This is a genomic window from Prosthecobacter sp. (assembly GCF_029946185.1).
Lineage (GTDB): Bacteria > Verrucomicrobiota > Verrucomicrobiia > Verrucomicrobiales > Verrucomicrobiaceae > Prosthecobacter.
This window is the reverse complement of the sequence record NZ_JAQSEA010000306.1, coordinates 1-57,671: the sequence shown is the minus strand read 5'-3', so window position 1 is coordinate 57,671 and position 57,671 is coordinate 1. Positions and strand designations below refer to the sequence as shown.

The following is a 57,671-nucleotide window of genomic DNA, read 5'->3' as shown; positions in this document are numbered from 1 at the left end:
GGTGTCCCCAGCCTTCGCCACCACGCTTTTTCCGCTCATCGCCGCCCTCCTGTACGCCTTCGGTGCGCTCGTGCTGAAACGCTCCAGCGATCTCGGCGTCGGTCTCTGGCGCACCACCTTTGTCGCAAATTTGATCGTCGCAGGACTCTTTTCCTTCCTCTGGCTTCTCGGTGGCCCGCCGTTGGAAGTCGTGGATCTTTGGAAGCCCGGCGTCATCGCCATGTGCCTGTTCGTCGGTCAGATTTCGCAGTTTTTGGCCCTGGAAAAAGGGGATGTCTCCGTAGCCGTGCCTGTCTTCGGGTTGAAGGTCATCCTCGTCGCATTCTTCACCCCCCTCCTGATTGGAGAAGCCGTGGGGGCGAAGCTGTGGATCGCCGCCTTTCTGAGTGTGCTCGGCATCACCTTCCTCAATCGCAAGGATGCCGGCCAGCCGCCGCGCAATCTCCTCATCACCTTCGTGGCCGGTGGCGTCGGTGCGGTCGCCTTTGCCGTGTTTGATGTGCTGGTGCAAAAGTGGGGCCCCTATTTTGGCGTCGGCCGTCTGCTGCCCTGCATTTTTTGGATCAATGCGCTGCTTTCCTTCGGCCTCGTCTTTCGTTTTTCCGCACCGCTCAGCGCCATTCGTGTGCAGGCCTGGCCCTGGCTCGTAGGCGGAGCAGTCCTGCTCGGTACCCAGAGCATCATCTTCGTCAGCACCGTCGCCGTCTTTGGCAAGGCCACCTCCGCCAACATCGTCTATGCCTCACGTGGCCTGCTCAGCGTTGCCCTCGTGTGGATGATCGGCCATTGGTTCATGAATGCAGAGCAGCACCTCGGCCCCGCCGTCATGCGCTGGCGCCTGGCCGGTGCCCTCCTCATGATGAGCGCCATCGTGCTGGTCGTGGTGTAAAAAGTCGCGCTAGCGTCCCCGGAGTGCGGCGCTTCAGCGCCGCTTTCGAGCGTTCCATAACTACTCTTCCTGCACAATCACAAACGTCCGCGCACTCAATCCGCTCGCCTCATCCCACGCTTCAATCTCATGCCTTCCAGGCTTGAGAATAGCAAAGGTATAGGCCCCCTCATGGCGCAGCTCCAGCGTCTTGCAACTCCATCGCGGCTGGCTCGATCCCGCAGCCTGCAGCAGCAATCGACTGCCGCTGTTGCGAATGTCTGGATCAAGAATCACCACCGTGCCAGCAATCGGATTCGTGATCCGCAGCACCGGCCTCGCATCCGCATCACCAGCAGTGACCAGATCCCCCAGCCAGTTCCCGCTGCTCCCAATCCACCCCGCATACTCACGCGCCAAAATCGCACGACCACGCACATCGTAATCACCCGCCTGCGCCACCGGCGGCAGCCTCCCGGCAGCAAAAAACTCCTCCCGGCTCACCCGTGCCGGCGGCGACTGCGGCGTCAGTCGTTTCCCTGTGCGAGGGTCAATCCGCGCCCGTACCATCTCCTTCGGCATCGCATACCAGCTCATGGCATGTTTCTCATGCAGATGCATCATCACATCGCGAAAGATCGGCCCCGCACCCGTCACACCGCTCACATCCTGCATCGGCGTGTTGTCGAAATTCCCTGCCCACACACCCACCGTAAACTCAGGCGTGTACCCCAGCGTCCAGTTGTCCCGAAACGTGGAACTCGTGCCCGTTTTCACCGCGCACTTAAACGGCAGCCGCAGCACCGACCACCCTCCAAACGCCATCTCCCGCGCCTGGTTGTCGCTGAGAATATCCGCGATCAGCCAGCTCTCATTCTCACCCAAAATCCGCCGCTCCGCCCCAGCCTTCCCATCCTGCCGCAGCGTCCACGCCTTGAACCTTCCCAGCCGTGCGAGGCACGCATACGCGTTCGCGAGTTCGACCAGCCGCACCGAAGCATTTCCAATCGTGAGCCCCAGCCCGTAATGCGTCGCATCCTCCGTCAGCGTACCCAGCCCCAGCTCCCGCAGTTTCGGCAGCAGCGTCTCAGCACCCCCGATGGAATCCAGCACCCGCACCGCCGAGATGTTAAGCGAATTGCCCAGCGCATAGCGATAAGTCATCGGTCCATAGCTCCGCAGCGAAAAATTCTCCGGCCGGTACGTCCCCGAAGAAGTCGCAAACTCAACCGGCAGATCCGCCACAATACTCGCCGCCGTCGCCCCGCGCTCAAATGCCAGCAAATAGGTGAACGGCTTCATCGCCGACCCCGGCGAATGCGGCGCCCACGCCCCGTTAAGCTGTCCACCATCCTTCGCGAAAAAATCGCGCGATCCCGCCAGCGCTCGCACCACCCCCGTCGTATTTTCGATCACCACCACCGCCGCATGCGTCACATGCCGTCCCTTCAGCGCCTCCAGTCGCTGCGCCATGATCGTCTCCACCTGCTGTTGCAGTGTCGCATCCAGCGTCGTCCGGATCGTCCCGCCACCCACTTCACCCCGCAGCATCTCAATCGCATGCGGCGCTTCAAATCCACCGCTGAAGCGTTGCAGCACGATCTTCTGACTCAACGCAACGCGATGCTGCTCCTCATCAAGCCAGTGCAACTCGTGCATCTTGTCCAGAATGTGCCGCTGCCTCGGCAGAACGCCCTCCAAATGACGAAACGGGTTCAACCGCGCCGGAGATTGCGGCAGGGCGGCGAGCAGCGCACACTCAGCCGGCGTCAGGTCGCCCAGCGGTTTATGAAAATACCCAGCCGCAGCCGCAGCAGCCCCGGTCATCAGATTGCCAAACGAAATGCGGTTCGCATACGCCGCCAGCACCTCCTCGCGGCTCCAGGACATCGCGAGGCGACGGGCGCGCAATGCTTCGACCACCTTGACCCAAAAGGTGCGCCTCCCTGCTTGCGGTGTGGTGTTCTTAATGAGCTGCTGATGAATCGTCGAAGCTCCCGAGACGATGTGCCCGCTGCTCGCATTGTCCCGACCTGCACGCAGCACCGCGAGGAGGTCGATGCCGCCATGCGAGAAAAAGCGTTTGTCCTCCGCCGCCAGCAGCGCATGCACCAGCGTAGGCGGAATCTCCGCATACTTCACCGGCGGCGCGGAACGCGTACCGTTTTCGTCCAGCAAATGTCGCAGCGGCGTACCATCACGCGCGAGGTAAAGCATCGATGCCGGCGGCGGCCGCATCAGCGCCTCCGGCAGCGGAAGTAACCACGGCACACCCCACCAGCCACCTGCTGCTAGAGCGAGTAGGACGGTGAAAAAGATAAGCCAGCGCCGACGCATGCACCAATCAACGCGAGATGCCGCTGAAATCCAGAGCATGGTGCTTGATGGACAAGATCAGTCTCCTCCAATCACGCAGGTCAATCGTGTTATGGGCTCCCGGCAGCAAGCAGAGAAATGAGCCGGTGATGAAGCGAACCGCAAAGCGGTGCAGCGAGAACCACCGGGCCATGCGAGGAAGATCCCGTTTCAAAGACGCATGCCGGAGGTATGCGAGGAACATTCAACCACCCAGCGCACACGAGGGGTCCGCCCGCACCCTCTCGCATACCTCGGCATGCGGACTTGCTCATGGGAGCATAGGCAATCCTCACGAATGCCATTGCTCTGATGGAGACAGCTTGACCTCAGCCACCCACCACCGCAGCATGCGGACCTCGCATGAATCCGCCGCCCACCATCGCCTGCCTCGGTCCTGAGGGCAGCTTCTCGCATCTCATCACCCAGATGCGTTTCCCCGGCGTGGCGGTAAGCCTCCGCGACAACGTGGGCGATGTGTTTGACTTCCTCGCTACAAATCAGGAGGCACTCGGCATCGTGCCCATCGAAAACTCCTCCGGCGGCTTCATCATCGACACCGTGGACCGCCTCGTGGACACACGCAGCAAGCTGTACATTCTCGAAGAACTCACGCTCGATGTGAAACTCGCCCTCCTTGGCCGGGCAGGGGAGTCCATCACCTCCATCCATTCCCATGCGATGCCCTTCTATCACGGCGATGACTGGCTCAAAGGCCATTACCCCGACGTAAAGCGTGTTGTCGAGCCCAGCACAGCGAAAGCCGCCGAAAAAGCCGTCGCCACACCGGGGGCCGCCGCCATCGGTCCGCGTCAAAACGCCGAGCTTCATGGCCTCCAGGTGCTGCACTTCCCGATTGCTGGCGAGGTGCCAAACATCACGCAGTTCTATCTCCTCGGGCACGAGGCCAACACACCCGGGCTCGAACACAACCGCACCGCGCTCATCGTCGAGCTGCCGGACCGCTCCGGCAGCCTCTGCCGTTTCCTCACACCGCTGAGCGAAAACGACATCAATATGAAGCGCCTCGAATCACGCCCGATCCGCGGCCAGCCGAACAAGTACCGCTTCTACATCGAGATCGAAGGTTCCACCGCCGATCCCCGCGTTCAGAAAGCCCTCAATCAAACACGTGCTGATGGTGCGACCCTCCGCAGCGTGGGCTCCTACTCCGCCGGCCTTCGCTTTGAATCCTGACCAACTTATGAAGTACCTCCTCACCTGCCTGCTGGCCCTCTCCGTCGGCCTCAATGCCGCCCCAACCATCTCAAAACGCGCCAGCGAAATCGACCCGCGTGCCAAGGAACATCCAGAAATCGATTTCGTCTTCACAGACAAAAAGGGCAAGCCGCAGGACCTCCAAAACGCCAGCGTCGATACCAGCGTCAAGCTCCAGGGCAAACTGGTGATCTGGCTCATGGGCTACAGCGCACCCTTGTTCGAGCGCCTCAACAGCTACGGCCTCCACGCCATCCAGCCGCACTACGCCAACAAATGGTTCGGCATCATCCCCTCTGCGCGTCGCGATGACGGCAAGACGCTCGGCGACATCCGCCTCGAAGCCTGCACCGGCGAAGACCACAGCGACCTTGTCAGCATCCCTCAGCCGGACGGCATGATGGAGCGCTCGTTTCAGTTCGTGCAATGGCTCTCCAAAGAGCATCCCGAGGGCAAATGGGAGCAGTTCATCAGCGCAGACGGCAAAGGCCTCCGCTGGGACAAGGTCATCGTCTCAGGTGCATCGCATGGCGCCACGACTTCCGCCCGCTTCGCCAAGCATCAAAAAGTGGATCGCGTCGTCTGCTTCTGCGGCCCGCGTGACAACTACGACAGCTGGCAGTCGCTGCCCTCCGCCACACCAGCGAATCGCATTTTTGGCTTCAGCCACGTCCTTGATGGCGGCTGGTCAGGCGATCACTACTGCCGCTCCTGGGAGATGATGGGTTTGAATCAGTTTGGCCCGATTGTGGATGTCGATATCAGCGCTCCCCCCTTTCAAAATACCCGCCGCCTCATCACCAATGCGGATGTGAAAGGCGACGACAAACGCGCCCACAGCTCCGTGACACCTGGTGGCGCAGCGGTGAAGGACAAGGACGGCAAATACATCCACGAAGCCGTCTGGCAGTATCTGTTCAATCATCCAGCCGATCAAATCGGCTCGCCCACACCTGCCGATTCCGACTGCGTGAAGGATCAGCACAAATCATCCCGTTAAACCACGCTCAACTCAATCCTCCGACCCGCTTACATCATGTTGCTCTCGCTTCGTCCCCTCACCATCGCCGCCGTGTTCAGCCTCGGCGCCCTTTTGAATGCTGCTGACAATCCCTTCATCGGCCGCTGGGCTCTCACCATTCCTGGCGGTGGCGCAGGCTGGCTCGGGGTCGAGGAAAAAGACGGCTCTCTCAGCTCCAGCGTCCTCTGGGGCGGCGGCAGCGTGGTGCCAACCACCAGCACCAAGCTCGAAGGCGACACCCTCATCGTGACGCGCGAGCAAAAGAACAAAGAAGGCAAGCTGGCCACCATCGAAACGATCACCGCTAAAACCGAAGGCGAAGTTTTGAAACTCACCGCCTCCAAGAAAAATGCAGCAGGCAAAGACATGGGGCAGGCCCAGGAGTTCGCCGGCAAACGCATCGCGGATGTGCCAGCAGCACCCGATCTCGCGAAGGTGAAGTTTGGCGCGCCCACCCAGCTCTTGAATGGCAAGGACCTCGCCGGCTGGCGTCTGCTCAAGGAAGGCGCCGATAACGGCTGGAGCGTGGTCGATGGAGTGCTCGAAAACCGCGTGGTGAAGGCCAAGGACAAACACTTCGGCAATCTGCGCACAGATGCCGAATTCGAAGATTTCAATCTGAAGACCGAAGTGCGCACTCAGGAAGGCAGCAACAGCGGCATCTACCTGCGCGGCATTTATGAGGTGCAGGTCATGGAAAGCTTCGGCAAGCCCCTTGATTCACACCACATGGGTGCACTCTATAGCCGCATCACCCCAAGTGTCGCTGCCGAGAAGCCCATTGGCGAATGGCAGACCCTCGACATCACCCTCGTGGACCGCCACCTCACCGTGATCCTCAATGGCAAGACCATCATCGACAACGCCCCCGTCCTCGGCTGCACCGGGGGTGCCATGAGCAGCGACGAATTCAAGCCCGGCCCGATCTACCTCCAAGGCGACCACACCAACGTGGACTACCGCAACATGGTCCTGACTCCGGTGGTGAAGTAGGCCGTTCCCGAATAACCGTCACAACCACAGCAGGTGTTTGCCTGCTGTGGGATGGGTGTGGCGACAGCCCGCCCGGCTCTAAGCGGGTGGAAAATACATCGCGACTCGATAGTCTTGAATGAGGGGCTATCTGAGCGTTTTTCCCTCGGCAAGATCACACCCCCAGCCGCTCTTTCACAGCCTTGATGGCCTTGTGTCGGTTGTCCACGGCAAGCTTTTTGAAGATGTGCTCGTTGTGTCGGTTCACCGTGTGCAGCGTGACGTCAAGAATCTGCGCGATTTCCGGGTTGTTCTTGCCCTCGCACACCCAGTGCATGACTTCCGCCTCACGCTCGGTGAGGCCGAGGCTCTGCAGTCGTTCGATGGAAACCTGCAAGGATTCCACACGCCCTAGCAGATAGAAGCGGTTGTCCCTACAACGCGCCAGCGAGAGCACAATGCGATGCCCATCCTGCTCCATTTCCAGCGGAGGAAAAATATTCTCATTTTCGACGGCAAGCTGCTGCAGCCACTGGCGGACCGCAGGCGGCAGAAAATAGTGCGGGGCACCGGGCGCACGCTCCAAAGATTTGCCAAAGAACCAGTGCGCGGCTTTGTCGCCTTCGAGAATCTCCCCCTGCTCCGTGACGATGAGGAGTTCGCATGCAGCCGAAGAGAGCGGCGCATCGCTCATGGTCTGCTTCGCAAGCTCCGTGATCTTGCCCATGATGGAACTATGGTGCGGAGCGGGCTGCGTCGTATTGCAGAAGCTCAGCCGTTGATTGGCGATGCGGATTTCATCTCCGTTCCTTAGGCGACGCGCACTGTTAATACGCAGGCCATTAATGAATACGCCATTGCGGCTGCCCAGGTCATTGACCCACCAGTCGTCGTTCAAATGAATCAACACCGCGTGGCGACGTGAAGCCTGTACATTGTTGATGGGAACATCGTTGTCCGAACGACGGCCAATGAAACAGGGGCCCGCGAGCGTGTGCACACCTCCACTCCATTTCAAACAGGCTGGTTGGTCCCTCGTCCCGGCATTCACTGGCATGCATGATTCTGCGCAGGAGCCTGCGATGTGCAACGCGCGGAAAAAAGTTCTCGTATTGGCAGGTCTGCCAATAGCGCGTTTTTCGGTTCTGTTAGATGCTCCGGCTCGCACTCATGAAAACTGATGTCTTGGAACCCATCCACACACGCTCGTCGAGAGCGTGTTCTGTATCTAACAGTGCAGCGAAAAGACTTCCCTGCGCTTCCGGCATGACAAGCACGCAGCGTCCGTTTTGCATGCTCTGCGTCCATTGCCCCAAGTGTCTGGAGAATCCTCACACGGTTAGCTGTGACTTGTGCTCCGGATGCCGGGCCTGCTCAATGCATGGCCGGGCTGGATGAAGTTTGCAGCGATTTTGTCAATATTACGGTCGGGTCGTCCGTTATAGGTACTGTAACCATCCAAACCTATGAACACGATCCCTGCACCTCAACGAGGACAGGCGGCCTCGTTTCAGCAAGCCGCCAATGCTCACAACGCCGAAGCGCGTTTCGTCACCCGCAATCTCCACCGCGTCTGGCAGTTCCGACGCATGAAGGCCACCGTCCTTCGGCCTTTCCGCCAGGCACTCCGCCCCCTGCTCATCTGGCTGCGCCAGGAGCACGTTTTTGTTGAGAGCGGACAGCACGGCACACCTCCCGTCGGGCTCCACCTGAAGCAGTTCGGTTGGGAGACGATTGCGCTGAGCCTCATCCTTGCGCCGCTGGCCTTCATCATGCTCCTGCCAATGCTGATCGTCATCTTCCCGGTCGTCGTGCTCATCGGCCTGTGCGCCGTCGCAGCGTCAGCGATGCAGGCCGACTCAGAGGTCGCCGAGCATCACTCGCTGGCTTGGCACGCTATGCACTAAGTCCGCCGCCTCAGCCGTTCTTCTGCTTCTTCATCACACGGTACACCAGCCATGCCGCGATGTTGATCACCGCCATGGCCGCCAGCAGTTGGGTCAAGGTCGTCGCGAGACTTCCTTTGCCCAATCCGCTGCCCACAAGGCTGAATGCCACATTCAGCGGCAAGTAGCCCAGCAGCGTGCCCAGTAGGAAACGCGTATGCTTCACTGGCGTCATGCCCAGCAGCACATTCAAGACCAGCCCGGGCACCATGAGCTGCCTCACCCAAAACACCCGCAGGACGGAAGGCTTTTTCAGCATTTTTTTGAGCCACGGCCATTTTGCCGCCCTCGATTCAACCGCCCGGCGGAACCCATGACGTGACAGCATAAACGCTCCATACGACCCCAGGGTCGATGCCACCAGCGAAAGTACCAGCCCCTCACCAAAGCCAAAGACCAGCCCTGCGGCAGCACACAGTGGCAGACGCGGAACGCCCAGCATCACCGTTCCCGCACACGCGACCATGAAGATGGCATGCGCTCCCCAGCCAAATTCGCGCACCATCTCCTTCCATGTCTGCACATTCGTGATCCATGCCTTCAGACCTGTGAAATGCGCCAGCGCCATGAAAGCGGCCACCAGCAGCACCGCAAACAGCACCTGCCGCGTCTCCTTCCCCAGCGCACGCGAGGTCTCCTGCTCCACCTCAGACGTGATGGACACATCCAGTTCTTCGGCCTCTTGCCCGGTCTTGTCGGTTGTTGCCATTATTGCAGCTTCCAAAGTTTCGCGTCACTGCGCACATAGATCGCCCCACCAGAAATCGAAGGCGTAGTGAGCACAGTCTCCTTCAGTTCAATTTCCTTCAGCACCTTGCCCTCAGGCGCTTCTGGATCAATCACCTGAAAAATACCGCGCTCATTCACAATGTAGATGCGCTTGCCAGCCGCCACCGGCGATCCGCTGAAAGGCCCCTTCATGCGCAGCTTCCACGCCTCATCACCATTCTTCACGCTCGCCTTGATCAGCACGCCCGCGCCGTTCACCACATAAAGGAAGTCACCCAGCACCAGCGGACTCGCCGTGCCTGAGTTCAGCTTCTCATTGCGCCAAAGCTGCGTCACCGCGCCCTTCTCCGGGGCCAGCGCCGTGATCCCGTGTGACACCGCATACAGCGTCTCACCCGCACCCACACTCGAAGGAATCGTGCTCGCCCCATCGCTGTAATCCCACACCGTCTTGCCCGTCGCCGGGTCCACCGCTAGGATCCCCTTGCTCGACTGCAGCGCCACCGTGTTCTTCCAAATCGTCGCGCTCGTCCAGTTTGCCGCCTTCGGCCGCTCCATCTTCCACCGGTTGCGGCCCGTAACCACATCTAGGCCCGCTGTGAAGGACTCGCTATCATTCTCACTCTGCACCACCAGCGTGCCGTCCAGCACCACCGGCGACTGTGACATCCCCAGGCTGTTGCTCGCATTCGGGTAGTCAAACGTCAGCCCACGCAACCACAGCAGATTGCCATCGAGATCAAAGGCAAACAGATCATTTGACGAAAACAGCGCAAACACCCGGTCCCCATCACTGCACGGCGTATTCGCCGCCACACAGGTCTTGTTGTGAGTCATCGTCCGGCCGGTCGAGCGCATCGCACGCTCCCACCGCTTCGAGCCATCCGCCGCATTGAAGCAAAACACATGCAGCGTCTCCTGCCCCGGTCCGCTCGAGCACGTCACAAACACACGGTCTCCCACCACAATCGGTGCCGAAAGCCCACGCCCCGGCAAATCCGCCGCCCACGCGATTTTCAAATCATCCCCTGGCACCTTTGCCTCCGTCGAAACCGCCGTCGCATTCGGCCCGCGAAACTGCAGCCAGTCCGCCCGTGCAAAGGAGGAAAAACAAAGGCTGAAAACTAAAACAAGAGAGGTCTTCATGATGGGAAGCGGTGGATTCAGGAAACGAATTGAAAGTAGCAGGCAGTGACAAAGAACAGCAGTAAGGAAAAAATCGCGAAATACTTGGGTCGGAAGCTGTGCATGCACAGTCGCTCACTGAGCCCCCAGCCATAGTGAAAGTACAGGTAGAAGGCACCCGCTACATAGCTGAGGGCCAGAAACTTCGCCGCATAACCGACAAAAAACACTCCGCCGCGTGGAAATATAACCTTCTGGATCAGATACCCGTACACAGCATAGGCCACGATGACCAATGGTGCGCAGTAGCCAAGCAGTCGGCGCTTCCAGGGACCGCCATCCGGTGCGGAGATATAGTCATCATCATCAATCATGGCCGAGAAAATTACTTCGCTGCCACAATCGCCGTCCCCGTCGCATCGCACACACGCAGTTGGAATTCCCACTCCACCGTCCACTGCTCCGTCTGCTCGTTCTGGCAGCACTTCACCAGGATCGTGTTCTTGCCCTTCTTGAGCTGACACGGCAGCTTGTACTGATCCAGCTTCGCACCGCGGTGATACTCATCCCGCGCAAACAGCAGCTCCCCGTTCAGCCACACCTTCCAGCCATCCTTGCACCCGATGCGGATCTCCGCCGGACGATCCTCCGTGCTGAAAAAATCCGTCGCAGCATAGCCCACCACGCTCTTTTCCATCCCGAAAGGCTTGTTGAAATCAATCTTACCGTACTCATCCGTACTCGTGAAGTCCACCCACTTCGCCTCCTTCGTTTTGCCCTCATACACGGCATCAAACTTCAGCTCCTTCTCCGGCGGATACACCGTGTCGAATCCCGCCCGATCCGCATTGCTAAACGGCGCGATCATCTTCCAGCTCATCAGAAACCCAAAGTGCTTCGGCAGGTCCACCTTCTGGTCCAGTGCACGCAGCTTTTTCGCCAGCACCTTGATCTGGTCCTCATCCCGCGCTCCGCCCAATCCTTTGCCGTAGGCCACCACCGCAGCGTCCTTGTCCTTCTTCTCTAGCGCCGCATCACCAGCCTCGATCAGCTTCGCCACCGGATGCCGCCGCAGGTCCGAACTCGGGTCTTCCAGCAGCGTCGGCGTCAGCTCCTCCGCCAGCTTCTCGTCTGCCCGGTGGATCAAATCAAACGCCACCACCCGCGCGCCGGGGCTGTTTTGTGTGTTCTTCAAAAACGTCACCAGGGCCTCCACGGGCAGCTTCTTCGCCTTCAGCGCCTCATCTGCGATCACGCCCACCGCCGCCCTCAGCCAGTTTTCCGCCAGCGGGTTCGCCCCGTTCATACCCTTCAGCACCTCCGGCAGAGCCGCAGGATCCGCCTTCACGATCTCCTGCCACGCCTTCCCCGCCGCCTCATTTCCCTGGCCCTCCTTCTGCACCGCACGCAGCACATCAAGGGGTTTGGACAAATATTCCGCCGCCTGCAAAGACACAGCGGCAAGGGCAAACAAACAGACGAAACTCGATTTCATAGGGTGAACAGGCAGCTTTCCTCAAAGAACGCACCGCGCCAAGCTTGAGTTTCGTCCAGTTCTGTTTAACTGAACACCCCCTCATGCTCTCCGTTTCCAATGTCAGTAAAACCTACGCCGGCCGCACTTTGTTCAGCCAGGTGTCGTTTCACATCAACCGTGGCGAAAAAATCGGCCTGATCGGCCCCAATGGCGCCGGCAAATCCACACTCTTCTCCCTCCTCCTGCGTGACACCACCCCGGATGATGGCCAGGTCGTGATGGAGCGCGGCATCACCTTCGGCTTCCTGCCGCAGGAGAGCGCCCCCATTGAAGACGTCACCGTCCTTGAACTCGCTACCGGTCACGTGGACGAGCATCAACGCTGGGAAATTGAGCCCAAGGCCAAGCGCATCCTCAGCGGCCTCGCCTTCCGCGAGTCCGACTTTGAGCGCAATGCCCGCACCCTCAGTGGTGGCTGGGTCATGCGCGCCCATCTCGCCCGCCTCCTCGTCCAGGAGCCCGATCTCCTCCTGCTCGATGAGCCGACCAACCATCTCGACCTCGAATCCCTCATCTGGTTCCAGAGCTACCTCCAGAGCTACCCGGGTGCCATCCTCATGATTTCGCATGACCGCGAATTCCTCAATGCGCTCTGCGACAGTATCCTCGAAGTCGCCCACAGCAAGATCACCCGCTACACCGGCAACTACGACGACTATCTCCGCGAAAAATCAGCCCGCATGGAGCAGCTCCAAGGCGCCTACGACAATCAGCAGCGCGAACTCGCCAAAATGCAGGCCTGGGTGGACCGCTTCAAAGCCAAGGCCAACTTCGCCTCCCGCGCGCAGGACAAAGCCAAGATGATCGACCGCATCGAAAAAGTCGATGCCCCCATGGCCGATGCCAAAACCGTCAAGTTCCGCTTCCCGCAGCCCCTGCGCAGCGGCCAGCGCGTCATCCGCGTGAAGGACCTCGATTTCGCCTATGGCACCCAGCCCATTTACACCGGCCTCGATCTCGAAATGGAGCGCGGCCAGTGCACCGTGCTCGTCGGCCCGAACGGTGCCGGTAAATCCACCCTGCTCAAGCTCCTCGCCGGAGCACTCACCCCGCAGGCCGGAACCTACGAGCTCGGCCATAACGTCAAGCTCGGCTACTTCGCCCAGTATCGCGGCGATGTGCTCAACATGAAGCACACCGTCCTGCAGTCCGCCATGGACCTCCCCAGCCGTCCTGGTGAAAACATGTGCCGCACCCTCCTCGGCTCCTTCCTCTTTCATGGCGATGACGTGTTCAAGCCCGTCGGCGTGCTCAGCGGGGGTGAAAAATCCCGCCTCGTGCTCGTGCGCCTCCTGCTCGATCCGCCGAACTTCCTCCTCATGGACGAGCCCACCACCCATCTCGACATGGGTAGCATCGACGCCCTCATCGGCGCTCTCTCTCAATACGACGGCACCCTCGTCTTCATCAGCCATGACGTGCACTTCATTCGTCAGATGGCCAAGCACGTCCTCCACGTCAGCGCCGGCGTCATCACCCCCTACGCCGGCGACTACCAGTACTACCTCGACAAGTCCAAGGCCGGCTCCGCCCGCGAGGCCCTCACCGCGACCCTTCACAACGCCCAGCCCACCAACTTCAGCGCCCCCTCAGCCAAAGAGCCGCCCAAAAGCAAGCAGCAGCGCCGTGCCGAAGCCGATGCCCGCAATGCCTACAGCAAAGCCAAGAAGGAGCTCGATCTGCGCATCTTCAAAATCGAACAGGAGCTCACCGCCTTCGATAAGCGCAAACACGAAATCGTGAACCTCCTTCAGGAAGAGGCCACCTATGCCGACGCCGCCCAGTTCCGCGTCCTCAGCGCCGAACTGGAAGCCGTCGAGACCAAGATCCCCCAATTCACCACCGACTGGGAAAAGGCGACCGAGGAAATGGAAAAGCTGACGCAAGTTGACGCAAAGTAGCCACGTTGAGCATGCGGCCCAGTGAAAAGGGTTGCACGCAGTGTAGGGCTGTGTTTTACCCGGCTCAGTGAACTTCTCATTCCATAAACTCTGTTTGCGGTTTGGTGCAGTGCGCGGCCTCCTGCTGCTGCCAGCGGTTAGCCTGCTGGCCTGCTCAGATCAAAGGGTAGTCAGTGTCCGTCGTCCGATACCCGGCGGGGGCGGCTACTGGGTTGAGCGGATCGTTGTAGAAAAGAAACAAGCTCCGCTGCGGGATAGGAACTCATCACGTCTCCCAGTCCTCGCCCATGATGCGGGCCAGTGGAATGGCGATTCCATGGTCGGTTCGCCTCGCATGGTAATCAGTCTGCGCGAGCAAAAAATTTACTTCTACAAAGGCGGCCAGCTCGCCGGCATCTCGCCGATTTCGTCAGGTCGTGAAGGCATGGCCACCAGAGCTGGCAGTTTCAGCGTCATAGAGAAGGACATCGATCACACCTCTTCGTTGTTCGGCGACTACGTCAGCAGAGATGGCATGGTCTTGAAGCGCGAGATCGACGTGCGCAAAGACTCACGCCCGGCGGGAGCCATTTTTGACGCAGCCAGAATGCCCTACTTCATGCGCATCACCGGTGCCATTGGCATGCACGAAGGCTACCTTCCCGGCTACCCCGCCTCCCACGGCTGCATCCGCCTCCCTCACCGCATGGCCGAGATCTTCTACCACGAATCCTCCGTCGGCACCCCGGTCAAGGTTGTGCCGTGAAAGCAACAGAAGTGCTGGAGAAGCTGTCGATTAAAGCGGGTTGACCCACAGCCTTTCGAGGACTTTTTCAATCACTCGTTGGATGCTTCGAGAGCTGCCGAAAATCCACCTGGTGCTCCTGGTTTTCCACATTCGTCCGCATCACTTCTAGCCCCGCCTTGAACGAATCGTCCAACGTCAGAACGTCGAGAGTTCGGTGGTATTGTATATAGATGACCGCCTCCCGTAGCAGGAAGAATCGCTTCAGTTGCAGCGGATCAATTTCAGTCAGCGGCCCCGACTTTGAGTAGCCCTTCCAAAGTCCCGCCCACAAGGGGGCCATGCGATCATTCAGCCCGGCATCAGCAAACTTGTTGAGAACCCGGCAGTAGATGGAGTCATACAAGATCGTCGCGAAGTCCTGGATGAAGTGTCCCTTCTCACTGTTGTCGAAATCAAAGATCCACAGCCTGTCATCTTCGAGAAAGCAGTTTCCCAGGCAGGCGTCAGCATGAATGAGGCCATACGTTTTCGGGTTTACGGAAAGCGCCTGCAGCTCGTGGATCAAATCAGCAAGGCTTGCAGAAAACTGCGGTGACAATCGCCCCTGCAAACCTGCCACATCCTCCCGCAACAGACGTGACTCATGCCAGGGAGCGCGTGCCTGCGCGGCATGATTACCAGGCAAATCCAGCGTGTGAGTGTGCATCTGGGCCAGCACTCCTCCAAGCTTTTCATAAACCGGCGGGGCGATATCCTGTGGAGTGATCTTGGCTCCAGGCGCATGCTCAAAGCACGTCGCCACGTGGTTTTCACCATCGAGACAAAGTGCCACACAGGCCTCGCCACCAAGCGTCGGGATGGGCCTGCAAACATCGACTCTACGTGCAGAAAGAAACTCAACCCAGGCCAGCTCCGCCTCCACATCGGCAAGGTCACGGTGCCTTTCCTTGGAAACTCGCAGGATGAACTTCTCACCATCTCGCCGGCACAGATAGACATGGTTCTGGCTGCTGCGCAGAAATTCGAGCTCACCGGGAGCAAGTCCATAAGGCCGCGCCAGCAGCGCGAGGTGATCATCTTGGATTATCATGCTTTGGGATGGTTGAGAAGGATGGCAGAAGCTCCGCAGCCAACGCAGCAGCCTCTAGTCCTGCCTTGAAGGCCGAGGAAAATATCGGCCTGACACCAGCAAGAAAACCTGTCAAAGGGGGGGGCACGCTTCGTCGTGCCGGATGCCGGGACCGAGGCATGCTTGCAAGCAAACACTCCATCTACCTGCAAAGCATCACCCAAAGTGGATGCGTAGCTCTTGATACGAAGGTTCTCTGAACACTGTTAGTGGAGGTCTATCCTCAGGTTAGGTGCCTAAGGACTTGCTTTTTTCGGTGGCGGCGCGGACGGCCTGGATCATGGCGTTGCGCAAGCCGTGTTGCTCGAGTTTTTCGAGGCCGGCGATGGTGGTGCCGCCCGGGCTGGTGACTTCATCGCGCAGGGTCGCGGGGTGTTTGCCGGTGGTGAGGACCATCTCGGCAGCTCCGGCGACGGTTTGGGCCGCGAGACGCAGGGCGGCTGCGCGGGGCAGGCCCATGAGCACTCCGCCATCGGCGAGGGCTTCGATCACAGTGTAAACATAGGCGGGGCCACTGCCTGAGAGGCCGGTGACGGCATCGAGCAGCTTTTCTGCGACTTCATCGGCGGTGCCGACGGCTCCGAGGATTTTGGAGGCGAGGGCGGCGTCTTTGGCGTTTGCCTTGCTGCCGCGTGAGAAAGCTGCGGCGCCTTTGCCAACGAGGGCCGGGGTGTTGGGCATGCTGCGAATGACGCGCTGCTTGTCGCCGAGCCAGGTTTCGAGGTTTGCGAGTGAGACACCGGCGGCGATGCTGAGGTAGAGACGCGAGCCTTTGACCTGCGCGAGGGCCTCGCACAGGGACTTCATGTCTCCTGGTTTCACAGCAAGGATGATGACGTCTGATGCTGCTGCTACTTCCGCCGGGGTGCCGGTGATGGTTTTGCAGGTGAGGCATTTGCGCAGGGCGTTTACGGCCTCGGGCATGACATCGCTGAGCGCCACGTTCAGGCTGGCCTTGCCAAGTGCCTGCTCCACGCCGCGCAGCAATGCGCCGCCCATTTTTCCACAGCCAATGAGTCCGAGTTTCATCATGGCGCGACTGTGGGGCAGATGCGGCGAGGTGCAAGTACGCCAATCTTCTCTTGCGTTTGGCCTTGGGATTTTGCGATGATATTAGAAATCGTTGCTAAAAATGCACCCCGACCAGTTTCAGCCCGAAAAGATCATCGCCGCAGGGCCTTCAGCCAAAGTATATCGTGGAGTGGAAACGATGACCGGACGCAAGGTGCTGATCAAAGCATTGATGGAGGAGCACGAGACCGTGCATCCGCTGGATCGTGAGCGCCTGCAACTGCTGGCTCCTGCACTCATGCAGATGCGGCATCCGCAGATCGCGGGACTCATCACGCTGCTGCCGAGGGAGGATGAGTTTGCCTTGGTGTCTGAATTCATGCCGGGAAAAAACGGCCGCACCTTTGCCGCTGAGCGCCAGCCCGCGCCCAATGATCTGCGTGCGCTGGCGGTGCAGCTGATGCATGCCCTGTTGGTGGGCGAGCACCTGCGCCAGCCGCATGGCGATCCGAAGCCGAGCAATCTCATCATCGTCGACCATCCCGGTGGTGGCTTGTTTCTCCAAGTGCAAGACTGGGGCCTGTCGCTGGCCCGGCAGACGCAGCCGCCGGAGACGCTGTGGTTTCGCGCGCCGGAGCTGCATGCTGGCGGCCAGCCGACGACACAGAGCGATCTTTTCACAGCGGCAGGCAGCTTGTTTTGCATCGCCACGAACACTGCGCCGGCGCAAGGCACGACAGTGGAGGAGGTCATACGGGACTGGCAGGGCTTCAACGCCAGCCATGTGCTGAGCCACCTGCGGCCGGATCTGGACCCGCCCCTGCGTGACTGGCTGGCGTGGCTGCTGAATCTGGCACCACCGCAGCGCCCACACTCCGTGGCTCAGGCGCTGGATGTGCTGATGCACAGCATGCACATGGGATTCCACTACATGCCGCAGCAGGCACCCGTGATGGTACCTGGAGCGCAGACCACGATGCTGGTGGCCGCAGTGGCTCCCAGTGCAGCGATGCCAGTTCAATACGCCGCCCCGATGCGTGCGCTTCCCAGTGCGCCAAAGGCAGCGCATTCTGGTGCGCCGAAGCCAAAGTCCGTGCCAGCTCCTGCGTCTGCCACCCTCGCTAAGACGGCAGCTTTACCCGCCGCTGCTGCCAAGACTCCAGCGACCGCCCCGAAAAAATCATTCAGCAGGCGTGGCATCGTCGCCGTGGTGTTGAATCTTGCCGCTCTCACGGTGATTGGATTTTGTTTCTGGCCCACCCGTCAATCCGTCCCCAGCGTGCAAGTGTCCTCAGCCGTGAGCAGCGAGAAACCACCGGCTATTGCCACTCCCTTGGCCATGGCAGACAGCCCGAAGGCCGCCAAGCCAAGTTCGGTCAAGAAAGCTCCGGCCACTGCGGTGACTGCTGCAGATGCCAAAGTCCGCTGAGTGCGTGCCGCGACTTCCGCCCGACAGCATTCTCCATGCGGCAGGCGCTGATTTCGCATGCAAGAGCAGCGTACTCCTCTGAATCCCACTCGTGAAAAGTTCCTCCGCCCTTCTCCTGCTGCTCCTCACTGCGCCTGTTTATGCGGCGGTCGATTTCGTGCAGGACATCCAGCCCATTTTTAGCGAGCACTGCTATCAGTGCCACGGCGCGCACAAGCAGGAGGCGGCCTTCCGGCTGGATCACAAGCCCAGCGCGCTCATAGGCGGAGATTTTGGTGCTGCGATTGTCCTCGGCAAAGCCGACGACAGCCGTCTGATTCACGCTGTGCTGGGCACGAACCCCAAGATGCGCATGCCGCGCAAAGGGGACCCGCTGAGCGCGGAGGAGATCGGCAAGCTGAAGGAGTGGATCGATGAGGGGGCCGTCTGGCCTGACAGCGCGAGTGTGAGCATCGACAAGAAGACCGACCACTGGGCTTTCAAGCCGCCGGTGCGGTCGCAAGTGCCTGCGACAGCGAAGCATCCCATCGATGCCTTTATTCGCGAGCGGCTGGCAAATGAAGGATTGCAGCCCTCGCCTCCTGCCGCGCCTGAAACACTGCTGCGTCGGCTTCATCTCGATCTCACCGGCCTGCCACCGACGCCGCAGGAGATCGTCGGCTTTACCACCGCTTACAAGCACGCTCCGGCAGCAAGCATTCAACAGCTCACCGCCAACTTGCTTGCCAGCCAGCACTTCGGCGAGCGCTGGGCGCGGCACTGGCTGGATGCGGCGCATTACGCGGATAGCAACGGCTATGAAAAGGATCCGATGCGCTTCATCTGGTTTTACCGTGACTGGGTCATCAGCGCCTATAATCGCGACCTGCCGTACGACCAGTTCATCATTGAGCAGCTTGCGGGTGATGAGTTGCCCAAGGCCACGCAGGATCAGATCGTGGCCACCGGGTTTCTACGCAACACGATGGTGAATGAGGAGGGTGGCGTGGACCCGGAGCAGTTCCGCATGGAATCGATGTTTGACCGCATGGACACTATCGGCAAAAGCATCCTCGGCCTTACCATCGGCTGCACGCAGTGCCACAACCACAAGTACGACCCCATCACGCAGGAGGAGTACTACCGCATGTTTGCCTTCCTCAACAATGACGACGAACCCTGGCGCGTGGTGTACACCGCCAGCGAGCAGATGCAGCGCGGGCAAGTCCTCACGCGCAGTGCCGAACTCGAAGCCAAGCTGAAGCATGATCACCCTTATTGGCAGGAGCGGATGAAAACGTGGGTCAGCTCTGTCAAGGCCGCGCAGCCGCAGTGGCATACTCTGTCTTTTGAAGACGATCCTTCCGGTGGTGAGAAGGCGCTGCGGCAGCCGGATGGCAGCATCCTCGCGCAAGGGTATGCGCCGACGAAGAGCGATGTGAAGTTTGCGGTGAAACCGGGCGGATCGAAGACCATCGCGGCCTTCCGTTTGGAGCTGATGAACGACCCGAATCTGCCTGCCTACGGCCCGGGCCGTTCGATCAAAGGCACGGCGGCGCTCACGGAGTTCAGTGCTGAGATGAAGATCGATGGCAAGATGACGAAGCTGAAGTTTGTCAAAGCGAGCGCTGACTATGGAGAGCCCGAGAACTCACCGCTTTCCCCCTTTGCGCGTGATCAGGATCTCACGAAGGACAAGCGCGTCACTGGCCCGATTGCGTATGCGATTGATGGCAAAGCGGAGACCGCATGGGGCATCAATGCGGGGCCTGGACGACGCAATGTGCCGCGCAATGCGGTGTTTGTTTTGGAGCGGCCCCTTGAGGTCAAAGCAGACAGTGAACTGAGTGTGACGCTGAGCATGAAGCACGGCGGCTGGAACAGCGATGACCTGCAGACGATGAACCTCGGACGGTATCGCATCAGTGTCACCGATGCGCCGGATGCGGCGGCGGATCCGCTCTACGGCAAGAAATCTGAGTTCAGCGCCTTCCGCACCACGGTGGCGGAGTGGCAGCCGGTGAATGACGAAATTGAATCGCTGTGGAGGCAGCACCCCGAAGGCACCACCACCCTGACGCTGGACCCGCGCGATGAGCCGCGCATGACCTCGGTGCTCAAGCGCGGTGATTTCCTCAAGCCTGACAACCGCGTCACCGCCGGTGTGCCTGCCATGCTGAATCCGCTGCCCAAGAATGCTGATGGCTCGCGTCTTACTTTTGCCCGCTGGATGGTGGATAGAAAATCGCCCACCACAGCGCGCGCTTATGTGAACCGCGTGTGGCAGGCCTGCTTTGGCACCGGACTGGTGGAAACTGCGGAGGACTTCGGCACGCAGGGAGCACCGCCGAGCCATCCTGCGTTGCTCGACTGGCTTGCCGTCGATTTCATGGAGCACGGCTGGAGCAGCAAGCATCTGCTGCGGCTCATCACCAGCAGCGAGACTTATCAGCAGTCCAGCAAGGTGACGCCGGTGCTTCTTGAGCGTGATCCCTACAACCGACTGCTTGCGAGGGGCCCCCGCTTTCGCGTGGAGGGGGAAGTGGTGCGTGACATTCAACTGGCAGCGAGCGGGCTGCTCAATCCGGAGATCGGAGGGCGTCCCGTGATGCCGCCGGCGCCTGCGTATCTGTTTGAGAAACCCGCCAGCTATGCGCCTTTCCCGTGGAAGGTGGATGAGGATGAGAGCCAGTTCCGCCGCAGCATCTATGTGTTCCGCCGCCGCAGCACGCCGTATCCGTTTTTGAGCACCTTCGACGTGCCCAATGGAGAGAGCTCCTGCATCCGCCGCTCGAAGAGCAACACGCCGCTGCAGGCGCTCATGACACTGAATGAAACCATGAGCATGGCAGCCGCCAAGGCGCTGGGAGAACGCATGTGGAAAGAAGGCGGCAGCGATGATGCTGCGCGCATCGCCTACGGTTTCCAGCTCTGTACCGGGCGGCAGCCGACGGCCAAAGAAACCACCGTGCTGGTGGACATGCTCAAACGCCACCAGCCGAAACCGGGTGAGATCGATTCGCACACATTGGTCGCCCGCGTGCTGCTGAATCTGGATGAGACGATCACGAAGGAGTGAGGCTACTTACCCCTCCTGCTTCATCCACATGGATATGAAGCCAGCCTTGAGTACTGTCTAAATTGCCAGCGCGTTCTCCGCATCACCGAAGTGGCCGACGTGGAGGCCCATGCGGTCCATGAGGGCGATGTGGAGGCGGCACATTTTGCGGTTCGGATCGGCGCTGAGATCGTGGAAGCGACCGCCTTGGATGGTGCCACCACCGCCGCCGGCGAGGACGACGGGGAGCTGGCGGGAGTCGTGTGCGTTGCCATCGAAGAGGCTGCTGGTGAGCATGATCATGCTGTTTTCGAGCAGGGTGCGCTCGCCTTCATTGGTGGCCTGCATCTTGGCGAGGAATTCGCCCCAGAGCTTCACCTGGTGCTGATTGACGCGCTGATACATATCGAGGCGGTGCTCGTCATTGGCGTGGTGGGACAGTTCATGGATGCCGCCGCTGATGCCATCGAGGCTGGGGAAGCGCATGTTGGAGAGGTCGTTGTTCATCATGAACGTGGCCACGCGGGTGCGGTCCATCTGGAAGGCGAGGAGCATGATGTCGAACATGAGGCGCAGGTGATCTTCCGCGCTGGTGGGAATGCCGACACCGGGACGCGCCATGGTGGCCACTTTCACGGTGGGCTGCCAGCCTGCGCCGTTGGTTTCAGCCTTGCTGATTTTTTCGGCGAGTTCGACGCGCTGCTCGATCTCGCGCACGGAGGTGAGGTATTCGTCGAGCTTTTGTTTGTCGCGCTGGCTGAGCTTGGGCTTCAGCGCGCCGGCGTCTTCGAGTACGAGGTCGAGGATGCTCTTGTCGCGCTTGCGCTTGCTGCCGTCGTCAAAGAGCTGGTCGAAGGCCTGCTGCGGGAAGATTTCCTTCGGAGCGGGTGTCGTCGGGGTGCTCCAGGAGATGTAGGCGGAGTAGATGGAGGTGAAGCCGGAATCCGTGCTGTAGCTGGGGCGCTCGGTGCCGAGAACGACACTCGGCATGGGCGTGAACTTGCCGGTTTGTGCGGCGATGAGCTGATCCATCGTGGTGCCGACTTCGACGTCGGTGGTGGTCTTCTTCACCTTGAGACCGCAGAGCAGGTTCATCTTCGGATAGTGGCCGCCTTCTCCTTCCACGGTGGTCGGATTCCAGAGGCCTTTGAACACGCTGACGTGCTTCTTGAGCGGCTCCAATGGCGAGAGTGTCTTCATGAACTCCATGCCCGCAGCACCCTGGGTGGCACCCCAGTGATGCGGATTGACACCGTTGCCAGTGAAGCACACAGCGAGACGACGCGGCGCGGTGTTGTTCTTCACCGATTCGGCTCCGAAAGAGCTGATGGATTCGAACCATGGCAGGCCGAGGGCGACGCCTGCGCCATGGAGAAATTTGCGACGGGAAAGGTTCATAATGGAATGCGATTATTGGTTGGAAGCCATCGCTGGCTCGCTGCGGCGATTGAGGAACTGGCGGCTGTTGACGACGTCGAGGACGGCGGCGGAGAACTTGCCGTTGTTTTGCTTGAGGGCGGCTTGCATGTGCGTGAGGAGTGCTTTGTCGCTGGGCATGGTCTGACGGCCGAGGGCGTAGCCGAGGAGCTTGCGGCAGAACTGGGCGGTGAAGTTGGGTTCGTTCTTTTTGAGGTAGTCGCGCAGACCGGCGAGGCCCTGGAACTTGGTGCCGTCTTTGAGTTCGCCGGTGTCATCGATCTTGCCGCCGGTTTCATCGGCCATGCGGAAGCGGCCGATGGGGTCAAAGCTTTCGAGTGCGAAGCCGAGTGGATCGATGCGGTCATGGCAGACGGAGCAGGCTTGATCCGCGCGATGCTGCATCAGAGCCTCGCGTAAAGAGGCGGGCTTTTCGGCGCTGTCGGGCAGCTTGGGTACATTCGGTGGTGGTGGTGGTGAGCTGAAGCCGAGCACGACCTGATAGAGGTAGTCGCCGCGAAGTACGGGGCTGGTGCGATTGGGGCGTGAGGTCTTGGTCAGGATGGCCCCCATGCCGAGGAGGCCGCCGCGATGCTGCTCTGCGACTTTGACTTCGCGGAAGTCACCACCGGTGACGCCGGGGACATCGTAGAATTTGGCGAGGCGCTCGTTGAGGAAGGTGTAGTCGCCACCCATGATGTCGGCGACGTTGCGGTCATCGCGTACGAGATGCGTGAAGAACTCGGTGATCTCGCGCTGCATGTCGTTGCGGAGTTCGGGGGTGAACTGCGGATACTTTTTCTCATCGACGGTGCTTTGCGCATCGAAGCCGCTGAACTTGAGCCACTGCCCGGCGAATTCTTTGGCGAGGGCGTTGGCTTTTGGATCGCGCAGCATGCGCTTGGTCTGTGCGGCGAGGACTTCGGGCTTCAAGATGCTGCCGTCATTGGCGGCTTTACGCAGTTCCCAGTCGGGCTGCGAGGCCCAGAGGAAGTAGCTGAGGCGGGAGGCGAGTTCGAAGGCGCTGAGCTTGACGTCCCCGGGGGCGACATTGGCCATCGGCAGGGTCTCGGCTTTGAACAGGAAGTAGGGCGAGACGAGCACGCGAACGAGAACCTCGCGCGCGGCGGATTCGCGGTCGAGTTCCTTTTTGCGGCCGTCGATGTACAGCGCATCGAGCTTCTGCCTTTCCTCATCGCTGATTGGACGACGCCAGGCGCGGCCGGCAAAACTGTGCAGATTGTAGAGCATGGCACCGTCAAATTCCTTCTGCTGCTGGGGATTGAGGTTTGGCGGGGCGGTGAGGCTGAAGTCCTTCTTCATCGCCGCTAGCAGATCACGATCTTTGACACCGAGGATTTGACCGAGTTGCTCATCGCTGAAGTAATAGACGGTGATGCCGGGTTTGCGGCGGTAGAGATTGCTGGCGACTTCTTCGAGCCGGCGCTCATACATGTCCGGAAAGGCCTGCTTCATGGCGCTGAAATCCCGCATGGTGTTGCGCGCGGCATCTGTCTGCGTTTTCCACACAGTGAGAATGCCGGGCATGATCTTGGTGACATCCCGTGGTTTGTCGGCCGTGAGATCCCATTGGATGGTGCCGTCATTGATGTCGGGGTTTTGCAGATCCAGCCGGGCTTCAGCGTGAATCCAGGTGACGTTCTCAGGGAGTGGCAGGGTGAAGGCAAGCGGTGCGGCGATGGCGAGCACACCGGGCTCGATTGGGCGGCCCTGGGGATGTTTGCCGAAGGCGCTTTTCACACGTTCGAGCTCTGTGATGCGTTGTTTCAGCGCTTCTGCATTCGCTGGTGGTGGAATCGCGGCGAGGGCTTTGCGATCTTCATCGAGCTGCTTGTTGAGCCAGTTGAGATAAAGCAGCGGTCCCTTGGTGGTCTTCAGATCAAGCTTCGTAATGAGGGCGATGTCGCCTTTGTTGCCGTCACCATCATCGCCAATGCAGAGAAAGGCCTGCTTTTTGCCCTTCACCTCGATGTTCATCTGGTAGGGGCGAATGCCATCCGCATCCTGCTGGCGTCGCTGCACACCGCTGCCGGCTTTCTTGGGATTGTTCCATGAAAGCAACTGCGCTTGGATGGCCTTGGCTCCATCAACCACCGCTTGCGGCACCTGGCCGGGCTTGGTGACTTCGGGGGCGGGGAGTTCACGCCATGCCACACGGGTGAGATCGAGAAAGCGTGACTTGGGCTCGGTGGCGTTGACGAGGGTGTTCCAGTTTTGCAGGAAGGGCAGCTTCAGGCCGCCGTCTTTGGCGAGTTGTTCGAGCGGGGTTTGGAAATGCTTGTGCTTCCAGCAGGCGACCATGTAGTCCGCCTCGAGCATGTCATCGCCATCTTGGGGCAGATGCGGTGCGGCTTTCTGCTGATACCAGACATACAGGGCCTGTTGCGCCTGCGCTTTCACCTGCTCTGGCCCACGCAGGCCGATGCGCTGTGGATTGAAAACAATGCCTGTGCCCGGCATGATGGTGGCGTGGTCGGCCACCTTGCGGGCGGCACCGAAGTATTTGTCCAGCGCTGCCGGGCTCATGAAGAGGACATCGCCGGTATTGCTGAAGCCCTCGCCGCCGCCGCCGTCGGTTTGGAATTCCTTGGCAAAGCCGTAGTCGTGGCGGGTCAGGTCGCGGATGGTGTAGTCGTACTCGGCGTTGGTGAGGCGCCGCATGGTCACGGGGCCAGGATCGCCCGATTGCGCGGTGGCTAGGGCATCGAGCTCCCCATTCACCCAGCCGAGGAGGGCGGTGTGCTCCTGATCGGACATCTGGTGCGCCTTTGGCGGCGGCATGTCGCCGTTTTCGATGGTGTCTTTGACCTTGAGCCAGATTTCAAAGTGCTTGGTGAGCTGTGGATCAGCGGCAAACTGCTGCAAATCCACGTCCCCTTTGGTCTTTTTGGGGTTGTGGCACTCGTAGCATTTGGCTTTGAGAACGACTTCCGCGTCTTTCCATGCGGGAGCGGCAGAAAGAGAAAACGAGCCGACGACAAAGGCGGCCAAGGAAAGATGGCGTAAAGGCAGAGACATTAGGGGGTACGAAGGATACGGCTACCGGGCGTTTTTTTCATCAGCAGCTTTCACTCCTTTTTTGCGCGTTTTTGTGCTATGAATCAGGCGAAAGCATCAGCTGGCAGAGACGTATCATACATACCCCCCATGAGTTCAATTTTTTCACATCATGCCCCAAACTTGGAGCATGCCTTTTTGACACGTCGCGAACTGCTGCAGCGTGTCGGCATGGGCTTTGGCACGATGGCCGCCGGCTCGCTGTTCACATCGCAGGCCTCTGCGGCAACGATGGACCCGATGGCGGTGAAGCGTCCGCATTTTGAGCCAAAGGCCAAGCGGGTGGTGCATTTCTTCATGAACGGCGGGCCGTCTCACGTCGATACCTTCGATCCGAAGCCGATGCTGGACCAATACGACGGCAAACCGCTGCCGAACGTGCTCAAAACGGAGCGTCCTACGGGTGCGGGCTTCAAATCCCCCTTCAAATTCACGAAACGCGGTGAGTGCGGGCTCGAAGTGAGCGAGGTCTTTGAAAAGACAGGTGCCTTTGCCGATGACCTCTGCGTGATCCGCTCCATGCACGCCGACGTGCCGAACCATGAGCCTTCCCTTGGCCTGATGAACAGCGGCGAGGGCCGCTTGAACCGCCCGACGATGGGATCGTGGGTGACCTACGGTCTGGGCAGTGAAAATCACAACCTGCCCGGCTACATCGCCATGTGCCCAGGAGGCATGCCGACGCGGCGCACGAAGAACTGGCAGTCTGCCTTCCTGCCGAGCGCCTATCAGGGAGCCTACATCAACACGGAGGACACCCGGGTCGAAAAACTCGTGGAATTCATCAAGAACGGCTCGCTCGACTTGAAGCAGCAGCGCCGCCAGCTCGACCTGCTGCAGGAATTGAACCAGCGTAATCTGGTACAGCAGGACCGCGACCAGCAGCTGGAAGCCCGGGTGCAGAGCTACGAACTGGCCTACCGCATGCAGATGGAGGCCACGGACGCCTTCGACATCATGAAGGAGCCGGAATCGGTGAGGAAGATGTATGGTGACCATGCTTTTGGCCGCCAGTGCCTGATTGCACGGCGTTTGCTGGAGCGGGGAGTGCGCTTCATCCAGCTCTGGACCGGCGCGGGCCAACCCTGGGACAATCACGACGAAATTCTTGAACACCGCAAACTGGGCCTGCAGACGGACGGGGCGATTGCTGCCTTCATGGGTGACTTGAAGCAGCGCGGGCTCTGGGATGACACTCTGATGATGTGGGGCGGCGAATTTGGCCGCACACCGGCGGTGGAACTTCCGACGCCCGGTGCCAATGCGGGTAAGCAGCATGGTCGCGACCACAACCACTACGGCTTCACCATGTGGCTGGCGGGTGGCGGGGTGCGGGGTGGCTATACGCATGGTTCCACCGATGAATTTGGCTTCGCCGCGCAGGAAAATCCGGTGCATGTGCATGACCTGCACGCCACGATTTTGCGAATTTTGGGCTTCGACCACGAAAAGTTCACGTACAAATACGCGGGGCTGGATTTCCGTCTCACGGGCGTAAACGAGTGCAAGGTGGTGCGGGAATTGCTGGCCTGACCGGGCCGGGAAAGCCAGCCACCGGCCCCTTGCAAGGCTGGCGCACACGTTTACAGTCGCCACCTCATGCATCGAAAAATCTTCTTCGCCCTGGCAGTGCTGGTGGCCGTCATCTTCACGGTGAACCTCAAAGCCCAGTCCCAGCAGCCTGTGCCTGCCGCGCCTGGTGTCACCGTGACCACAGCCCACGTCGAAGAAGACAATCCCTATGGTGATGTGCTGACCTTCAACGGTTTCGTCAAGCGCACCGGGGTCATGGCCTACCCGCTGATCATTCTGTCGATGATCGCGTTCTTTATGATTGTGCTCTTCGCCTTCACAGTTCGGCAGGGCACCGTGGTCAGCGATGCCTTCATGAATTCGGCGGACGCCCTGATCCGCAAGCAGGACTACCTAGGGCTGCTGGCGGTGTGCAATCGCCGCAACGAATGCATCGCTCGCATCACCTCCAAGACGCTCGACTTTGCCACGCGCAACCCGACAGCGAGCTTTGAAGAAGTTAAAGAAGTCACCGAGGCCGAGGGCAACCGCCAGTCCAGCCTGCTGCTGGCTCGCATCGCCTATTTGGGAGACGTCGGTGCCATCGCCCCCATGCTTGGCCTGCTCGGTACGACGCTGGGCATGATCACGACCTTCCATGAAATTTCCGGCAAGGGAGTCGGCGGCTCGAACCAGCTGGGACTCGCCCAAGGGGTGTCCGAAGCGCTGCTGTGCACGGCCTCGGGACTCGTCATCGGCATTCCTGCCCTCATGTTCTACGCCATCTTCCGTGGCAAGGTGAACCGCCTGATCTCTGAAATGGAAGCCGCGACGACCCACCTGATGGCCCTGCTCGCGGTGCAGTACAAGCGTGCCGCACGCGCCGTCGCCGGCCAGTAAACAGGCAGATCTCCTTTCGCGATGAATTTCAGAAAACAGCATTCTATCGAACCCTCGCCCATGCAGCTCGCGCCGCTGGTGGACGTGCTGTTCCTGCTCGTCATTTTCTTTGCCGTGACCTTCCAGTATGCCAAGGAGGAGCAGGTCATGGATGTCAGCGTGCCTGCGGCCGACGAGGGCAAGGAGAAGGAGTCCCGCAATGTCGGTGAGATCATCATCAACATCAAAAAAGACGGGGAGATCCTCGTCAACGGCCAGAAATTCAACCCCGATGAGTTGCTGGTGAAGCTGAAGAACATCGTCTCGCTTTACAAGGATCAGGCCGTGATCCTGCGGGGTGATGAAGGCACCCCCTACCAGAACGTCATCCGCGTGCTGGACACCTGCCAGAAGGCTGGCATCTGGAACATCGCCTTTGCCACACGCAAACCTGACGCCGACCAACCTGCCGCCACGACCAAGTGAGATGACCGCCGCGAAGTTTTCCAACCTGCCGCGCATTCTTGCGCCCCGTCTGATGCCAGTGCTTTTCTGCCTGGCAGCGTTCTCTTCCATGGCGCAGCAGCCAGCCCCTCCGCGTGCCCTGCCAGTCGAAGATGATGCGCCCGTGCCGAAGGCCATTCCCGTGAGTCCGCCGCCGAGGACCAAGGGGCCTGATGACGACATGTTCGACTTTGCCACGCTGTCCTATGACCGCCAGGAGTGGGGCATGGCCGCGCAGTCGTATGGAAAATATCTGCAGCAGTATCCCACCGGCAGGCAGGTGCCCGATGCACTCTACCGCATGGGCGAGTGCTACATGAAGCAAAACCAGCTCAAGCAGGCCGCTGGCTATTACGAAGAAGTCGTGAACCGCTACCCGGATAGCGAAGGAGCCCCCTCCTGCGCCTATCGCCTCGGTGCGATGATGTTCAACGACTCCAAGTTTTCTGACTCAGCCAAATTTTTCGACTTTTCCGAAACCAAAACCAAGAGCGCTGCCGTCCGGCTGGCTGCCGCCTACAACAAAAGCCGCGCCTATGAAATGGCTGGCGATAAGCCCAGACAGGCAGCCGCCTTGAACAGCGTGATCGCGGTGAAAACCGACAATCCTTACCGCGAAACGTCACTGCTCACGCTCGGTAGCATCTACCTCGGTCAGGACAAAAAGGCCGAGGCGTTGCCTATTTTTGACGAACTTGTCAAGACCAGCGCCGACCGGGCCATCATCGCCGAGGCCAGCATTCGTGCGGCCGTGCTCTATGCCGAACTCAATAAGCCGGAAGAGTCCATCACGATGTTTGAAAAGGCGCTGCGCATGCCGGAAACCAGCGAGCTAAACCGCGGCATCTCCCTCGTGGGCATCATTCAGGCGCTCTATGCCAAGGGTGATTACGACGGCGTCATCGACTACTACAACAAAAACTCCGAAGTCCTGCCGCAAGGAGCCGCACGTGCCAAGATGCTGCTGCTCGTCGGCCACGCCTACCGCATGCGAAAGAGTTATGCCCGTGCCGTTGAAGTTTACCTGCTCATCGAGCAGTATCATGCCGACACGGAAGAAGCCTTCAGTGCGGGATACTGGAAGTTGTACTGCTTCTATCTGCTGAATGACAAGGACCTCGGCGAGTTCGCCACCGCCTTCATTACACGTCAGGCGCCAAAGCACCCCAATCATGAATACCTCTCGCTGGCACGCCTGATCCGCGCTGACTTTTACTTCAACAAAGGCGACTACCAGCAGGCGGCGCTGAGCTACAATGAGATCGGCCTCGACAAACTGCCCGAAAAGCTCCGCCCGGGCACGCTCTTCAACATGGGCTGGGCACAGGGTGAGGCCGGACGCCATCAGGAGGCCGTGGGCACCTTCACCCGTTTCATCAGCGAAAATCCCGGGCATGAGTTCCTCCCCAAGGCCTACGCCCGCCGTGGTCTCGCGAACCGCGATGCTCGCGATCTGCCCAAGGCGAAGGCTGACTTTGAACACGTCACCAAAGAATTCCCCAAATCCGACGCCTGCGAACTCTCCTGGCTGCAGCTCGGCTTCATCGCGATGGAGCAGAAGGATCCAAAGGGCATGATCGTAGCGTTTGAAACGCTGCTGAAACAATTCCCCGCCACCACCGCCGCCGCACAGGCCTACTACGGCATCGGCCGGGGCAATTTCGACCAGAAGATCTACGACAAGGCTGTTCCGGCCCTGCGCCGCTCCATTGAGATCGACAGCAAAGGCTACCTCGAAAAGTCCAGCCAGCTCATCATCCTCTGCGACTACGCACGCCAGAACGCCGACAATCTCGCCAAAACCATCGACAACTACCTGCAGTCCAAACCCGCCGGCCTGGTGCCCTCGAATATTTTGAAATGGCTCGGCCTCAAGCTTTACAGCAGCGACGACTACAAACGTGCCGCCCGTTTCCTCGAACTCGCCGTCACCCCGAAAAACCCGGAGAACACCGAGCCTGTCGTGTGGAACTACCTCGGCATGGCGCAGCTCAACAACCAGCAGTACGACGCCAGCATTCAGGCCACGGACAACTTTCTCAAATCAGAGCCCGACAGCGCCACGCGCTCACGTGCGCTGCTGACCAAAGGCCGTGCCCAGCTTGGCAAAGGACTCTTTGATGAAGCCGACAAGGTGGCCCAGGAGGCCCTGCAAGTGGTCAAAGACGGCAGGCTCCAGGCCGAACTCCTTATACTCGAAGGCGACATCTATGCTGCGCAGGGTGACAAACTTGCCGCTGAAGGCCAGAAGGATGCCGCCGCCGGCAAATGGAAGGACGCTGCTGCCAAGTATGCCGTGCCCAGCCAGTTCTTTGATGATCCCGATGTCACCCCCAACGCTCTCTACAAAGCCGCCCAGGTACTGCAGAAGGCCGGTGACTCCGCCAAGTCCAAGCAGATGCTGCAGCAGCTTCAGCAACGCTATCCGAAGTATCAGCCGAAGTGACTCCCCGGGGGCTCCCCTCTCAGAATGCACACGGACGCGGGCGTGTGCTCAGCGAGAAAAGGCTCAGTCCGTACCTGAGAGCGGAATCCGCCATCCCCGCACCGCAGGATCAGAAAGTTTCAGTTGCGGAGAATCCATGAATTCGTATCCCAGTGCGCCGTCGTATAATTCTCCGCCCACCATGAAACACATCCTCATCGCCGCCCTCAGCCTTCTGGCTGGCGTTTCCCCTGCCGCCGAGTCGCTGAACACCGTCTGCCCCATTTCCGGCAAGCCTGCGAGCCCGGCCATCACCAGCACTTACTCGAAGACCGTTGCTGTCTGCTGCGACAGGTGCAAAGCCCAGTTCACCGCTGCCCCCAAGGGCTACCTCAGCAACATCCTCGCTGCCGTCTCTGGCCAGTGCCCGCTGAGCAAAAAGAAATCCGATGCTTCCAAAACCGTGACCTACACCCGCCAGGTCGCTTTCGCCGATGCCGCCAGCAAGGCCACCTTCGACGCCGCGCCTGACAAGCACATCAAAGAAGTGCGCCAGTAATCAGAAGCATTCGTTTTACCCTCAAGCGGAGCCGCGGCATGCGGCTCCGCTTTTTTCATGCCTGCATGATTCGGCGTGTCATCACAACACGTTCTGATTAGTCTCCCGCTTGTGAAAGCCAAAGCCGCCGCCACATCCCCCGTTGATGCCCTACGCGATCTTTTTGACGCGCTGCCGGACGTGCAGGCATGGATCAAGGACGCCAAGCGCCGCTACCTTTGGGTGAACCGCACCTTCCTGCTGAACTATGGGATGCACCTGCTGGATGAAGTGCTGGGCAGGACCGATGATGATTTCTCGCCCGCACACCTCGCGGCGCATTTCCGTGCAGGAGATGAAGCCGTGCTGGCCGGGCAGACGGTGCAGGGCCGACTCGAACTCGTCGGTCGCTTTGATCACACGGCGGCATGGTGCTTCACCACTAAACGGCCCGTATGCAATGCCCGAGGCCGCATCGTCGGCACCGCAGGCATCACGCGCGCACTGGATGCCGCGCAGATTGATCAGCGCAGCGACATCCGCCTCGGTGTCGTCATTGCGCTCATGACCCGCCGCCTCGGTGAATCGGTGACAAATGCCGACATGGCGCGAGCCGTTGGCATGTCGCCACGCGCCTTTGAGCGCAGCTTCGTCCGAGAGTATGGCCTGCCACCGCAGCAATACCTGAAACGCCTGCGCATCCAAAACGCCTGCCGCCTGCTGGTCGATACGCGCGAATCCATCGCTGACATCGGTCTGCGCTGCGGCTTCGCCGATCAAAGCCACCTCACCCGCGAATTCCGCCGCGTGACCAGCCTCACACCAGGCGCGTATCGTGAAACCTACGCTGCCGCGAATGTTCCAAGCCCTGCCGCTTCTGTTCTATCCAATCGCCGGACGAAACGATAGCCTTTGCGCACCATGAAGCTCCAACCAGGCATCACCGTCGTCAAAAATGGCCAACTCGTCGATGGCACGGGTCGGCCAGCCATTCCGAACGCCGCTGTGATCATCACGGACGGCATCATCAGCTACGCGGGTCCCGCTGCGGAGGCTCCACCAGCTCCTGAGGCTCGCATCATTGACGCTGGTGGCGGCACGATCATGCCAGGGCTCGTGGAGGCGCACATCCATCTCACCTACTTCAATGTGTCCGAGCTGCAGGACCTCGACATCAAGTTCCCCGTGGAATACGTCACGCTGCAATCTGCCGTGAACGCGAAGACAGCCCTCGAATGCGGCTACACATCGGCGCGCAGTGGCGGCTGCCTGCACAACATTGACGTGTGGATGAAAAAGGCCATCGAGGAGGACATGATCCCCGGCCCGCGCCTCAGCGCCAGCGGCCGTGAAATCTGCGGTGCAGGCGGGCTGATGGACTGGAACCCTGACTTCCGCCGCATCGGCATGGAGGGGATTGTTTTCATCGTGAACGGTCCCGAGCAGGCCCGCAGTGCAGTGCGCAAACTCGTCAAAGACGGCATCGAGTGGGTGAAAACCTATCCCACGGGAGATGCGGCTTCTCCCGACATCAACGACCACCACACGCTGTGCATGACCTTCGAAGAAATGCACGCCGTCGTGGCCACGGCGCACAATCACGGCCTCAAAGTCACCGGTCACTGCCGTGCCACCGAGGGCATCCGCAATGCGCTCAAGGCTGGCTACGATGCCATCGAACATGGCACCTTCATGGACGACGAATGCCTCGACCTCCTGCTCAAGCGCAATGTCCCGATGTGCCCCGGTCTGGGATTCGAGCTCTTCAGCGTGCAGCGTGGCAAGGAGTTCGGCTTGTCCCAGCGTGTGCTGGATGGTCATCAAGAAACTCTTGAGGCCGGTGCTGAGAGCTGCCGCAAAGTGCTCAAGGCCGGTGGCACCCTGGGCCTCGGTGGCGACTACGGCTTTGCTTGGACGCCGCACGGCACCTATGCGCAGGAGCTGACCTTCTTCGTCAATTACGTCGGCTTCTCTACACTCGACACGATCAAGTGGGCCACTCTCGGCGGCGCGAAGATGATGGGACGCGAAAAGGAAATAGGCACGCTCGAAGCTGGCAAACTGGGCGATGTCCTCGTGGTGAAAGGTGACGTGCTCCAGGACATCTCCATTCTCGAAAACCGCGACAACCTCCTTGCCGTCATGCAGGGCGGCGTAGTGAAAGCGGGAACGCTTGTAAAGCCTGCGAGTTTCTGATGCACCGTTTCGTTCCATCGTCATGAAGCCGACCCTTCTTCTTGCCGCCCTTCTGGCCACCCATACTTTCTCCGCCGATATCCAGGTGGAAAAGCTCGGCTCCGTCCTGCACTTCAGCAGCGGTGGGAAGACGATCTGTGATTACCAAATGGAGGCGGGCGATGTGCCCGAGGGTGTGTCCGCCGTCTTCAAACACGGTGCTCATCTTCATCCGGTGTACTCGCCCAGCGGCAAGCTTGTCACGGGCAATCATCCCGAAGACCACCGCTGGCATCGCGGCATCTGGATGGCATGGACGAAGACCGAGTTCGGTGATGCACAAGACACACGTCTCGTTGGGATTCACGGTCTGGCGCCACATGTACAACATCCCGATTTCTGGAATCAGGGCAAAGGCGACGGCAAGGACAAGAGCGGCGACCAGATCCTCGCCGAGGTGCGTTTCGATAAACTGGACAAGAGCTGGGGTGGTGCTGATGGCGGTGGCTTCATCAGCCAGCATCTGTTTCTCGATCACAGCCACGCGCCTGATCAAAAGGTGCTCAATGAAACGTGGGAGGTCGCGGTGGCGCAGAAGGAGCTCGATGGCAAGCCCGCCAACATCATCGATCTCACCAGCACACAGACCTGTGCGGGGGCGCCGCCGCTGAAACTGCCGAAGTACCACTACGGCGGTCTTGGTGTGCGCGGCAATCTCGCCTGGAATCAGGTCGATGCCGTGACGATGCTGACCAGCGAAGGTCATGACCGCGCCAAAGGGGACTCCACCAAGGGCAAGTGGGTCCATATCGGCGGTCTGGTCGATGGAGCACCCACTGGCATGGTGATCCTGATTCATCCCTCGAACTTCCGCTTTCCACAGCCCCTGCGCCTCAATCCGAAGAACCCGCAGCTCTGCGTCGCTCCTTCGCAAGCTGGTGATTGGTCCATCGAACCCGGCAAGCCCTACGTCTCCAAATACCGCATCCTCGTCTTCGACGGCGCGCCGGATGCAAAGTGGATCGACGCTCAGTGGACCGCCTATTCCAACACCAATTAAACTTCCCCATGCTCTTACGTTTCTTAGCTCTAGTCCTAGTCGCGTCTGCCCTCGGTCAATCGCAGGCCGCAGAAACTCTCTTTGATAAATCCAACCTCGCAGCGTGGTGCATTGTCCCGTTTGATGCGGGCAAGCGCGGTCCTGAAGAGCGTGCGGCCATGCTGGAAAAAATGGGCGTGAAGAAGTTCGTCTATGACTACCGCAAGGAGCACATCCCGCAGTGGGATGAGGAATTGAACGCGCTCAAAAAACATCACATCGAGCTCATGGGCTGGTGGTTCCCGACCGTGCTCAATGACGAGGCCAAGCAGACACTGGAACTCTTCAAACGCCATGGCGTGCATCCCCAGCTCTGGGTGAATGGCAACGGCGGCGCGATCCAGGTCAAGGACGAGGCGGATCAGCAGGCTCGCGTAGCGAAAGAAGTCGAACGCCTGCAGCCGATCTGCGAAGCCGCCGCACCGTTGGGCTGCCAGGTCGCTCTCTACAATCACGGCGGCTGGTATGGCGAGCCGGAGAACGCCATTGCCATCGTGGAAGCCCTGAAAGCCAAAGGCATCAAAAACATCGGCATCGTTTACAATCTGCACCACGGTCACGGCCATCTCGACCGTCTTGCCAAAGTGCTGCCACGCATGCTGCCGCATCTGCTTTGCTTCAATCTCAACGGCATGGACATCGACGGCGAAGCCAAAGGCCGCAAGATTCTCCCGCTCGGCGTGGGCACCGAAGATGTGAAGGTGCTGCGCATCGTGCGTGCGAGCGGTTACAACGGCCCCATCGGCATCCTGAACCACACCAACGAAGACGCCGAAGGCCGCCTGCTCGACAATCTCGACGGCCTCGCCTGGCTCCTGCCGCAGCTCGACGACAATCCCCCCGGCCCGAAGCCGAAGTATCGCACTTGGAATGAGAAACCCGCTGCCGCCAGCATCATCACCAAACCAGTCATGACCGGCGAAAGCGTCCCATCCCTGAGCATAGAATTCGGCGAGGCACTGAAGGGCAGCTACTTTGAGTCGGACAACGAGCCCTTCCGCACGCTCCCACTTACCATTGAGTGCCGTGCCAAGCTCACCGGCAAAGATCACTTCAACATCCTCATCGCTTCCGACGCCAAATCATCCGCCACGCATTGGGAGCTCTACACGCATGCGAAGCGCGGCACGCTGGCGCTGTACATGCCGGGGCGGGGCGGTGACTTCGACTCAAAGGTCGATGTCTGCGACGGCAAGTGGCACGACTTCGTAGTCAACATTGACGAACAGAACGTCACGCTTTGGATCGATGGCAAGCAAGTATTCACCAAAGCCGTGCAGCCGCTCAAAGGCACCCCAACAGCCGGTGGCATTGCGTTTGGCAGTCTTGTCGACGGTGGCATTGGTTGCGATGGCCTTCTTGATGATGTGCGCCTCACGCGCGGTGTGATGAAGCCACGCAAAGGCAGCGCTCCGCGTCTGCGCATGGACAACACGATTGGCCTCTGGGACTTCGACAACCTTGATGCCCTCCTGCCCCCGCCTGCACCCAAGCCCGTTGCCTTCACACCCGACCACAAACCGCTCAATCCGGACGACAACGTGCACTGGCAGGAGTTCGTCAATCGCGAGCGCATCTTCGACTTCTACGGTAAGCAGGCGTTGCAGTTCATGAAGCAGAAGCCTCTGCCCGTATTGATCCCACAGTTCCCCGGTCTCGATGGCGGCCAACAAGGACACTGGGGCAATCAAAACGATCAGGTGACCTGGAAAGATGGCCGCTTCGCCGCAAGCGATCACGGCCCGGTCTTTAGCGGTGTCTTCAAAGGCGCGGGCCTGACGATTCCGAAGGCGGTGTGTGTGCAATATGGAGACATGTCATGCGTCTTTGATCCTGAAACGCTTTCGATCCCAGTCACATGGACTGGCGGCTTCATCAAGCTCGGCGATGCACGCCACGGTTTCATGGGTGGAGCTGCGATGAATGGGAAGGTAATGGCCAAATCACAGACAAAGCGCGACGGTCTGTATCAAGGCTATTACATCTCTGGTCGCAGAGTCGTCTTTGTATTCGAAAAAGACGGTGCAACGGATCACGTCATAGCCAGTGGAGACCCGAAGGACCTTGTGGCAATCACTGCTAGTGGCCCCGCCCAATGGCCCCAGTGGATCGAAACCAAAGGCAAGCTCGGCACCCAGCAGCCCTTTGCCACTGACACCATCGAGATCCCCTTCAAGAACCCCTACGGCGCGCTATTCTTCATCACCGCGCACGACTTCTTCAGCGATGGCACCGCCGCCATCGCCACCATGACCGGCGAAGTCTGGCTGGTGAAAGGCATTGATGAAAAGCTCGAAAAAATTCGCTGGAAGCGCTTCGCCACCGGCTTGAATCAACCGCTGGGCATGAAGATCGTGAAGGACAAGCTCTACGTCCTCGGCCGCGATCAAATCACCTGCCTCCACGATCTCAATGGCGATGATGAGGCCGATTTCTACCAGTGCGTGACCAACGCCATGCAAACCTCCCCTGGCGGACACGACTTCATCGTCGGCCTCGAAACCGACAAAGAAGGCCGCTGGTATTTCGCCTCCGGCAATCAAGGCGTATGCCGCATCACCGGACGCGACAAACTCGAAGTGCTCGGCACCGGCTTCCGCAATCCGAACGGCCTCGGTATCTCACCCGACGGACGTTTCCTCACCACCAGTGTACAGGAAGGCGACTGGACTCCCGCGACTTCCATCTGCCAGATTGAACTCGATCACAATCTGGGCGCGCACTTCGGTGCCGGTGGTCCGAAGAACGGCCAGTCTCCCGAGCCGGTGCTGATGTACATGCCGCGTGGCGAAGATAACAGCGCCAGCAGCCAGGCCTTCATCACCAGCGAGAAATGGACCACGCTCAAAGGCGATGGAAATTTCGTTCACCTCTCTTCCGGCGGTGGCAGTGCATGGCTTGTCATGCGACAGAATGTCAAAGGCCGCTGGCAGGCCGGGGCCGTTAAGATCAGCGGCAATTTTGACTCCGGACCGCAGTGCGCTCGCTTCAATCCGAAGGACGGCCATCTCTACGTGAACGGCATGCAGGGCTGGGGCAGCTACACGCCGAAGGACGGCTGCTTCCAGCGCGTGCGCTTCACTGGCGGTGAGAAACCCGTGCCCGTCGGCTTCGAAGCGCGTGACAATGGGGTGCTCCTCCGCTTCAACCAGCCGGTGGCTAATGCCGATGCAGCCACCTGCTTTGCGCAGTGCTGGAACTACCGCTACGGCCCGCAGTATGGCTCGCCCGAGTATTCCGTGAAGTATGCCGACACACCCGGGCATGATCCGCTCGAAGTCCGCAGCGTGCATAAGCTCGACGGCGGCAAGACCCTCTTCCTCGAAATCCCGCAGATTGTCACCGCGAGCCAGATTCATCTTCATGTGAGCACCGGCCATGACATCTTCCTCACTGCGCACGCCTTGGCTGAACCCTTCAGCGAATTCCCCGGCTACGCCAAAATTGCGAAGACCAATCACGCCGCGCAGATCGGCCTCGAAGCCCCGAAACCGGCCAAACTCAATCCATGGGCCAAAGGCGAAGGTGGGCGCGAACTCATCATCGAAGCCGCATTGGGCCTGCAATATGTGCAGAAGCAGCTCACCGCCAAAGCTGACGAAAAACTCACCATCATCTTCAAGAATCCTGACGTCGTACCGCATAACTGGATGCTCGCCAAACCGGGCACGCTGCAAAAAATCGGCAATCTTGCCAATCTCATGATCACCGATCCGCAGGGCTTGGCGAAACACTACGTGCCTGACTCCGACGACGTCCTCGCCTATACCGACATGACAAATCCCAAAGGAGAATTCACCATTCACATCACCGCTCCGAAAGAGAAAGGCGACTATCCCTACCTCTGCACCTTCCCGGGGCACTGGATGGTGATGAACGGCGTGCTGAAGGTGGAGTGAGGAGGATAGTCCTTCGGCCAGAAGTGCTCTGAGAAAGCGTCTCATCGAGGCGTCCCGCCTTTGGTTGGTAAGGATTGACGCATTATCAGCGCCAAAACATCCAACCATCACGCAATACCACGTCCTTTCAGTCCCTTCTTTCCTTTCACTCAGGCCGCCGCACGCCCATCCGCCACTTCATGCGTAAGCCCTGAAAGAAACACCTTCGGGAAAATCTCTGCGGCGTTCCGAACTCTGCGGTGTAAAATCAGTGTCCCCCGAAAATTCACCCATGCGCCTCCTCATCACCGCCGGTCCCACGCGAGAGCCGATTGATCCGGTACGGTTCCTGTCAAACCGCTCCTCCGGCCGCATGGGCTACGCGCTGGCTGAAGCCGCCTCCAAAGCTGGCCACGAAGTCCTGCTCATCTCCGGCCCCGTCAGCATCCTGCCACCAGCAAACGTGGAACTCATCCGCGTGGAAACCGCCCGCGAAATGTTCGACGCCGTCCGTATCCATCTCCCAGGCTGCACCGCCGCCATCTTCAGCGCCGCCGTCGCCGACTACCGCCCCGCCCACACCGCATCGCAAAAGATCAAAAAGTCCGCCACCACCCTCACCCTCGAACTCGAGCGCACCGAAGACATCCTCGGTTCCGTCCGCTCCCACTTCGCCTTCACCGGCTTCCTCGTCGGCTTTGCCGCAGAAACCGAGAACCTCATCGCCCACGCCCAGGACAAGCTCTCGCGTAAAGGCTGCGACCTCATCATCGCGAACGACGTATCTCAGCCGGGTATCGGGTTTGACAGTGCAGAAAACGAAGTCACCCTTTGCCTCCCCGGTGGTCAAACGATTCCCCTCCCCAGGCAGTCGAAAACCACCCTCGCGCGTGAGTTGATCGCGCACATCTCCCGACTCTCATCCCTAAAATCTCCGAAGTGAAACAACTCCTCGCCACCGCCATCGAAGCCGCGCACGCCGCCGGCAAAATGATCAAAGAAAACTTCGGCTCCGATCTCACCGTCAACGAAATGCAGCGCCACGACATCAAGCTCGAGCTCGATGTCCGCAGCCAGCAGCTCATCACCGACATGATCCTCGCCCGCTTCCCTGATCACGCGATCCTCGGCGAGGAAGGCGGCGAAACTGGCGGCAATGGCGACGTCGAATGGATCGTTGATCCCATCGACGGCACTGTAAATTACTTCTTCAGCATCCCGCACTTCTGCGTCTCCATCGCCGCCCGCAAACGCGAATCCAAAGAACTCCTCATCGGCGTTATCTTTGATCCCATGCAGAACGAAACTTGGACAGTCATCCGTGGCGAAAAGACCCACCTCAACGGCAAAGCGATCGCCGTCAGCACCCGCGCAAAGATGTCCGAAGCCGTCGTCACCGTCGGCTTCTCGAAGAGCAAGGAAGCACTCGACCTCGGTTTTGATCGCTACAAGCGCATCGCCTACGAAGTCCGCAAGACCCGCATGCTTGGCAGCGCCGCCCTCGCCATGGCCTACATCGCCACCGGCCGTCTCGACGCCTATGTGGAGGAGCAAATCAGCCTCTGGGACATCGCTGCCGGTCAGCTCATGGTCGAAATGGGCGGCGGCAAAGTCACCCTCAAGCCCAGCACCACCAAGCCCGGCACCATGTTCATCTGCGCCACGAACGGCAAACTGCCCATCGAGGACTATCTCTAACAGCGCATGTCCGCCGAACCCCTAGACACCCGCGAAGTCATCCTCGAAGCAATCGATCTCACCCGTGAGTTCGATGGAGTGAAGGCCCTCGACCGTTTCAGCTTCAAACTCCACCGCGGCGAAGTGCTCGGTCTCCTCGGTGCCAACGGTGCAGGCAAGACCACCGCCATGAACTGCCTCCTCGGTCTCACCCTGCCGACCTCTGGAGAGCTCAACGCCTTCGGCCTCCCCTTGCAGGCGAACCGCATCAAAATCCTCCAGCGCGCGAATTTCTCCTCCGCCTATACCGCCCTGCCCGGCAATCTCCTCGTTTGGCAAAACCTCCTCGTCTTCGCTCGCATCTACGGCGTTCCGAATCCCAAGAAAAAAATCGCCGAGCTCATGGAGATGCTCGAGATCTCCCACCTCAGCAAAAGCGTTACCGGCCAGCTCTCCGCAGGCGAGTCCACCCGCGTCAATCTCGTCAAAGCCTTCCTCAATGACCCCGAGTTGCTGATGCTCGACGAGCCCACCGCCAGCCTAGACCCCGACATCGCCGACAAGGTCCGCAAAGTCGTGCGCAAGGTCCAGCGCGAGCGCAACGTCGCCATTCTCTACACCTCCCACAACATGCGCGACATCGAGGAAGTCTGCGACCGCGTCATCTTCCTCCACAAAGGCAAGATCGTCTGCCAAGGCACCCCGGCAGACATCGTCGCCCAATCCAGCAGCGACAACCTTGAGGATGTCTTCATCAAGATCGCCCGCGACGGCGAACTCCTCGACGAACCTAAAAAAGAGTCAGCCGTATGAATTTCCGCATCATCAGCGCCCTCGTGATGCGCTACCTGTTTCTCTATGCTCGCAGCCCCATGCGCCTCGTCGAACTGGCTTTCTGGCCGGTGGTGGACCTCGTCGTGTGGGGCAACGTCACCGTCTTCATCCAGAAGAACACCACCCCCGAATTCGGCAGCTACGTCCTCTTCTTCCTCGGTGGCATGATCCTTTGGGACATCATGTTCCGTGCCCAGCAGGGCGTCGCCATTTCCTTCCTTGAAGACGTGTGGACGCGAAACCTCCTCAACATCTTCGTCGCTCCCGTTCGTTCTTCGGAGTACATCAGCGCCACCTTCATCGTCGGCATGCTGCGCATCCTCATCACCGCCGTCGTGCTCAGCTTCATCTCTTGGTTCGGATATGCCTTCAATATCTTCCAGCTCAGCTGGTGGCTCATTCCCTTCTTTCTGAACCTCATGCTCTTTGGCTGGTCCCTCGGCATGATCTCCACGGCCCTGATCCTGCGCTGGGGCCTCGCCGCCGAATCCCTCGCCTGGGCCATTCCCTTCTTCTTCCAGCCTGTCGTCGCCGTGTTTTACCGGGTTGAAGACATGCCTGCTTGGGCTCGTCCCATCGCCTGGTGTTTCCCACCCACCTACATTTTTGAAGGCATGCGTTCCGTCATGAAATCCGGTACCATGAACTGGGATTACCTCGGCTACGCAGCTGGACTGAACATTCTCTACCTAGCTCTCGCCGGCTGGCTCTTCGTCTGGGTCCTTAACCTCACCCGTAAACGTGGACTCCTCACCAAGTTCGCCACTCAGTAAAGTCATGCGGGCACAACTGGCCGCACAGAACGCATTTCTTTGCAGCAGTTGCTCCTTCCCTGTGCGTCAGGCATGTGGCACTCATTAAGGGATCTTGTTCGCGGAGTGGGGATTTTACCCTGGTGTGGCGACACAAGGTGTCAGGCCTGAGGGACTGACACCGCGCATCGCAAAACAAAAAGGCCGGCAGCGTATGCCGCCTGACCAGGGTGATTCAAAAGGTGCTTAAGCTCGGTCTGCGGAGAACTTGCCTGCGCCGGTGAAAAGTAGCGTCACGTAGGCGAAAAGGTAAACCATGGCAAGCTCTCCGCTTTGCGCTCCGGTGAGCGCCATTTTGTGCACCATGTAAAATGCGGTGCCCATGGTGAAGGCCAGCATGAGTGCCGCAAGACGGGTGAAGAGGCCAATGATCAACAATGCAGAGCAGAAGAGCTCTGCGAAGACGGCCAAACCAAGATTTACGTTGGAAGGAAGTCCGAAGAAGGACGGGAATTTTTCCACCATGGAGGAAAAGTTCAGCATCTTGACGCGGCCGTGCAGCAGCAGCATGGAGAGGCCTACGGAGACGCGGAAGATGAAGAGACCGAGGTCATGAGACTTCGGCAGGAAGGAGAGTTTGAGGAGCTTGAGCATGTGTGTGTTTGTTTCGTTCAGGCTGGGAATGGCCAGAGAATGACCATGCTCTGGTTTTGGCGACAAGCCTTAAATTTAACCGCCGTATGACGTGAATTGATGACTGATTGCTTGCGGAGTTACTACGCGGTTCCAAGAGCCGGGCACGAATGCTGGTGGGAGATTCGTGGGGGCTGGGCGGGTAGGCGCGCTTTGAGCCGATCTCACGGGAGCGAGATGGCTACTGTACGAGGGCGGACATCATTTCTTTGAGCTTGGCGAGTTTTTCCTGCCAGTCGGTTTTGCGCTGATTGTGCTCGTCGAGGACTTTTTGCGGGACTTTGGAGGTGAACTTTTCGTCGGCGAGCTTGGCGACGACTTTCTCCAGCTCGGATTCGACTTTGGCGACTTCTTTGCCGATGCGGGCGCGCTCGGCTTCGACATCGATGAGGCCATCGAGGGGGAGGAAGAGGGTGCCTAGCGGGGTGAGGGCGCTGGGGGTGCCTTGAGTGGGCGCGAAGGTGGCATCGACGTCGAGGGGTTCGGCGTTGAGGAGGATGCGGAGGACTTCGATCTCGTGGGGGGGGAGTTCCTGTGAGGGCTTGAGGACGAAGCGGACACGCTTGTTGATATTGAAGGTGCTCTTGAGGCCACGACCGAGATTGACGGCTTCGTATTTGTCGTTCGCGGTTTTTTCGTCTTCGGGGAGGATGCCGAAGTAGGCGAGTTCGTCGGCATCGAGGGGCTTGGGCCACTTGGCAACCATGATGGTTTTGCCGCCCTGATCTTCGGGAAGATCGGTGTTGAAACCCATGCCGTGCCAGAGCTCTTCGGTGATGAAGGGCATGAAGGGATGGAAGAGGCGGAGGGTGTGGCTGAGGACGAAGTCGATGACGGCGAGGGTGTTGGCTTTGCGCTTGTCGTCGGTGCCTTGGAGGGTGGCTTTGGAGGCCTCGATGTACCAGTCGCAGTACTCGCTCCAGAAGAAGCGGTAGAGGGTGGCGGTGGCATCGCTGAAGCGGTAGTCTTCGAGTGCGGTGGTGACTTCGGCGATGGCGGTGTTGAGGCGCAGGAGGATCCATTTGTCATCGCTGCTGAGAAGCTCGGCGCTAATCTCGGTCTCGGTGATGCCGCCCTGCATCTGGCGGAAGCGGGCGGCGTTCCAGAGCTTGGTGCAGAAGTTGCGGCCGAGTTCGACGTTCTTTTCGTCGAAGGCGATGTCCTGGCCCAGCGGGGCGCTGCGCATGATGCCGAAGCGGAGGGCATCGGCGCTGTAGCTGGCGATGAGCTCCAAGGGATCGGGGGAATTGCCGAGGGACTTGGACATTTTGCGACCTTGTTTGTCGCGGATGATGCCGGTGAAGTAGACGTTCTTGAAGGGCAGCTCGCCCATCCATTCGTAGCCGGCCATGATCATGCGGGCGACCCAGAAGAAGATGATGTCTGGGCCGGTGACGAGATCGGTGGTGGGGTAAAAGGCGCGGAGGGTTGGATTGGTGGAATCCTGCTCTTTGTTGCCGGTCCAGCCCATGGTGGCGAAGGGCCAGAGCCAGGAGGAGAACCAGGTGTCGAGGACGTCGGGGTCTTGCTCCCAGTTTTCAGCGTCGGCGGGTGCTTCGGTGCCGCAGTAAACGGAGCCTTCGGCTAAGGCGGATCTATCGGAGCCTTTTTTGTACCAGACGGGGATGCGATGACCCCACCAGACTTGGCGGCTGATGCACCAGTCTTGGAGGCCGGTCATCCAGTGGTCGTAGGTTTTGGCCCAGCGGTCGGGGTGGAATTTCATTTCGCCATTGGCGACGACTTCCTGGGATTCTTTGACGCTTGGGTATTTGAGGAACCACTGTTCGCTGAGGCGGCTTTCGATGGGGACGTCGGCGCGCTCGGAGTAGCCGAGGTTGTTTTGATAGGGCTCTTCTTTGACGAGGCTGCCGATTTCGGTGAGGAGTTCGGCGGCGCGTTTGCGTGCGGCGAAGCGTTCCATGCCGGCGAGGTCTTTGCCGGCGAGGTCGTTGAGCACGCCGTTGGGGTGCATGACGTCGATGACGGGAAGCTTGTGGCGCTGGCCGATTTCGAAGTCGGCTTTGTCATGGGCGGGAGTGACTTTGAGGACGCCGGTGCCGAAGGTGAAATCGACGTGTTCGTCGCTGATGATTTGGAGTGGCGCTTGATTTTCGAGGGGCAGCGGGCGGCGGACGTGCTTGCCGATGAGATGGGTGTAGCGCTCGTCCTTGGGATTCACGGCGATGGCGGTGTCGCCAGGGATGACTTCGGGGCGGGTGGTAGCGATGGTGAGCCAGGTGCCGGGTGCTTCGACCACTTCGACTTTGAAGTGGTACATGATGGCGTTCTGCGGCTTCATGACGACCTCTTCATCGCTAAGCGCGGTGAGGGAGGAGGGGCACCAGTTCACCATGCGCTTGCCACGGTAGATGAGGCCTTTTTTGTAGAGATCGACGAACACGCGCATGACGCAGGCGTTGTAGTCGGGATCAAAGGTGAAGCGCTCGCGGCTCCAGTCGCAGGAGGCGCCGAGTTTTTTGAGCTGCTCGATGATGATGCCGCCGTGCTTTTCTTTCCACTCCCAGATTTTGGCAACGAGGGCTTCGCGGCCGAGGTCGTCGCGGTGCTTGATGACGCCTTGTTTTTTGAGGGTCTTTTCGACGACGTTCTGGGTGGCGATGCCCGCGTGGTCGGTGCCGGGGAGCCAGAGGACTTCTTTCCCGAGCATGCGGGCGCGGCGGGCGAGGATGTCCTGGATGGTGTTGTTCAGGACGTGGCCGAGCGTGAGGATGCCGGTGACGTTTGGCGGGGGTATGACGATGGAGTAGGCCGGGCGGGTCTCGCTCACACGAGCGGGGTCGGCTTCAAAACATTTGTCGTCCAGCCAGCGCTGATACCAGCGGGCTTCGACTTCCGCAGGTGAATAGGTCTTGTCGAGTTCGGGCATAAAAGGGCAGGCAAGATGGGGGAAAGCCGCCGTTTTGCAAACGGGGAGGCGTTTCAGCGTGGAGAGATGGCAGGGGGGGCTTGGAGAGGCGGGCGGGTTGGCGAAGGAAGCTGTAGGTAATGGGACTCACTCAGCAATTCACATGTCGTTCTCCTTCCTAGCGCGGGTGTCGAGGTTCGATGAGTTCGACGCTCTTGGAGTGCAGGCCGGTGCGCTCCCGCCTGAAGTCCTCCTGCTCACACTGCCTGCCAGCGTGCTGAGCTCTTCTTCCAGTCGCTGACCTGCGCGTCGAACTCCTGGGCGATTTTTTGAACTGCCTTGACGCCCTTCCATGTCCAGCGTGAACTGGTCCTGGCATATTCGCCGCTGCTTCAAGGCGCTTTTTAGGCTCTCAACGATGCATTAAAATTTTCCGTCACGGGACTCGAAGTGGGTGGGTTTGCCGAGGGATTCCCCGCCCGTGGAGATCCAGTTGGCAACCCATTCGGTGAGTTCTTCGTCGCGGATGAAGGGGACGCCGAGATCGACAAAGCTGCGGTAGGGATTACTGAGCAGCGCGTCGGGGGCTTCCTTGCCGGTGATCTGGACGGGCTTACCGAAGAGTTCGCCGAAGCGTTGGGCCACTTCGCGGACCCTGAGGGTGGCGGTGCCGGTGAGGTTGACGACCCATGGAGGACTTTGCGCTTTGGCGAGGCTGAGGAGGGAGAGTGCGTTCGCATCTCCCTGCCAGATGGTGTTGAAGTAGCCCATGGTCACATCGACCGGTTCGTTGTTCCAGACCTGGCGTGCGATATCGACCATGACGCCATAGCGGAGGTCGCAGGCGTAGTTCAGGCGCAGGAGAGAAACTGGGGTGCCGCGGGTCTGGCTGAAGTGCTCGAAGATGCGCTCTCGGCCGAGGCAGCTCATGGCGTATTCACCGGCGGGATTGAGCGCGTCCTCCTCATGACTGCCGCCGCGTTCCACGGGTGTCAGGCCATAGACATTGCCGGTGGAAAAGGCGGTGATACGGCTGCGGTGGTAGCGCTCGCACACGAGGCCGGGCAGCCATGCGTTCATGGCCCATGTCATGGATTCCTGGCCCGTGGCGCCGAATTTCATGCCGGCCATATAGATGACATTTGGCGCATGCGGCAGGTAGGCGACGGCGTTGGCGGACAGCAGATCGCTGGCGATGACATCAATGTCATGCCGCATGAACTCCTCTGCGGCACCGGGTGAACTGAAGCGTGAGACCGCGATGACGCGCCGGTGTGTGCCTGCTTCATCGCTGGCGCGTTTCGCCATGCGGGCGAGAGAGGGACCCATTTTGCCTGCGGCACCTAGAATAATGATGTCGCCGGGAAGCCGGCTCATCATCTCAATGACAGCAGGCGTGGGGCGGCTGAGACGTTCTTCGAGGTCTGCGAGGCTGGCTGGCGGCATACGCACATGTATGAACGGATTTTCGCCATTGGAAAAGTCTTTGCTGCGTTAGCTGTGACCTGAGCAGGTGCTTTCAGCAAAATCATCCCGGCATTTGCCGAACTGGTTTTTTTGGCTACCATCGCCCTCCTGATGATTGCCAACGCCGCCGCTGCTGTAACCGCCAATTTAAACGTGTTCGACTTTTCATGGGTCGTGACCCCGGAGGCTTGGGTGGCGGTGCTGACTTTGTGTCTGCTGGAAATCGTGCTGGGAATCGACAACATCGTGTTCATTTCGATCCTTGTGGAAAAGCTGCCGGAAGCGGACCGCCCGCGCGGTCGTTTTATAGGCTTGGGGCTGGCGATGCTGACGCGCATTCTGCTGCTGATGTCCATCACCTGGGTGATGTCGCTGACGACGACGCTGTTTGAGGTGTTTGATCATGCGATCAGCGGCAAGGATCTGGTGCTTATCTTTGGCGGCCTGTTCTTGATCAAAAAGAGCACGCAAGAGATCCATGAAAAAATTGAAGGTGACCCTGAAGGAGAGGTGCGAAAAAGCGTCGGCAAAGGGGCCGCATTTGGTGCGGTGATGGTGCAGATTGCATTGCTGGACATCGTGTTTTCGCTCGACTCGGTCATCACCGCCGTGGGGATGGTGAAGCATATTTCCATCATGGTGACGGCGGTGCTGGTCTCGGTGGGATTCATGATGCTGTTTGCCAAATCGGTGGGCGATTTTGTGTCACGCCATCCGACGGTGAAGATGCTGGCCTTGAGCTTTCTGATTCTCATCGGCACCACTTTGATCGGTGAAGGGTTTCATTTCGAGATTCCGAAGGGCTATGTTTATTTTGCCATGGGCTTTTCGATGATGGTGGAGATGCTGAATTTGAAGGCGAAGAAGAGCGCCGCCAAATCGTAGGCCGGTTTTCAAAAAGGCCTGTCACTTTGTCCGGCGGCGAAGCGGCCTAATTGGCTGGGTCGGACGCTTACCTTTCATTTTCAAGTCACATGCTACGCACTCTCCTTGCCACTGGGGGCGCTGCACGCGCCGGATCAGGAGGATGTTCATTTTGCGGAAAAGGTCTGCAGGCACGAAATGTCCCACTGAAGTGACAATATGTGCCAGTTTTATGGCGCAAAACGTCTCTTGATGAGATTGGATTAAAAAACCTCGAATGGGCTGGAGGCCTTATTCTACAAGGCTTTCACATGCACGGATGGCGGCTGGCACGGCTGATGCATGAGTAATGGGTGGAACGAAATTCCAACTCCCATAACTCAAATCAAACCACCCAGACCATGAAAATCATCCGCACCCATCCCTTCAGCATCAATCGTGTTTCCGGCCTTGATGAATGGTTCCGCCATCCTTTGGCCGGACTGCCATCCTTGAGTAGCTTCATCAGCAACCTCGGCGAGGTTTTCCCAGGCGTGGCCGGTGACAAACTGGCGGTCGATGTGCATGAAGACAAAGACAGCTACTTCGCCAGCTTTGAAGTGCCGGGCGTGAAGAAGGAAGATGTCAAAATCGAGTTGAACAACGGCCTGCTCACCATCTCCGCCGAAAAGCGTCAGAAGGATGGCGAAAAGGAAAGCTCCTTCAGCCTCACCCGCTCCGTGTCCGTGCCTGATGGCGTCAATACTGAAGCCATCTCCGCGAAACTCGAAGACGGGATCCTGACAGTGACCCTGCCGAAGCAAGAACGCAGCAAGCCGCGCTCCATCACCCTGAACTGAACTGATTAACCCAACGCAAAAAAACCATCCCTAATCGACCATGAATACAACCTGTTCCCCTAGCACCTGTACTCCCGCCACCTCCGGCGTCACTGAATCCCTGCGCAAGCCGATCTACAACGTCAATGGCAACGCCGACGCGTATGAAGTGCGTGTCGAACTGCCCGGTGTGCCGAAAAGCAGCGTGAAGCTCGACATTGAGGAAAACATCCTCACCGTTCGAGGTGAACGCAGCAGCACTGTGCCGGAAGGCATGAAGGCTCTTCATCGTGAACTGTCACCGCTCAGCTACCTCCTCCGCCTGCGTCTCAACACGCCTGTGAATGAGGACCAGATGACCGCGAAGCTCGAAGATGGCGTGCTTACCCTGCGCCTGCCGCTCAAGGAAGTGGCGAAGCCGCGTCAGATCCCGGTGCTGTAATTGACCAGTGCTTGAAAATAACGCCGTGCCCCATCGCTGAAATACGCGACGGGGGGCGGCTGCTTTTTATCTTCCAGGGCGGCACGTTCTCGGCTAGTAGCACAGTATGGAACCCGCCGCCCTTTCTTCAAAAACCGACGCACCGCCTTCTCTGCTGCCAACAATAGGCGGCTGGCAGGTGCTGTTTTATGGACTTGGTTCGATGCTGGGAGCGGGGATTTATGCGCTCATCGGACGCGCCGCCGACTCCTTGGGAAATGCGGTATGGCTCGCGTTTTTGACCGCGATGATCGCCGCCATGCTCACGGGCCTGTCGTATGCCTGCGTTGGCAGCCGTTACGCCAAGGCGGGAGGCGCGGCCTATGTCACACAGAGGGGTCTGCGCAAACCGCTGCTCAGTTACGTGGTGGGACTCGCCGTGATGATGAGCGGTCTCACCAGCATGGCCACCGGCGCACAGGCCATTGCTGAACAGTTGGAAAAGGCGCTGGGGTTTGCTCTCGACATCAAGCTCGTCGCCATCGGCATCGTGTTTCTCGTGGGGTGCGTGATCTATCGTGGCCTGCGTGAAAGCATGTGGTTGAACATCCTCTGCACCGTCGTGGAAGCTTCCGGCCTGCTGTTCATCATCGCGGTCGGGGTCCGGTACTGGGGCAGTGTGAACTACCTGGAAACAGCGGGTGACACGGTGGCGGGCGGTCCCGGCTCCGGCATCACCCTGGCGCTGGTCATGCAGGGGGCGGTGCTGACGTTTTATTCCTTCATCGGCTTCGAAGACATCCTGAACGTCAGTGAAGAGGTGAAGAACCCGCGTCGGAACGTTCCCTTTGGCCTGATCGGCGCGATGATCCTCGCCACGATCATCTACATGGCGGTGGCGATCACCGCAGTTTCGGTGGTGCCCTGGCGTGAACTGGCGGCGAGCAAAACGCCGCTGATGGACGTGGCGCACAGGGCTGCTCCGTGGCTGGGCGGCATTGATCGTATTTACCTGGGCATCACCATTTTTGCGATCGGCAACACCGCGCTGCTGAACTACATCATGGGCTCACGCCTGCTTTATGGCATGAGCCGTCAGGGACTGCTACCCGCTATTTTGGGGCGTATTCATTCCAAGCGCCACACACCGCACATCGCGGTCTTCGTGCTCTTTGGCATTGTTGCGGTGCTCATTCTCAGCGGCGGAGTGAAACAACTCGCAGAATCCACCGTGCTGCTGCTTCTGAGTGTCTTCACCATTGTGAACATTGCGCTGCTGGTGCTGAAGCGTCGCCCGGATGAGCCAAGGGGCGGTTTTGAGCCGCCCATGATTGTGCCTCTTCTCGGAGCCTTGACCTGCGCCTCGCTCATCTATGCGCGCATTCACAGCGCGATCACCAGCCCTGATACCACCCAGCAAACGGCTCCGCTCATTGCGGGGGGGATCGTGGTCGTCAGCTTGGTTCTATACGTGGTGCTCAAGCCGAAGAATCCAGTGGTGCAGGAAGATTGAAGATGGCCGGTTCCGGCTTTATGGAAGGTTCCCCATGAGCCAGACCGCCAACCTCCACATCGCCTCCAACATTCCGCTGCCGTCACCGCGCAGCATGATGAGCGACATCGCGCCGACTGACGCGCAAACCGCCTTCGTGGCCCGTTCGCGGCAGGAGATTCGTGACATTCTCTTTGGCAGTGATTCACGCTTTCTCGTCATCCTTGGGCCGTGCTCGATCCATGATCCCGAGGCAGGGCTGGAGTATGCGCGGAAGCTTGCCGCGCTGGCGGAGGAACTGAAGGAGCGGCTCTGCATCGTGATGCGTGTCTATTTTGAAAAACCGCGCACGACAGTCGGCTGGAAGGGCCTGATCATGGACCCGCAGCTCGACGGGAGCTGCGACATTCCGGCAGGCCTGCGGCTGGCGCGGAAGATTTTGCGCGATGTGCTGGATCTCGGCCTGCCGACGGCGACGGAGCTGCTCGATCCCATCACTCCACAGTACATTGCTGATCTGATCAGTTGGAGCGCCATCGGTGCACGCACGACGGAGTCGCAGACGCATCGGCAAATGGCGTCCGGTTTGTCCATGCCGCTGGGATTCAAGAACGGCACGTTTGGGCACATCACGCCAGCGATCAATGCGATCAAGGCGGCGATGCAGCCGCAGACCTTCCTTGGTGTGAGTGAGGAAGGCATCGCCTCCGCTGTCACTACCAGTGGCAATCCAGACTGCCACATCATTTTGCGCGGGGGGGAGAGCCAGCCGAACTATGGTGCGGATGATGTGCGGGAGACCATCGACGGGCTCGAAGCCGCAAAGCTCAAGCCAGCGATCATGATCGATGCCAGCCACGGCAACTGCGCCAAGGATCACCGCCGCATGCCGGATGTGTTTCGTGAAATCGTGCGCCAGCGTGCCGCCGGGCAGAGGGCCATCATTGGTGCGATGCTGGAGAGCAATCTCGTCGGCGGCAGTCAGAAATTCCCGCAGCCGCTGGAGCAACTTACGCGCGGGCAGTCGATTACGGATGCTTGCATTGACTGGGAGACGACGGAGGCGCTGCTGCGCGAGGCGCATGGCTGTTTAAAATGACGAATGATGAAACTCCACGTTATTGCGGCGCTAGGATTTCAATCGTCATTCTTTACCGCGAAGATCATTCTGTTATCGTCTGATCATGGACGACCTTGCTGCACGCATGCGCGCTGATCTGGAAGAGATCGGGCGGACGTTCATGCCGTTTGGCAAATATGGGCCGCAGCATTTTCCACCGCACGGGGTGCCGATTTATGATATTCCGGCGGAGTACCTGGGGTGGTTTGCGAACAAGGCCGGATTTCCGAAGGGGCGGCTGGGTGTGCTGCTGCAGATGGTGCACCAGATGAAGGCGGACGGATCCGACACTGCGTTTGATGTGTTTCGGAAGAGGTATGGGCGCACGGACCTCAAACCGGCGAAGCGGAGATCGTGGAAGTTTGAGGAGTGAGACGGTAGCGCGAGCCTGTACGACTTTGAGCGTGCGGGAGGTGCTGTGGCGTACGAACGCGCTCGTGGTCGGGCGATTTGGCGGAGGGAGCTGTGAAGCATGCGCAGAACTTCTGCGCCAAACACAACCGACCTACGTTATGCGCGGATCGGGGGGCCGTACCATACGTAGCACATCAGATAGATGATGATGCCGGTGAAGGAGACGTAGAGCCAGACGGGCACGGTCCATTTGGCCACGCGCTTGTGCTTGTCGAAACGTTCACGCACCGCAGGGACGACGGTCATGATGACCAGCGGTAGCGTCAGAATAGCCAGGGGAATGTGCGTGAAGAGGATGGTGAAGTAGATCGGACGCGTGAGGCCAGTGCCGGCGAACTTTACATGGCCGGCGTGGTAGTGGTAGTAGAGATAGCAGCCGAGAAATGCGGTGGAGAACAGCAGGGCGATGATCATGCTGACGATGTGCGGCTTTTTGTGGCCTAGCTTGATCATCGTCAGACCGAGGATAATGTGCACCAGCGCACAGCCATTAAAAATCGTGTAGAGCTTGGGGAGTTCGGTGACGTCCATGATTTAATTCGAGGCAGCGGGTACGTAGGGGGCTTTTTTCTGCTCGTTGAGAAGGTAGTGCAGGTCTTTGCGCAGTTTTTCATCCCAAAATTTGGCAAATTCGGGGTCGGGATTCAGAATGTCGGCCAAGCTGCGCACGTGACCGCGGTGGTCGATGACGGCGACGCGGAGGTCGTGGATGTATTTGTCGTCCGGGGAGAGACGGTCGGCTTCGGGCATGTCCTGTACGGGGCGGAACTGGGCCTGGCGGGTCATGAACTTGCGCACGGCTTCCTTTTCACCGTTTACGAACCACCAGTTGGCGTCGTCTTTGATGTCGAGACTGCGGGCAAATTTTTGCATCATCTCCGGTGTATCCTCGGCATCGAGGGTGAAGCTGACGAACTGCAGGTTGGGCTCGTTGGCGAATTCCCCCTGCAGCTTTTTCAGTTTGGCGACGACTGCCGCGCAGCCGCGTGGGCAGCGGGTGAAAACCCAGGAGAGGACGAGCACTTTGCCTTTTAAATCCGCAAGGTGGACGGGCTTGCCGCTGCGCTCGGTGAGATCGAGATCTTTTTCGAGGCGGCCGAGGATCGGCGGGCGGTTCACGTCGTTGTCGATGCGTGAGCGGTAGATGAGGTAGTTGTAAAAGACGACGATGCCGAGTACGGAGATGATGATGGGTACCCAGATCGTCCAGGGGCTGAGTTTGGTCTTGGCAGGGGATTCGTTCATGGCGGTGCGGTTACGCGTGCTTCCAGGCTATGATGGATACGGTCAGAATGCCGGGGAGATACATCAGTGTGCAGAAGAAAAGTTTGCGCGCCGTCGTCCGTTCCGGCTGTCGGTTGAAGCGCAGAGCCAGCACGCAGAGCCAGCCGCTAAGCAGCAGGGCAGGAGGCAGGAACCACCACGCGTAGGCGGCACCGGCATAGACCGGATAAAACATCAACAGGACCGTGCTGGCGGCGTAGGCAAGGGCATGCTTTGAGGTGCGGGCGCCGTGTTCATCATCGTTGGCGAGCATGACGAAGCCGCCTTTGCGGTACTCGTCACGATACATCCAGTTGATGGCGAGGAAATGGGGGAGCTGCCAGAGGAACAGCAGGAGGAAGAGGTAGATGGCACCGGGTTCGACCATGAGCTCCCAGCGGAAATGCGGGAGGGCACCGGCAGGCAGCGGCCCGGCGGCACCGGCCCAGCCGATGAGAGGCGGCAGTGCGCCGGAGACGGCTCCGACGAGAGTGTTGGTGGCACTTTGACGCTTCAGCGGAGTGTAGATAAAGAGGTACACCGCGAGGGTGAGAGCGGTGAGCGCTGCGGCCTCCATGTTCACCCGGATCGTCAGATGGATAAGAGCCATGGCGCTGAGGAGCCAGCCGATGCCGAAGGCCGCCGAGGGACTCACACGGCCGGAGGGCAGGGGACGATCCGCCGTGCGCTGCATGCGCGAGTCGGGCTCGATCTCCATGAGCTGGTTGAACACCGCCGCACCGAAGGCAGCAAGCGTGCTGCCGATGATGGTGTGAAACAGCAGCCAGAAGTCGAAGCCCTTGGGCGCACGCAGCCAGAAGCCCACAAACGTCGTGACGATGACGAGCGCACTGAGGCGGAACTTCGTCAGGGTCAGCAGGTCGCGGGTAGTCATGAGCGGTTAGCGGAAGAATTTTTTAGCCTTCTCGAAGAAGGTCTCTTCCATCGGGGAGGTTTGTTCGCCGAGGGATTTGGCGAATTCATCGAGTTTTCCGCGCTGTTCAGCATTGAGCTTGGTTGGCACGGCGATTTGCACGTGGACGTAAAGATCGCCAAAGCGGTCTTCGCCGAGGATTTTCATACCTTTGCCGCGCAGGCGAAAGGTGGTGCCGTTTTGGGTGCCAGAGGGCACTTTGACGGAAGCCTTGGCCTCCATGGTAGGGACGGTGAGCTCACCACCGAGGGCTGCGGTGCCAAACGAAAGCGGAATGTCGCAGTGCAGGTCGTTGCCTTCGCGCTCGAAAATCTCGTGCGCTTTGACCTGAACGACGATGTAGAGATCGCCGGCAGGGCCGTTCTTCACGCCAAGATCCCCGTTGCCGGTGGAACGGAGACGGGAGCCGTCTTCGATGCCGGCGGGCACTTTGACGCGTACTTTGGTGCGTTCCTTGGAGCGTCCGGTGCCGCTGCAATTGCGGCAGGGGTCGCTGATCATTTCGCCGCTGCCACTGCAGTCCGGGCAAGTTTGCTGAATCTGGAAGAAGCCGCGTGAACTGATGACCTGGCCGACGCCACCGCACGTGCGACATGTTTTTTTGCCACCACCGCTGGTAGAGCCGGAGCCGGAGCAGGGTTTGCATGAGGCGCTGCGCTCGTATTCGATCTCACGTTCCACGCCATGCGCGGCGTCTTCGAGGGAGATTTCCATGCCGTAGCGCAGGTCGCTGCCGCGTTGCGGGCCATCGCGACGACGGCCACCGCCGCCTCCGCCACCAGCCCCGCCGAAGAACTGCTCGAAGATGCCTCCTCCTCCGCCACCGCCGAAGACATCACGGAAAATGTCGAAGGGATCGTGACCACCTGCGGAAGGCCCGCCCATACCACCGGCGAAAGCGGCGTGGCCGTAGCGGTCATACGCGGCGCGTTTTTGTTCGTCGCTGAGGACGTCGTAGGCTTCGCCGACTTCCTTGAATTTGCCTTCAGCCGATTTGTCGTCCGGGTTTTTGTCGGGGTGAAATTTCACCGCGAGCTTGCGGTAGGCTTTTTTCAAATCCTCGCCGGAGACGTCACGGGAGACGCCAAGGACTTCGTAATAATCGCGTTTGTCGGCCATAGCTGGTTAGAAAGGGGGTTACGCCTCTGGAGGGGCCGTAGGACCACTGGAAACGATGACGCTGGCGGCGCGCAGAAGGCGGTCCTTGAGCTTGTAGCCACGACGGGTTACGCGGATCACGGTGCCTTCGGGGACGGTAGGGCTGGCTTCTTGGGCGACGGCTTCGTGAAGATTGGGGTCAAAGACTTTGCCCTGGGCCTCAATTTCCAGAGCGCCACTGTCGCGCAAAAAGTCCTGAATCTGGCGGTTCACCATGCTCATGCCCATGAAGACCATGGACTTTTCAGACTCCTGACGTGCGGCTTCGAGGCCCATGTCGAAATTATCCAGGATGGGGCACAAGGCGCGCAGAAGATCGCCATTGGCATAGGCGCGGGTTTCCTGGGCCTCACGGGCGGAGCGTTTGCGGAAGTTGTCCAGCTCGGCCTGGCTGCGGTAGGCCATGTCTTTCCAGCGTTCGACTTCCTGGGTCAGTGCTGTGATGGGATCCAGCGGTGCTGCCTCTTCCACGGGAGCGGCGGCTTCAGGGTTGGGAACTTCTTCAAAAAAGGGTTGCGGGGTCGTATCGGGACTCGGCTCAGTCATAGGTTTTCGCGGTGTTTTGGGGGGCCGCGACTATGCCGTCTTCTGGATAGCAATCAAGGTGATGTCGTCATGGGAGCGCCGGCCCTTCAAAAAGTGCTCCAAATCAAGGATGATGCCGCCGATGACCGCTTTTGGCCCATTCGGGGCATGTTTGGCGAGTTCTTCCTCCACGCGTTCCTCGCCAAATTCGATGCCTTTGGGGTCCATGGCCTCGTTGACGCCGTCGGTGTAGAGCAGCAGGCAGTCGCCCGTTTCCATAGCGAAGCTTTCGTCTTTGGTGACACGTTCAAAGACCGCGCCTTTGTCGATGCCGACGCCCAGTCCGGGGGGGTGAATTGATTCGACCTTGCCGGTGGCTTTGCGCCAGAGAAGGGCGGCGTTGTGGCCGGCGCGCGAAATGGTGAGCTTGGAGCCATCCTCTTCGACCACGACGTAGGACATGGTGATGAACATGTCTTCGCGGATGTCCGGGGCGATCTGGCGGTTCACGGCCGCGAGAACGACGCTGGGAGATTCGGAGGTCTGCGATTTGGCCCGCATGAGGGTACGGCACATGACGGTGATCATGGCTGCGCCGAGGCCTTTGCCTGAAACGTCGGCGATGACTGCGCCAAAACGACCGTCGGGCAGGCTCAAATAGTCGAAGTAGTCGCCGCTGAGAGTGCGGGCGGGGATGTTTCTGCCGGCGATGATGAAGCCCGGCACCTCCGGATCGCGATCTGGGAGCAGCACCTTTTGGATCTGACTGGCGTTTTGCAGTTCCTGCTGATCCATGCGGTTCTTCGCCGCTTCCTGGTGCGACATGGCATTTGCCAGGGCGAAAGCGGACTGCTCAATGAGCGAGTTGAAGACCTCGAAGTCATTGGCGTTGTAGCTGCGGCCATCCTTGGGTGAAGTGACGGCCAGAACCCCCAGCCTGCGAGTGCCAAAGCTCAGGGGGCCGATCATGGCGGTGACATTTTGCTGGGAAGTAACCAGGTGCTCGCCTAGGCGCGTATCCGTGCCGAGATCCGCCAGCAATTCTGTCTTTTGCTGCATGAAAACACTGCCGAGCAGACCCGTCTGCACCGTTTCTGCATGCATGCGCAAGGTACTGAGTAGAGTGGCTGAATTCTCCTTCATCTGCAGCCGCACGCGCTCGGGCAGACTGATGAGAGGGGCGCAAAAGTCGGAATAGTGACGTGGCACAAGCTGCTGCGAGGCTTCGTCATAGAGGTAGAGTGCGCCACCGGTGCTCTGCGTCACGCGGATGGCTCCCTCAACAATCAGCCGGTACATCGAAGCTTGCTGGTCATCGCGCCAGATGGCCTCGCCCAGATCATGCAGATAATGAAACATACGCCGTTCTTCGGCGACGATGGCTTCCTCCTCGGCGCGTAGCGCAGCGATGGCATGCTTTTGCTGACGTGCAATTTTCGCCAGCATGACCAGTCCCGCCGTCATCAGCAGTACGATCAGGACAAGGAGAGCGATGATCATGGTTGTAAAAGGCGGCCCGGCTCATCCGGGTGGCGCCTAGGCGGGAATCGCAGATGTGCCAGCCTCCAGCTCTTTTTCCAAAAATTCGATCACATCGTGAAAACGGCTTTCATTGGCTTCGCTCACATCAGCCAGGGCCAGATGAGCGGAGAGCACGTGCTGGGTCTGCACTTCTTTGCATTCGGCGGTGGTTTCACCACAATTTTGCAGCGCATCACAGACTACTTTGCGTTCGGCCTCCCAGAGCTTGCCGTCACGGTCCAGTTCCAGAATGTGATCCAGTCCAAGGCTGGTGAGCAGTTGCAGATTGCGCTGGTTGGCGTTGACGACGCTCAAGGAGCCACCGCCAGATTCGCGAAGG

50 protein-coding genes are annotated in these 57,671 nt (G+C 59.5%); 29 read left to right on the top strand and 21 right to left on the bottom strand.

Annotated elements, in window-relative coordinates; translation table 11 throughout:
* Position 1: 1 nt before the first annotated feature.
* Positions 2 to 889 (top strand): DMT family transporter, encoded by an 888-nt coding sequence (locus PSV43_RS25020; RefSeq protein WP_300204193.1) that lies wholly within the window; start codon positions 2 to 4, stop codon positions 887 to 889.
* A 60-nt stretch (positions 890 to 949) separates the two neighbouring features.
* Here the strand turns inward: PSV43_RS25020 and pbpC are convergent, their stop codons facing one another.
* Positions 950 to 3,205, bottom strand: a complete 2,256-nt coding sequence (pbpC, locus tag PSV43_RS25015; RefSeq protein ID WP_300204190.1) for a penicillin-binding protein 1C — start codon at positions 3,203 to 3,205, stop codon at positions 950 to 952.
* A 7-nt stretch (positions 3,206 to 3,212) separates the two neighbouring features.
* Positions 3,213 to 3,377 carry a hypothetical protein gene (locus tag PSV43_RS25010; RefSeq protein WP_300204188.1) on the bottom strand — a complete coding sequence of 55 codons (165 nt, stop codon included), beginning with the start codon at positions 3,375 to 3,377 and terminating at the stop codon, positions 3,213 to 3,215.
* 209 nt (positions 3,378 to 3,586) lie between these two features.
* Here PSV43_RS25010 and PSV43_RS25005 point away from each other — a divergent pair, with 209 nt between their 5' ends.
* The 3 genes from PSV43_RS25005 to PSV43_RS24995 are packed head-to-tail and all read left to right on the top strand — an operon-like array spanning position 3,587 to position 6,455.
* Positions 3,587 to 4,420 (top strand): prephenate dehydratase domain-containing protein, encoded by an 834-nt coding sequence (locus tag PSV43_RS25005; RefSeq protein WP_300204185.1) that lies wholly within the window; start codon positions 3,587 to 3,589, stop codon positions 4,418 to 4,420.
* A gap of 7 nt (positions 4,421 to 4,427) precedes the next feature.
* Positions 4,428 to 5,441 (top strand): hypothetical protein, encoded by a 1,014-nt coding sequence (locus PSV43_RS25000; RefSeq protein ID WP_300204181.1) that lies wholly within the window; start codon positions 4,428 to 4,430, stop codon positions 5,439 to 5,441.
* A gap of 36 nt (positions 5,442 to 5,477) precedes the next feature.
* Complete coding sequence (locus tag PSV43_RS24995) at positions 5,478 to 6,455, top strand: DUF1080 domain-containing protein (RefSeq protein ID WP_300204179.1); 978 nt, start codon at positions 5,478 to 5,480, stop codon at positions 6,453 to 6,455.
* 154 nt (positions 6,456 to 6,609) lie between these two features.
* Here the strand turns inward: PSV43_RS24995 and PSV43_RS24990 are convergent, their stop codons facing one another.
* Entirely contained in the window at positions 6,610 to 7,434 is an 825-nt protein-coding gene (locus PSV43_RS24990; protein WP_300204176.1) for an FHA domain-containing protein, read from the bottom strand.
* 466 nt (positions 7,435 to 7,900) lie between these two features.
* On the opposite strand from PSV43_RS24990, the gene PSV43_RS24985 reads away from it, so the two are divergent.
* A complete protein-coding gene (locus tag PSV43_RS24985; protein WP_300204173.1) occupies positions 7,901 to 8,341 on the top strand; it encodes a hypothetical protein in 441 nt (146 codons plus the stop codon).
* A gap of 10 nt (positions 8,342 to 8,351) precedes the next feature.
* Here PSV43_RS24985 and PSV43_RS24980 read toward each other — a convergent pair whose 3' ends face one another.
* From PSV43_RS24980 to PSV43_RS24965, 4 genes are read right to left on the bottom strand one after another with little or no spacing between them, the layout of a single operon-like run.
* Positions 8,352 to 9,089, bottom strand: a complete 738-nt coding sequence (locus PSV43_RS24980) for a VTT domain-containing protein (RefSeq protein WP_300204171.1) — start codon at positions 9,087 to 9,089, stop codon at positions 8,352 to 8,354.
* A complete protein-coding gene (locus PSV43_RS24975; protein WP_300204169.1) occupies positions 9,089 to 10,255 on the bottom strand; it encodes a PQQ-binding-like beta-propeller repeat protein in 1,167 nt (388 codons plus the stop codon). The genes PSV43_RS24980 and PSV43_RS24975 overlap by 1 nt, the downstream gene beginning before the upstream one ends.
* Positions 10,256 to 10,272: 17 nt before the next feature.
* On the bottom strand, positions 10,273 to 10,608 hold the full coding sequence (locus PSV43_RS24970) for a hypothetical protein (RefSeq protein WP_300204167.1): 336 nt from the start codon (positions 10,606 to 10,608) through the stop codon (positions 10,273 to 10,275).
* 11 nt (positions 10,609 to 10,619) lie between these two features.
* Entirely contained in the window at positions 10,620 to 11,729 is a 1,110-nt protein-coding gene (locus tag PSV43_RS24965; RefSeq protein ID WP_300204164.1) for a hypothetical protein, read from the bottom strand.
* A gap of 83 nt (positions 11,730 to 11,812) precedes the next feature.
* Between PSV43_RS24965 and PSV43_RS24960 the strand changes: the two genes are divergently transcribed.
* Both PSV43_RS24960 and PSV43_RS24955 read left to right on the top strand, forming a co-directional pair.
* Positions 11,813 to 13,672: an ABC-F family ATP-binding cassette domain-containing protein gene (locus PSV43_RS24960; RefSeq protein ID WP_300204161.1), complete on the top strand. Its 1,860-nt coding sequence runs from the start codon at positions 11,813 to 11,815 to the stop codon at positions 13,670 to 13,672.
* A 334-nt stretch (positions 13,673 to 14,006) separates the two neighbouring features.
* Positions 14,007 to 14,417 carry a L,D-transpeptidase family protein gene (locus PSV43_RS24955; RefSeq protein ID WP_300204159.1) on the top strand — a complete coding sequence of 137 codons (411 nt, stop codon included), beginning with the start codon at positions 14,007 to 14,009 and terminating at the stop codon, positions 14,415 to 14,417.
* Positions 14,418 to 14,484: 67 nt separating this feature from the next.
* Here PSV43_RS24955 and PSV43_RS24950 read toward each other — a convergent pair whose 3' ends face one another.
* Both PSV43_RS24950 and proC read right to left on the bottom strand, forming a co-directional pair.
* Positions 14,485 to 15,489, bottom strand: a complete 1,005-nt coding sequence (locus tag PSV43_RS24950) for a phosphotransferase (protein WP_300204156.1) — start codon at positions 15,487 to 15,489, stop codon at positions 14,485 to 14,487.
* 267 nt (positions 15,490 to 15,756) lie between these two features.
* Complete coding sequence (gene proC, locus PSV43_RS24945; RefSeq protein ID WP_300204153.1) at positions 15,757 to 16,560, bottom strand: pyrroline-5-carboxylate reductase; 804 nt, start codon at positions 16,558 to 16,560, stop codon at positions 15,757 to 15,759.
* A 100-nt stretch (positions 16,561 to 16,660) separates the two neighbouring features.
* Here proC and PSV43_RS24940 point away from each other — a divergent pair, with 100 nt between their 5' ends.
* Together PSV43_RS24940 and PSV43_RS24935 are read left to right on the top strand one after the other, a co-directional pair.
* Positions 16,661 to 17,968 carry a protein kinase gene (locus tag PSV43_RS24940; RefSeq protein ID WP_300204150.1) on the top strand — a complete coding sequence of 436 codons (1,308 nt, stop codon included), beginning with the start codon at positions 16,661 to 16,663 and terminating at the stop codon, positions 17,966 to 17,968.
* Positions 17,969 to 18,059: 91 nt separating this feature from the next.
* The gene (locus PSV43_RS24935; RefSeq protein WP_300204148.1) at positions 18,060 to 21,026 is read left to right on the top strand and encodes a PSD1 and planctomycete cytochrome C domain-containing protein; all 2,967 of its coding nucleotides are present in this window, start codon (positions 18,060 to 18,062) and stop codon (positions 21,024 to 21,026) included.
* A gap of 57 nt (positions 21,027 to 21,083) precedes the next feature.
* Here PSV43_RS24935 and PSV43_RS24930 read toward each other — a convergent pair whose 3' ends face one another.
* Positions 21,084 to 22,403 carry a DUF1552 domain-containing protein gene (locus PSV43_RS24930; RefSeq protein WP_300204144.1) on the bottom strand — a complete coding sequence of 440 codons (1,320 nt, stop codon included), beginning with the start codon at positions 22,401 to 22,403 and terminating at the stop codon, positions 21,084 to 21,086.
* A 12-nt stretch (positions 22,404 to 22,415) separates the two neighbouring features.
* A complete protein-coding gene (locus PSV43_RS24925; RefSeq protein WP_300204141.1) occupies positions 22,416 to 25,460 on the bottom strand; it encodes a DUF1592 domain-containing protein in 3,045 nt (1,014 codons plus the stop codon).
* A 129-nt stretch (positions 25,461 to 25,589) separates the two neighbouring features.
* Here PSV43_RS24925 and PSV43_RS24920 point away from each other — a divergent pair, with 129 nt between their 5' ends.
* The 13 genes from PSV43_RS24920 to PSV43_RS24860 all read left to right on the top strand — a co-directional run bounded on the left by PSV43_RS24920 (position 25,590) and on the right by PSV43_RS24860 (position 41,793).
* Complete coding sequence (locus tag PSV43_RS24920; RefSeq protein WP_300204138.1) at positions 25,590 to 27,032, top strand: DUF1501 domain-containing protein; 1,443 nt, start codon at positions 25,590 to 25,592, stop codon at positions 27,030 to 27,032.
* Positions 27,033 to 27,098: 66 nt separating this feature from the next.
* Positions 27,099 to 27,911 carry a MotA/TolQ/ExbB proton channel family protein gene (locus PSV43_RS24915; RefSeq protein ID WP_300204136.1) on the top strand — a complete coding sequence of 271 codons (813 nt, stop codon included), beginning with the start codon at positions 27,099 to 27,101 and terminating at the stop codon, positions 27,909 to 27,911.
* Between the two features lie 60 nt (positions 27,912 to 27,971).
* Positions 27,972 to 28,376, top strand: coding sequence for a biopolymer transporter ExbD (locus tag PSV43_RS24910; RefSeq protein ID WP_300204133.1), 405 nt, complete (start codon positions 27,972 to 27,974; stop codon positions 28,374 to 28,376).
* Between the two features lie 88 nt (positions 28,377 to 28,464).
* A complete protein-coding gene (locus tag PSV43_RS24905) occupies positions 28,465 to 30,840 on the top strand; it encodes a tetratricopeptide repeat protein (protein ID WP_300204130.1) in 2,376 nt (791 codons plus the stop codon).
* A gap of 181 nt (positions 30,841 to 31,021) precedes the next feature.
* Positions 31,022 to 31,378, top strand: a complete 357-nt coding sequence (locus PSV43_RS24900; protein WP_300204127.1) for a hypothetical protein — start codon at positions 31,022 to 31,024, stop codon at positions 31,376 to 31,378.
* 111 nt (positions 31,379 to 31,489) lie between these two features.
* Positions 31,490 to 32,266, top strand: coding sequence for a helix-turn-helix domain-containing protein (locus PSV43_RS24895; protein ID WP_300204125.1), 777 nt, complete (start codon positions 31,490 to 31,492; stop codon positions 32,264 to 32,266).
* Between the two features lie 12 nt (positions 32,267 to 32,278).
* Entirely contained in the window at positions 32,279 to 33,553 is a 1,275-nt protein-coding gene (locus tag PSV43_RS24890) for an amidohydrolase family protein (protein ID WP_300204122.1), read from the top strand.
* A 22-nt stretch (positions 33,554 to 33,575) separates the two neighbouring features.
* A complete protein-coding gene (locus tag PSV43_RS24885; protein WP_300204120.1) occupies positions 33,576 to 34,592 on the top strand; it encodes a PmoA family protein in 1,017 nt (338 codons plus the stop codon).
* Positions 34,593 to 34,600: 8 nt separating this feature from the next.
* Positions 34,601 to 38,530 (top strand): LamG-like jellyroll fold domain-containing protein, encoded by a 3,930-nt coding sequence (locus PSV43_RS24880; protein ID WP_300204117.1) that lies wholly within the window; start codon positions 34,601 to 34,603, stop codon positions 38,528 to 38,530.
* A 271-nt stretch (positions 38,531 to 38,801) separates the two neighbouring features.
* On the top strand, positions 38,802 to 39,452 hold the full coding sequence (locus PSV43_RS24875; protein ID WP_300204114.1) for a phosphopantothenoylcysteine decarboxylase: 651 nt from the start codon (positions 38,802 to 38,804) through the stop codon (positions 39,450 to 39,452).
* Positions 39,449 to 40,207: an inositol monophosphatase family protein gene (locus PSV43_RS24870; RefSeq protein ID WP_300204111.1), complete on the top strand. Its 759-nt coding sequence runs from the start codon at positions 39,449 to 39,451 to the stop codon at positions 40,205 to 40,207. Before PSV43_RS24875 ends, PSV43_RS24870 begins: the two co-directional genes overlap by 4 nt.
* Positions 40,208 to 40,213: 6 nt before the next feature.
* Entirely contained in the window at positions 40,214 to 40,999 is a 786-nt protein-coding gene (locus PSV43_RS24865) for an ABC transporter ATP-binding protein (protein ID WP_300204109.1), read from the top strand.
* Positions 40,996 to 41,793: an ABC transporter permease gene (locus tag PSV43_RS24860; protein ID WP_300204106.1), complete on the top strand. Its 798-nt coding sequence runs from the start codon at positions 40,996 to 40,998 to the stop codon at positions 41,791 to 41,793. The genes PSV43_RS24865 and PSV43_RS24860 overlap by 4 nt, the downstream gene beginning before the upstream one ends.
* A 225-nt stretch (positions 41,794 to 42,018) precedes the next feature.
* Here PSV43_RS24860 and PSV43_RS24855 read toward each other — a convergent pair whose 3' ends face one another.
* Complete coding sequence (locus tag PSV43_RS24855; RefSeq protein ID WP_300204104.1) at positions 42,019 to 42,426, bottom strand: DoxX family protein; 408 nt, start codon at positions 42,424 to 42,426, stop codon at positions 42,019 to 42,021.
* 220 nt (positions 42,427 to 42,646) lie between these two features.
* Positions 42,647 to 45,355 carry a valine--tRNA ligase gene (locus PSV43_RS24850; protein WP_300204101.1) on the bottom strand — a complete coding sequence of 903 codons (2,709 nt, stop codon included), beginning with the start codon at positions 45,353 to 45,355 and terminating at the stop codon, positions 42,647 to 42,649.
* Positions 45,356 to 45,497: 142 nt separating this feature from the next.
* Here PSV43_RS24850 and PSV43_RS24845 point away from each other — a divergent pair, with 142 nt between their 5' ends.
* Positions 45,498 to 45,635 carry a hypothetical protein gene (locus PSV43_RS24845; RefSeq protein WP_300204098.1) on the top strand — a complete coding sequence of 46 codons (138 nt, stop codon included), beginning with the start codon at positions 45,498 to 45,500 and terminating at the stop codon, positions 45,633 to 45,635.
* A gap of 122 nt (positions 45,636 to 45,757) precedes the next feature.
* On the opposite strand, the gene PSV43_RS24840 is transcribed toward PSV43_RS24845, so the two are convergent.
* On the bottom strand, positions 45,758 to 46,780 hold the full coding sequence (locus PSV43_RS24840) for an NAD-dependent epimerase/dehydratase family protein (RefSeq protein ID WP_300204096.1): 1,023 nt from the start codon (positions 46,778 to 46,780) through the stop codon (positions 45,758 to 45,760).
* Between the two features lie 132 nt (positions 46,781 to 46,912).
* Between PSV43_RS24840 and PSV43_RS24835 the strand changes: the two genes are divergently transcribed.
* From PSV43_RS24835 to PSV43_RS24810, 6 genes are all read left to right on the top strand, one after another.
* Positions 46,913 to 47,686, top strand: a complete 774-nt coding sequence (locus tag PSV43_RS24835) for a TerC family protein (RefSeq protein ID WP_345784695.1) — start codon at positions 46,913 to 46,915, stop codon at positions 47,684 to 47,686.
* A 380-nt stretch (positions 47,687 to 48,066) separates the two neighbouring features.
* Positions 48,067 to 48,504 carry an Hsp20/alpha crystallin family protein gene (locus PSV43_RS24830; RefSeq protein ID WP_300204090.1) on the top strand — a complete coding sequence of 146 codons (438 nt, stop codon included), beginning with the start codon at positions 48,067 to 48,069 and terminating at the stop codon, positions 48,502 to 48,504.
* A gap of 40 nt (positions 48,505 to 48,544) precedes the next feature.
* Entirely contained in the window at positions 48,545 to 48,925 is a 381-nt protein-coding gene (locus PSV43_RS24825; protein ID WP_300204088.1) for an Hsp20/alpha crystallin family protein, read from the top strand.
* A gap of 106 nt (positions 48,926 to 49,031) precedes the next feature.
* Complete coding sequence (locus tag PSV43_RS24820) at positions 49,032 to 50,417, top strand: amino acid permease (protein WP_300204085.1); 1,386 nt, start codon at positions 49,032 to 49,034, stop codon at positions 50,415 to 50,417.
* A gap of 34 nt (positions 50,418 to 50,451) precedes the next feature.
* Positions 50,452 to 51,495, top strand: a complete 1,044-nt coding sequence (locus PSV43_RS24815; protein ID WP_300204083.1) for a 3-deoxy-7-phosphoheptulonate synthase — start codon at positions 50,452 to 50,454, stop codon at positions 51,493 to 51,495.
* Between the two features lie 85 nt (positions 51,496 to 51,580).
* Positions 51,581 to 51,889 (top strand): DUF3820 family protein, encoded by a 309-nt coding sequence (locus tag PSV43_RS24810; protein WP_300204080.1) that lies wholly within the window; start codon positions 51,581 to 51,583, stop codon positions 51,887 to 51,889.
* Between the two features lie 137 nt (positions 51,890 to 52,026).
* Here PSV43_RS24810 and PSV43_RS24805 read toward each other — a convergent pair whose 3' ends face one another.
* From PSV43_RS24805 to PSV43_RS24775, 7 genes are all read right to left on the bottom strand, one after another.
* The gene (locus tag PSV43_RS24805) at positions 52,027 to 52,461 is read right to left on the bottom strand and encodes a DUF420 domain-containing protein (RefSeq protein ID WP_300204077.1); all 435 of its coding nucleotides are present in this window, start codon (positions 52,459 to 52,461) and stop codon (positions 52,027 to 52,029) included.
* A gap of 3 nt (positions 52,462 to 52,464) precedes the next feature.
* Positions 52,465 to 53,175, bottom strand: a complete 711-nt coding sequence (locus PSV43_RS24800; protein ID WP_300204074.1) for an SCO family protein — start codon at positions 53,173 to 53,175, stop codon at positions 52,465 to 52,467.
* Between the two features lie 10 nt (positions 53,176 to 53,185).
* A complete protein-coding gene (gene cyoE / locus PSV43_RS24795) occupies positions 53,186 to 54,088 on the bottom strand; it encodes a heme o synthase (protein WP_300204072.1) in 903 nt (300 codons plus the stop codon).
* 6 nt (positions 54,089 to 54,094) lie between these two features.
* The gene (dnaJ, locus tag PSV43_RS24790; protein ID WP_300204069.1) at positions 54,095 to 55,246 is read right to left on the bottom strand and encodes a molecular chaperone DnaJ; all 1,152 of its coding nucleotides are present in this window, start codon (positions 55,244 to 55,246) and stop codon (positions 54,095 to 54,097) included.
* An 18-nt stretch (positions 55,247 to 55,264) separates the two neighbouring features.
* Positions 55,265 to 55,831, bottom strand: coding sequence for a nucleotide exchange factor GrpE (locus PSV43_RS24785; protein ID WP_300204066.1), 567 nt, complete (start codon positions 55,829 to 55,831; stop codon positions 55,265 to 55,267).
* A 30-nt stretch (positions 55,832 to 55,861) separates the two neighbouring features.
* On the bottom strand, positions 55,862 to 57,310 hold the full coding sequence (locus PSV43_RS24780) for a GAF domain-containing SpoIIE family protein phosphatase (protein WP_300204064.1): 1,449 nt from the start codon (positions 57,308 to 57,310) through the stop codon (positions 55,862 to 55,864).
* 36 nt (positions 57,311 to 57,346) lie between these two features.
* The coding region (locus PSV43_RS24775; protein WP_300204061.1) for a hypothetical protein at positions 57,347 to 57,671 on the bottom strand (325 nt) is incomplete at its 5' end.

Bases quoted from the DNA above. Each gene is read 5' to 3' on its own strand.
- pbpC (WP_300204190.1), bottom strand. From the start codon at position 3,205: ATGCGTCGGCGCTGGCTTATCTTTTTCACCGTCCTACTCGCTCTAGCA.
- PSV43_RS25010 (WP_300204188.1), bottom strand. From the start codon at position 3,377: ATGGCCCGGTGGTTCTCGCTGCACCGCTTTGCGGTTCGCTTCATCACC.
- PSV43_RS25005 (WP_300204185.1), top strand. From the start codon at position 3,587: ATGAATCCGCCGCCCACCATCGCCTGCCTCGGTCCTGAGGGCAGCTTC.
- PSV43_RS25000 (WP_300204181.1), top strand. From the start codon at position 4,428: ATGAAGTACCTCCTCACCTGCCTGCTGGCCCTCTCCGTCGGCCTCAAT.
- PSV43_RS24995 (WP_300204179.1), top strand. From the start codon at position 5,478: ATGTTGCTCTCGCTTCGTCCCCTCACCATCGCCGCCGTGTTCAGCCTC.
- PSV43_RS24985 (WP_300204173.1), top strand. From the start codon at position 7,901: ATGAACACGATCCCTGCACCTCAACGAGGACAGGCGGCCTCGTTTCAG.
- PSV43_RS24980 (WP_300204171.1), bottom strand. From the start codon at position 9,089: ATGGCAACAACCGACAAGACCGGGCAAGAGGCCGAAGAACTGGATGTG.
- PSV43_RS24975 (WP_300204169.1), bottom strand. From the start codon at position 10,255: ATGAAGACCTCTCTTGTTTTAGTTTTCAGCCTTTGTTTTTCCTCCTTT.
- PSV43_RS24970 (WP_300204167.1), bottom strand. From the start codon at position 10,608: ATGATTGATGATGATGACTATATCTCCGCACCGGATGGCGGTCCCTGG.
- PSV43_RS24965 (WP_300204164.1), bottom strand. From the start codon at position 11,729: ATGAAATCGAGTTTCGTCTGTTTGTTTGCCCTTGCCGCTGTGTCTTTG.
- PSV43_RS24960 (WP_300204161.1), top strand. From the start codon at position 11,813: ATGCTCTCCGTTTCCAATGTCAGTAAAACCTACGCCGGCCGCACTTTG.
- PSV43_RS24955 (WP_300204159.1), top strand. From the start codon at position 14,007: ATGGTAATCAGTCTGCGCGAGCAAAAAATTTACTTCTACAAAGGCGGC.
- PSV43_RS24950 (WP_300204156.1), bottom strand. From the start codon at position 15,489: ATGATAATCCAAGATGATCACCTCGCGCTGCTGGCGCGGCCTTATGGA.
- proC (WP_300204153.1), bottom strand. From the start codon at position 16,560: ATGATGAAACTCGGACTCATTGGCTGTGGAAAAATGGGCGGCGCATTG.
- PSV43_RS24940 (WP_300204150.1), top strand. From the start codon at position 16,661: ATGCACCCCGACCAGTTTCAGCCCGAAAAGATCATCGCCGCAGGGCCT.
- PSV43_RS24930 (WP_300204144.1), bottom strand. From the start codon at position 22,403: ATGAACCTTTCCCGTCGCAAATTTCTCCATGGCGCAGGCGTCGCCCTC.
- PSV43_RS24925 (WP_300204141.1), bottom strand. From the start codon at position 25,460: ATGTCTCTGCCTTTACGCCATCTTTCCTTGGCCGCCTTTGTCGTCGGC.
- PSV43_RS24920 (WP_300204138.1), top strand. From the start codon at position 25,590: ATGAGTTCAATTTTTTCACATCATGCCCCAAACTTGGAGCATGCCTTT.
- PSV43_RS24915 (WP_300204136.1), top strand. From the start codon at position 27,099: ATGCATCGAAAAATCTTCTTCGCCCTGGCAGTGCTGGTGGCCGTCATC.
- PSV43_RS24910 (WP_300204133.1), top strand. From the start codon at position 27,972: ATGCAGCTCGCGCCGCTGGTGGACGTGCTGTTCCTGCTCGTCATTTTC.
- PSV43_RS24905 (WP_300204130.1), top strand. From the start codon at position 28,465: ATGGCGCAGCAGCCAGCCCCTCCGCGTGCCCTGCCAGTCGAAGATGAT.
- PSV43_RS24900 (WP_300204127.1), top strand. From the start codon at position 31,022: ATGAAACACATCCTCATCGCCGCCCTCAGCCTTCTGGCTGGCGTTTCC.
- PSV43_RS24890 (WP_300204122.1), top strand. From the start codon at position 32,279: ATGAAGCTCCAACCAGGCATCACCGTCGTCAAAAATGGCCAACTCGTC.
- PSV43_RS24885 (WP_300204120.1), top strand. From the start codon at position 33,576: ATGAAGCCGACCCTTCTTCTTGCCGCCCTTCTGGCCACCCATACTTTC.
- PSV43_RS24880 (WP_300204117.1), top strand. From the start codon at position 34,601: ATGCTCTTACGTTTCTTAGCTCTAGTCCTAGTCGCGTCTGCCCTCGGT.
- PSV43_RS24875 (WP_300204114.1), top strand. From the start codon at position 38,802: ATGCGCCTCCTCATCACCGCCGGTCCCACGCGAGAGCCGATTGATCCG.
- PSV43_RS24865 (WP_300204109.1), top strand. From the start codon at position 40,214: ATGTCCGCCGAACCCCTAGACACCCGCGAAGTCATCCTCGAAGCAATC.
- PSV43_RS24860 (WP_300204106.1), top strand. From the start codon at position 40,996: ATGAATTTCCGCATCATCAGCGCCCTCGTGATGCGCTACCTGTTTCTC.
- PSV43_RS24855 (WP_300204104.1), bottom strand. From the start codon at position 42,426: ATGCTCAAGCTCCTCAAACTCTCCTTCCTGCCGAAGTCTCATGACCTC.
- PSV43_RS24850 (WP_300204101.1), bottom strand. From the start codon at position 45,355: ATGCCCGAACTCGACAAGACCTATTCACCTGCGGAAGTCGAAGCCCGC.
- PSV43_RS24845 (WP_300204098.1), top strand. From the start codon at position 45,498: ATGTCGTTCTCCTTCCTAGCGCGGGTGTCGAGGTTCGATGAGTTCGAC.
- PSV43_RS24840 (WP_300204096.1), bottom strand. From the start codon at position 46,780: ATGCCGCCAGCCAGCCTCGCAGACCTCGAAGAACGTCTCAGCCGCCCC.
- PSV43_RS24835 (WP_345784695.1), top strand. From the start codon at position 46,913: ATGATTGCCAACGCCGCCGCTGCTGTAACCGCCAATTTAAACGTGTTC.
- PSV43_RS24830 (WP_300204090.1), top strand. From the start codon at position 48,067: ATGAAAATCATCCGCACCCATCCCTTCAGCATCAATCGTGTTTCCGGC.
- PSV43_RS24825 (WP_300204088.1), top strand. From the start codon at position 48,545: ATGAATACAACCTGTTCCCCTAGCACCTGTACTCCCGCCACCTCCGGC.
- PSV43_RS24820 (WP_300204085.1), top strand. From the start codon at position 49,032: ATGGAACCCGCCGCCCTTTCTTCAAAAACCGACGCACCGCCTTCTCTG.
- PSV43_RS24815 (WP_300204083.1), top strand. From the start codon at position 50,452: ATGAGCCAGACCGCCAACCTCCACATCGCCTCCAACATTCCGCTGCCG.
- PSV43_RS24810 (WP_300204080.1), top strand. From the start codon at position 51,581: ATGGACGACCTTGCTGCACGCATGCGCGCTGATCTGGAAGAGATCGGG.
- PSV43_RS24805 (WP_300204077.1), bottom strand. From the start codon at position 52,461: ATGGACGTCACCGAACTCCCCAAGCTCTACACGATTTTTAATGGCTGT.
- PSV43_RS24800 (WP_300204074.1), bottom strand. From the start codon at position 53,175: ATGAACGAATCCCCTGCCAAGACCAAACTCAGCCCCTGGACGATCTGG.
- cyoE (WP_300204072.1), bottom strand. From the start codon at position 54,088: ATGACTACCCGCGACCTGCTGACCCTGACGAAGTTCCGCCTCAGTGCG.
- dnaJ (WP_300204069.1), bottom strand. From the start codon at position 55,246: ATGGCCGACAAACGCGATTATTACGAAGTCCTTGGCGTCTCCCGTGAC.
- PSV43_RS24785 (WP_300204066.1), bottom strand. From the start codon at position 55,831: ATGACTGAGCCGAGTCCCGATACGACCCCGCAACCCTTTTTTGAAGAA.
- PSV43_RS24780 (WP_300204064.1), bottom strand. From the start codon at position 57,310: ATGATCATCGCTCTCCTTGTCCTGATCGTACTGCTGATGACGGCGGGA.